The sequence below is a fragment of the Desulfurispora sp. genome (assembly GCF_052744395.1).
On record NZ_JBRAJI010000010.1, the window covers coordinates 1 to 55,074 of the forward strand.

At 56.0% G+C, this 55,074-nt stretch carries 68 protein-coding genes, 6 tRNA genes and 1 other annotated feature (1 of these 75 only partly in view); of the genes, 8 read left to right on the forward strand and 66 right to left on the reverse strand.

Annotated elements, in window-relative coordinates; genetic code table 11:
* Window positions 1-407: 407 nt before the first annotated feature.
* From ACUVTU_RS04030 to ACUVTU_RS04040, 3 genes are all read left to right on the forward strand, one after another.
* A complete protein-coding gene (locus ACUVTU_RS04030; RefSeq protein WP_445888684.1) occupies window positions 408-692 on the forward strand; it encodes a hypothetical protein in 285 nt (94 codons plus the stop codon).
* A 259-nt stretch (window positions 693-951) separates the two neighbouring features.
* Window positions 952-1,605: an HlyD family secretion protein gene (locus tag ACUVTU_RS04035; RefSeq protein WP_445888685.1), complete on the forward strand. Its 654-nt coding sequence runs from the start codon at window positions 952-954 to the stop codon at window positions 1,603-1,605.
* A gap of 12 nt (window positions 1,606-1,617) precedes the next feature.
* Window positions 1,618-3,270 carry a DHA2 family efflux MFS transporter permease subunit gene (locus tag ACUVTU_RS04040; RefSeq protein ID WP_445888686.1) on the forward strand — a complete coding sequence of 551 codons (1,653 nt, stop codon included), beginning with the start codon at window positions 1,618-1,620 and terminating at the stop codon, window positions 3,268-3,270.
* Here the strand turns inward: ACUVTU_RS04040 and ACUVTU_RS04045 are convergent.
* Together ACUVTU_RS04045 and ACUVTU_RS04050 are read right to left on the reverse strand one after the other, a co-directional pair.
* Window positions 3,195-4,205 (reverse strand): selenium metabolism-associated LysR family transcriptional regulator, encoded by a 1,011-nt coding sequence (locus tag ACUVTU_RS04045; RefSeq protein WP_445888687.1) that lies wholly within the window; start codon window positions 4,203-4,205, stop codon window positions 3,195-3,197. The two genes, ACUVTU_RS04040 and ACUVTU_RS04045, sit on opposite strands and share 76 nt — an antisense overlap.
* A gap of 150 nt (window positions 4,206-4,355) precedes the next feature.
* On the reverse strand, window positions 4,356-4,490 hold the full coding sequence (locus ACUVTU_RS04050) for a hypothetical protein (RefSeq protein ID WP_445888688.1): 135 nt from the start codon (window positions 4,488-4,490) through the stop codon (window positions 4,356-4,358).
* 275 nt (window positions 4,491-4,765) lie between these two features.
* Here ACUVTU_RS04050 and ACUVTU_RS04055 point away from each other — a divergent pair, with 275 nt between their 5' ends.
* The gene (locus ACUVTU_RS04055; protein ID WP_445888689.1) at window positions 4,766-5,548 is read left to right on the forward strand and encodes an MBL fold metallo-hydrolase; all 783 of its coding nucleotides are present in this window, start codon (window positions 4,766-4,768) and stop codon (window positions 5,546-5,548) included.
* A 1-nt stretch (window position 5,549) separates the two neighbouring features.
* Here ACUVTU_RS04055 and ACUVTU_RS04060 read toward each other — a convergent pair whose 3' ends face one another.
* On the reverse strand, window positions 5,550-7,310 hold the full coding sequence (locus ACUVTU_RS04060; protein WP_445888690.1) for a HAMP domain-containing methyl-accepting chemotaxis protein: 1,761 nt from the start codon (window positions 7,308-7,310) through the stop codon (window positions 5,550-5,552).
* A gap of 326 nt (window positions 7,311-7,636) precedes the next feature.
* Window positions 7,637-7,725, reverse strand: a tRNA-Leu gene (locus ACUVTU_RS04065).
* A gap of 185 nt (window positions 7,726-7,910) precedes the next feature.
* On the opposite strand from ACUVTU_RS04065, the gene ACUVTU_RS04070 reads away from it, so the two are divergent.
* A complete protein-coding gene (locus ACUVTU_RS04070) occupies window positions 7,911-8,759 on the forward strand; it encodes a zinc metalloprotease HtpX (RefSeq protein WP_445888691.1) in 849 nt (282 codons plus the stop codon).
* Between the two features lie 78 nt (window positions 8,760-8,837).
* Here the strand turns inward: ACUVTU_RS04070 and ACUVTU_RS04075 are convergent, their stop codons facing one another.
* Window positions 8,838-9,434, reverse strand: coding sequence for a hypothetical protein (locus ACUVTU_RS04075; protein WP_445888692.1), 597 nt, complete (start codon window positions 9,432-9,434; stop codon window positions 8,838-8,840).
* Window positions 9,435-9,726: 292 nt separating this feature from the next.
* Between ACUVTU_RS04075 and upp the strand changes: the two genes are divergently transcribed.
* From upp to ACUVTU_RS04090, 3 genes are all read left to right on the forward strand, one after another.
* Entirely contained in the window at window positions 9,727-10,365 is a 639-nt protein-coding gene (gene upp, locus ACUVTU_RS04080) for a uracil phosphoribosyltransferase (protein WP_445888693.1), read from the forward strand.
* Between the two features lie 65 nt (window positions 10,366-10,430).
* The gene (gene uraA, locus ACUVTU_RS04085) at window positions 10,431-11,702 is read left to right on the forward strand and encodes a uracil permease (RefSeq protein WP_445888694.1); all 1,272 of its coding nucleotides are present in this window, start codon (window positions 10,431-10,433) and stop codon (window positions 11,700-11,702) included.
* Between the two features lie 132 nt (window positions 11,703-11,834).
* Entirely contained in the window at window positions 11,835-12,662 is an 828-nt protein-coding gene (locus ACUVTU_RS04090; protein ID WP_445888695.1) for a methyl-accepting chemotaxis protein, read from the forward strand.
* A 97-nt stretch (window positions 12,663-12,759) separates the two neighbouring features.
* Here the strand turns inward: ACUVTU_RS04090 and rpsI are convergent, their stop codons facing one another.
* From rpsI to ACUVTU_RS04395, 61 genes are all read right to left on the reverse strand, one after another.
* Window positions 12,760-13,152: a 30S ribosomal protein S9 gene (gene rpsI / locus ACUVTU_RS04095; protein WP_445888696.1), complete on the reverse strand. Its 393-nt coding sequence runs from the start codon at window positions 13,150-13,152 to the stop codon at window positions 12,760-12,762.
* 27 nt (window positions 13,153-13,179) lie between these two features.
* Window positions 13,180-13,611, reverse strand: a complete 432-nt coding sequence (gene rplM / locus ACUVTU_RS04100) for a 50S ribosomal protein L13 (RefSeq protein ID WP_445888697.1) — start codon at window positions 13,609-13,611, stop codon at window positions 13,180-13,182.
* 125 nt (window positions 13,612-13,736) lie between these two features.
* Window positions 13,737-14,480, reverse strand: a complete 744-nt coding sequence (gene truA / locus ACUVTU_RS04105) for a tRNA pseudouridine(38-40) synthase TruA (protein ID WP_445888698.1) — start codon at window positions 14,478-14,480, stop codon at window positions 13,737-13,739.
* A 15-nt stretch (window positions 14,481-14,495) separates the two neighbouring features.
* Entirely contained in the window at window positions 14,496-15,299 is an 804-nt protein-coding gene (locus ACUVTU_RS04110) for an energy-coupling factor transporter transmembrane component T family protein (protein ID WP_445888699.1), read from the reverse strand.
* Between the two features lie 2 nt (window positions 15,300-15,301).
* On the reverse strand, window positions 15,302-16,156 hold the full coding sequence (locus ACUVTU_RS04115) for an ATP-binding cassette domain-containing protein (RefSeq protein ID WP_445888700.1): 855 nt from the start codon (window positions 16,154-16,156) through the stop codon (window positions 15,302-15,304).
* Entirely contained in the window at window positions 16,138-16,947 is an 810-nt protein-coding gene (locus tag ACUVTU_RS04120) for an ATP-binding cassette domain-containing protein (protein ID WP_445888701.1), read from the reverse strand. Before ACUVTU_RS04120 ends, ACUVTU_RS04115 begins: the two co-directional genes overlap by 19 nt.
* 27 nt (window positions 16,948-16,974) lie before the next feature.
* Complete coding sequence (gene rplQ, locus ACUVTU_RS04125) at window positions 16,975-17,313, reverse strand: 50S ribosomal protein L17 (RefSeq protein WP_445888702.1); 339 nt, start codon at window positions 17,311-17,313, stop codon at window positions 16,975-16,977.
* A gap of 15 nt (window positions 17,314-17,328) precedes the next feature.
* Window positions 17,329-18,276: a DNA-directed RNA polymerase subunit alpha gene (locus tag ACUVTU_RS04130; protein ID WP_445888703.1), complete on the reverse strand. Its 948-nt coding sequence runs from the start codon at window positions 18,274-18,276 to the stop codon at window positions 17,329-17,331.
* A gap of 51 nt (window positions 18,277-18,327) precedes the next feature.
* Window positions 18,328-18,954 (reverse strand): 30S ribosomal protein S4, encoded by a 627-nt coding sequence (gene rpsD / locus ACUVTU_RS04135; protein ID WP_445888704.1) that lies wholly within the window; start codon window positions 18,952-18,954, stop codon window positions 18,328-18,330.
* Window positions 18,955-18,972: 18 nt separating this feature from the next.
* Window positions 18,973-19,362 carry a 30S ribosomal protein S11 gene (gene rpsK, locus ACUVTU_RS04140; protein ID WP_445888705.1) on the reverse strand — a complete coding sequence of 130 codons (390 nt, stop codon included), beginning with the start codon at window positions 19,360-19,362 and terminating at the stop codon, window positions 18,973-18,975.
* Between the two features lie 19 nt (window positions 19,363-19,381).
* Complete coding sequence (rpsM, locus tag ACUVTU_RS04145; protein ID WP_445888706.1) at window positions 19,382-19,753, reverse strand: 30S ribosomal protein S13; 372 nt, start codon at window positions 19,751-19,753, stop codon at window positions 19,382-19,384.
* Window positions 19,754-19,774: 21 nt separating this feature from the next.
* Complete coding sequence (gene rpmJ, locus ACUVTU_RS04150; protein WP_445888707.1) at window positions 19,775-19,888, reverse strand: 50S ribosomal protein L36; 114 nt, start codon at window positions 19,886-19,888, stop codon at window positions 19,775-19,777.
* Between the two features lie 71 nt (window positions 19,889-19,959).
* A complete protein-coding gene (infA, locus tag ACUVTU_RS04155) occupies window positions 19,960-20,178 on the reverse strand; it encodes a translation initiation factor IF-1 (protein WP_018084571.1) in 219 nt (72 codons plus the stop codon).
* Window positions 20,171-20,506, reverse strand: a complete 336-nt coding sequence (locus ACUVTU_RS04160; protein WP_445888708.1) for a KOW domain-containing RNA-binding protein — start codon at window positions 20,504-20,506, stop codon at window positions 20,171-20,173. The genes infA and ACUVTU_RS04160 overlap by 8 nt, the downstream gene beginning before the upstream one ends.
* 29 nt (window positions 20,507-20,535) lie before the next feature.
* Window positions 20,536-21,282 carry a type I methionyl aminopeptidase gene (gene map / locus ACUVTU_RS04165; RefSeq protein ID WP_445888709.1) on the reverse strand — a complete coding sequence of 249 codons (747 nt, stop codon included), beginning with the start codon at window positions 21,280-21,282 and terminating at the stop codon, window positions 20,536-20,538.
* A 14-nt stretch (window positions 21,283-21,296) separates the two neighbouring features.
* Entirely contained in the window at window positions 21,297-22,556 is a 1,260-nt protein-coding gene (gene secY / locus ACUVTU_RS04170) for a preprotein translocase subunit SecY (RefSeq protein ID WP_445888710.1), read from the reverse strand.
* Complete coding sequence (gene rplO, locus ACUVTU_RS04175; RefSeq protein ID WP_445888711.1) at window positions 22,556-23,002, reverse strand: 50S ribosomal protein L15; 447 nt, start codon at window positions 23,000-23,002, stop codon at window positions 22,556-22,558. Before rplO ends, secY begins: the two co-directional genes overlap by 1 nt.
* Before the next feature lie 12 nt (window positions 23,003-23,014).
* Entirely contained in the window at window positions 23,015-23,194 is a 180-nt protein-coding gene (gene rpmD, locus ACUVTU_RS04180; protein ID WP_018084566.1) for a 50S ribosomal protein L30, read from the reverse strand.
* A gap of 11 nt (window positions 23,195-23,205) precedes the next feature.
* Window positions 23,206-23,706 carry a 30S ribosomal protein S5 gene (gene rpsE, locus ACUVTU_RS04185; RefSeq protein ID WP_445888712.1) on the reverse strand — a complete coding sequence of 167 codons (501 nt, stop codon included), beginning with the start codon at window positions 23,704-23,706 and terminating at the stop codon, window positions 23,206-23,208.
* A gap of 26 nt (window positions 23,707-23,732) precedes the next feature.
* Entirely contained in the window at window positions 23,733-24,101 is a 369-nt protein-coding gene (gene rplR / locus ACUVTU_RS04190; RefSeq protein WP_445888713.1) for a 50S ribosomal protein L18, read from the reverse strand.
* A 20-nt stretch (window positions 24,102-24,121) separates the two neighbouring features.
* Window positions 24,122-24,670: a 50S ribosomal protein L6 gene (rplF, locus tag ACUVTU_RS04195; RefSeq protein ID WP_445888714.1), complete on the reverse strand. Its 549-nt coding sequence runs from the start codon at window positions 24,668-24,670 to the stop codon at window positions 24,122-24,124.
* Window positions 24,671-24,695: 25 nt separating this feature from the next.
* On the reverse strand, window positions 24,696-25,094 hold the full coding sequence (rpsH, locus tag ACUVTU_RS04200) for a 30S ribosomal protein S8 (protein ID WP_445888715.1): 399 nt from the start codon (window positions 25,092-25,094) through the stop codon (window positions 24,696-24,698).
* A gap of 22 nt (window positions 25,095-25,116) precedes the next feature.
* Complete coding sequence (locus ACUVTU_RS04205) at window positions 25,117-25,302, reverse strand: type Z 30S ribosomal protein S14 (protein ID WP_018084561.1); 186 nt, start codon at window positions 25,300-25,302, stop codon at window positions 25,117-25,119.
* 42 nt (window positions 25,303-25,344) lie between these two features.
* Window positions 25,345-25,887, reverse strand: a complete 543-nt coding sequence (rplE, locus tag ACUVTU_RS04210) for a 50S ribosomal protein L5 (RefSeq protein WP_445888716.1) — start codon at window positions 25,885-25,887, stop codon at window positions 25,345-25,347.
* A gap of 29 nt (window positions 25,888-25,916) precedes the next feature.
* On the reverse strand, window positions 25,917-26,237 hold the full coding sequence (gene rplX, locus ACUVTU_RS04215) for a 50S ribosomal protein L24 (RefSeq protein ID WP_445888717.1): 321 nt from the start codon (window positions 26,235-26,237) through the stop codon (window positions 25,917-25,919).
* A gap of 19 nt (window positions 26,238-26,256) precedes the next feature.
* Window positions 26,257-26,625: a 50S ribosomal protein L14 gene (rplN, locus tag ACUVTU_RS04220; protein WP_445888718.1), complete on the reverse strand. Its 369-nt coding sequence runs from the start codon at window positions 26,623-26,625 to the stop codon at window positions 26,257-26,259.
* Window positions 26,626-26,664: 39 nt separating this feature from the next.
* Window positions 26,665-26,928 carry a 30S ribosomal protein S17 gene (rpsQ, locus tag ACUVTU_RS04225; protein WP_018084557.1) on the reverse strand — a complete coding sequence of 88 codons (264 nt, stop codon included), beginning with the start codon at window positions 26,926-26,928 and terminating at the stop codon, window positions 26,665-26,667.
* Window positions 26,929-26,954: 26 nt separating this feature from the next.
* Window positions 26,955-27,152 (reverse strand): 50S ribosomal protein L29, encoded by a 198-nt coding sequence (rpmC, locus tag ACUVTU_RS04230; RefSeq protein ID WP_445888759.1) that lies wholly within the window; start codon window positions 27,150-27,152, stop codon window positions 26,955-26,957.
* Window positions 27,153-27,159: 7 nt separating this feature from the next.
* Window positions 27,160-27,591 (reverse strand): 50S ribosomal protein L16, encoded by a 432-nt coding sequence (gene rplP, locus ACUVTU_RS04235; RefSeq protein WP_445888719.1) that lies wholly within the window; start codon window positions 27,589-27,591, stop codon window positions 27,160-27,162.
* A gap of 5 nt (window positions 27,592-27,596) precedes the next feature.
* Entirely contained in the window at window positions 27,597-28,259 is a 663-nt protein-coding gene (gene rpsC / locus ACUVTU_RS04240) for a 30S ribosomal protein S3 (RefSeq protein WP_445888720.1), read from the reverse strand.
* 12 nt (window positions 28,260-28,271) lie between these two features.
* The gene (rplV, locus tag ACUVTU_RS04245; protein ID WP_445888721.1) at window positions 28,272-28,625 is read right to left on the reverse strand and encodes a 50S ribosomal protein L22; all 354 of its coding nucleotides are present in this window, start codon (window positions 28,623-28,625) and stop codon (window positions 28,272-28,274) included.
* Between the two features lie 27 nt (window positions 28,626-28,652).
* A complete protein-coding gene (rpsS, locus tag ACUVTU_RS04250) occupies window positions 28,653-28,937 on the reverse strand; it encodes a 30S ribosomal protein S19 (protein WP_445888722.1) in 285 nt (94 codons plus the stop codon).
* 17 nt (window positions 28,938-28,954) lie between these two features.
* A complete protein-coding gene (rplB, locus tag ACUVTU_RS04255; protein WP_445888723.1) occupies window positions 28,955-29,779 on the reverse strand; it encodes a 50S ribosomal protein L2 in 825 nt (274 codons plus the stop codon).
* Window positions 29,780-29,835: 56 nt separating this feature from the next.
* Window positions 29,836-30,120 (reverse strand): 50S ribosomal protein L23, encoded by a 285-nt coding sequence (gene rplW, locus ACUVTU_RS04260; protein WP_445888724.1) that lies wholly within the window; start codon window positions 30,118-30,120, stop codon window positions 29,836-29,838.
* Window positions 30,117-30,749, reverse strand: a complete 633-nt coding sequence (rplD, locus tag ACUVTU_RS04265; protein WP_445888725.1) for a 50S ribosomal protein L4 — start codon at window positions 30,747-30,749, stop codon at window positions 30,117-30,119. Before rplD ends, rplW begins: the two co-directional genes overlap by 4 nt.
* Window positions 30,750-30,779: 30 nt before the next feature.
* Window positions 30,780-31,412 carry a 50S ribosomal protein L3 gene (gene rplC, locus ACUVTU_RS04270; protein WP_445888726.1) on the reverse strand — a complete coding sequence of 211 codons (633 nt, stop codon included), beginning with the start codon at window positions 31,410-31,412 and terminating at the stop codon, window positions 30,780-30,782.
* 110 nt (window positions 31,413-31,522) lie between these two features.
* Window positions 31,523-31,831, reverse strand: a complete 309-nt coding sequence (gene rpsJ / locus ACUVTU_RS04275) for a 30S ribosomal protein S10 (protein ID WP_445888727.1) — start codon at window positions 31,829-31,831, stop codon at window positions 31,523-31,525.
* Window positions 31,832-31,978: 147 nt separating this feature from the next.
* Window positions 31,979-33,181, reverse strand: coding sequence for an elongation factor Tu (gene tuf, locus ACUVTU_RS04280; RefSeq protein ID WP_445888728.1), 1,203 nt, complete (start codon window positions 33,179-33,181; stop codon window positions 31,979-31,981).
* 23 nt (window positions 33,182-33,204) lie between these two features.
* Window positions 33,205-35,280: an elongation factor G gene (gene fusA, locus ACUVTU_RS04285; RefSeq protein ID WP_445888729.1), complete on the reverse strand. Its 2,076-nt coding sequence runs from the start codon at window positions 35,278-35,280 to the stop codon at window positions 33,205-33,207.
* Between the two features lie 15 nt (window positions 35,281-35,295).
* Window positions 35,296-35,766: a 30S ribosomal protein S7 gene (gene rpsG / locus ACUVTU_RS04290; RefSeq protein ID WP_445888730.1), complete on the reverse strand. Its 471-nt coding sequence runs from the start codon at window positions 35,764-35,766 to the stop codon at window positions 35,296-35,298.
* 69 nt (window positions 35,767-35,835) lie between these two features.
* A complete protein-coding gene (rpsL, locus tag ACUVTU_RS04295; RefSeq protein WP_445888731.1) occupies window positions 35,836-36,210 on the reverse strand; it encodes a 30S ribosomal protein S12 in 375 nt (124 codons plus the stop codon).
* 81 nt (window positions 36,211-36,291) lie between these two features.
* Window positions 36,292-36,537 carry a ribosomal L7Ae/L30e/S12e/Gadd45 family protein gene (locus tag ACUVTU_RS04300; RefSeq protein ID WP_445888732.1) on the reverse strand — a complete coding sequence of 82 codons (246 nt, stop codon included), beginning with the start codon at window positions 36,535-36,537 and terminating at the stop codon, window positions 36,292-36,294.
* Between the two features lie 82 nt (window positions 36,538-36,619).
* Window positions 36,620-40,252, reverse strand: coding sequence for a DNA-directed RNA polymerase subunit beta' (rpoC, locus tag ACUVTU_RS04305; protein ID WP_445888733.1), 3,633 nt, complete (start codon window positions 40,250-40,252; stop codon window positions 36,620-36,622).
* 29 nt (window positions 40,253-40,281) lie between these two features.
* Window positions 40,282-43,731 (reverse strand): DNA-directed RNA polymerase subunit beta, encoded by a 3,450-nt coding sequence (gene rpoB, locus ACUVTU_RS04310; RefSeq protein WP_445888734.1) that lies wholly within the window; start codon window positions 43,729-43,731, stop codon window positions 40,282-40,284.
* Between the two features lie 374 nt (window positions 43,732-44,105).
* The gene (gene rplL, locus ACUVTU_RS04315) at window positions 44,106-44,489 is read right to left on the reverse strand and encodes a 50S ribosomal protein L7/L12 (RefSeq protein WP_445888735.1); all 384 of its coding nucleotides are present in this window, start codon (window positions 44,487-44,489) and stop codon (window positions 44,106-44,108) included.
* A 56-nt stretch (window positions 44,490-44,545) separates the two neighbouring features.
* Entirely contained in the window at window positions 44,546-45,076 is a 531-nt protein-coding gene (rplJ, locus tag ACUVTU_RS04320; RefSeq protein WP_445888736.1) for a 50S ribosomal protein L10, read from the reverse strand.
* A 25-nt stretch (window positions 45,077-45,101) separates the two neighbouring features.
* Window positions 45,102-45,253: a sequence feature (ribosomal protein L10 leader region), on the reverse strand.
* An 18-nt stretch (window positions 45,254-45,271) separates the two neighbouring features.
* Complete coding sequence (rplA, locus tag ACUVTU_RS04325; protein ID WP_445888737.1) at window positions 45,272-45,973, reverse strand: 50S ribosomal protein L1; 702 nt, start codon at window positions 45,971-45,973, stop codon at window positions 45,272-45,274.
* Window positions 45,974-46,029: 56 nt separating this feature from the next.
* Window positions 46,030-46,458 carry a 50S ribosomal protein L11 gene (gene rplK, locus ACUVTU_RS04330; protein ID WP_445888738.1) on the reverse strand — a complete coding sequence of 143 codons (429 nt, stop codon included), beginning with the start codon at window positions 46,456-46,458 and terminating at the stop codon, window positions 46,030-46,032.
* A 65-nt stretch (window positions 46,459-46,523) separates the two neighbouring features.
* Entirely contained in the window at window positions 46,524-47,051 is a 528-nt protein-coding gene (gene nusG / locus ACUVTU_RS04335; RefSeq protein ID WP_445888739.1) for a transcription termination/antitermination protein NusG, read from the reverse strand.
* 24 nt (window positions 47,052-47,075) lie between these two features.
* Entirely contained in the window at window positions 47,076-47,372 is a 297-nt protein-coding gene (gene secE / locus ACUVTU_RS04340; RefSeq protein ID WP_445888740.1) for a preprotein translocase subunit SecE, read from the reverse strand.
* 54 nt (window positions 47,373-47,426) lie between these two features.
* Window positions 47,427-47,576 carry a 50S ribosomal protein L33 gene (gene rpmG / locus ACUVTU_RS04345; protein WP_018087032.1) on the reverse strand — a complete coding sequence of 50 codons (150 nt, stop codon included), beginning with the start codon at window positions 47,574-47,576 and terminating at the stop codon, window positions 47,427-47,429.
* A gap of 153 nt (window positions 47,577-47,729) precedes the next feature.
* Window positions 47,730-48,932, reverse strand: a complete 1,203-nt coding sequence (gene tuf / locus ACUVTU_RS04350) for an elongation factor Tu (protein WP_445888728.1) — start codon at window positions 48,930-48,932, stop codon at window positions 47,730-47,732.
* Window positions 48,933-49,148: 216 nt separating this feature from the next.
* Window positions 49,149-49,225, reverse strand: a tRNA-Met gene (locus ACUVTU_RS04355).
* A gap of 9 nt (window positions 49,226-49,234) precedes the next feature.
* Window positions 49,235-49,310 (reverse strand) — tRNA-Thr (locus ACUVTU_RS04360).
* 2 nt (window positions 49,311-49,312) lie between these two features.
* Window positions 49,313-49,388 (reverse strand) — tRNA-Met (locus ACUVTU_RS04365).
* A gap of 63 nt (window positions 49,389-49,451) precedes the next feature.
* A tRNA-Tyr gene (locus tag ACUVTU_RS04370) sits at window positions 49,452-49,537 on the reverse strand.
* Window positions 49,538-49,554: 17 nt separating this feature from the next.
* Window positions 49,555-49,630 (reverse strand) — tRNA-Thr (locus ACUVTU_RS04375).
* A gap of 54 nt (window positions 49,631-49,684) precedes the next feature.
* A complete protein-coding gene (locus tag ACUVTU_RS04380) occupies window positions 49,685-52,033 on the reverse strand; it encodes a bifunctional diguanylate cyclase/phosphodiesterase (RefSeq protein WP_445888741.1) in 2,349 nt (782 codons plus the stop codon).
* The gene (locus ACUVTU_RS04385) at window positions 52,011-53,708 is read right to left on the reverse strand and encodes a methyl-accepting chemotaxis protein (protein ID WP_445888742.1); all 1,698 of its coding nucleotides are present in this window, start codon (window positions 53,706-53,708) and stop codon (window positions 52,011-52,013) included. The genes ACUVTU_RS04380 and ACUVTU_RS04385 overlap by 23 nt, the downstream gene beginning before the upstream one ends.
* A 343-nt stretch (window positions 53,709-54,051) precedes the next feature.
* Window positions 54,052-54,696, reverse strand: a complete 645-nt coding sequence (sigH, locus tag ACUVTU_RS04390) for an RNA polymerase sporulation sigma factor SigH (RefSeq protein ID WP_018087027.1) — start codon at window positions 54,694-54,696, stop codon at window positions 54,052-54,054.
* A gap of 207 nt (window positions 54,697-54,903) precedes the next feature.
* Window positions 54,904-55,074 carry the end of an NYN domain-containing protein gene (locus ACUVTU_RS04395; protein ID WP_445888743.1) on the reverse strand. 339 nt of this gene lie beyond the right edge of the window, so 171 of the gene's 510 nt are visible here — the last part of the coding sequence; the start codon falls outside the window, past its right edge; the stop codon is at window positions 54,904-54,906.

Sequence of the window (55,074 nt, forward strand, 5' to 3'; positions counted from 1 at the left end):
CTGTGGATCAATTTTATTTGCACATAGTGGGTCAATTCTGTTGACAATCAACACCGGATCCGGACAGCTTGTGAAACGTTCGCCTTGTCCACCGGCACAAAATACGGCGCAGGTGAACATTTCGCCAAGCTCAGCGGCCCCAAACCGCCATGTGAAACACTTGACTTGTCATTATGACAGCCGCATCAGTATTTTTCACCTTTCAAAGGAGAAAGGTTTCCCTTACCCTGTACCGGGATTATGATAATAACAAACACAGGCAATAATATATCCAGCAACATTCTTCATCGCAGTACCGCCCGTAAAACATTACAATATGTTAACCATTGGTCGACAGTGGTTTAACACCCGGGAGGTACAATAATCCCGACAGCAACCTCTTATGGCTCGAGAAAGGAGTGTGGAACATGGCCAAGCCAACCATCAACTGGCCCTGCAGCAGAAGCGAAGTACTGGAAGCCATTCAGGCCCAGGGGCAGGTGCAGGTGAATAAAGATCTCGTGACATTGCAGGATATGCGCCATGCAGCCGGTGATATTCAAGAAGCCCGGCGGCAGGACTATGCCACCTACACCACCTGGGAAGAGAAGCACCCAACCTTAGAGAACAGTAGTTCATTGGTGAAAGTGCTCTGGTCCAATTTCAAAACCTTTATGCACTGGTCCGATGTTAAACAGCACTTCAAGCACTGATTCCCCGCACGTTACCACCTGGCATCCCGGTATCAACAGTGTAAAGCCATTATCACCATAACGGGGAGGAGATATTGGTTGCAGCAAGTCCAGCCCCTGTAAAACCCCCTGCCGGCGCGCAAGCAGGCCTGGCAGGGGGTTGACTTTTTCATAAACTATTTATTGTTGACAGGAATATACTGCCTGCCTATACTTAAGCATATAAACGGTTAATGCTGTTAAATAAATTATCATGTCGCCGGAAAGGAGCAAGCAGAGAATGAAAAACAACAAAATCATGCTGGTGCTGCTGGTCATGATGATCCTGTCCACCCTGTCCATTACCGGATATTACTGGTACAATAATACATTCTACGTCAAAACCGACGACGCCCGGGTGGATGGTACGGTATACAAGGCCACCCCGCGGGTGGGCGGCAAAATCAGGAGCGTAGAATTTGAAGAAGGTGACCGGGTACAGGCCGGCCAGATCCTGGCCCGGCTGGACGAAGCTCAGCTACCACCCGGTACCGACCCCGAACTGGCTGTAGTCAAAGCCCCGGTGGAAGGGATTGTAATCAAAAAGCTGGCCAACCCCAATGAGAACACCGCCGCCGGCGCCACCATCGCACTGCTGGTGGACCCGCGGCAAATGTATATCAGCGCCAATGTGGAGGAAACCGACCTGGGACGGGTAAAACTGGGCCAGGCAGTGGATGTCACCCTGGACTATTTGCCCGGACAGAAATTCACCGGCCGGGTGTACTACATCGGCAAAGCCAGCCTGGCCACTTTTTCTCTCCTGCCCATAACCAATACCAGCGGCAATTTTACCAAAGTGGTTCAGCGTATTCCCATCAAAATAGCTCTGGACAACCCGCCTTCGAATATGATTCATAATGCCAACGCTGAAATCAAAATTCACATCCGTTAAGGAGTGCTGTCAATGGCCCCAAAACCCTCCGCACCGCCGGGAAGCGGACCGGCCGCCCCCTTTCCTACCAGCGACACTCGCCATTTCCCCTGGCTGGGTTTGCTGGTTGTGGTACTCGGCGCTTTCATGGCCATTCTGGACGGCAGCATTGTCAACGTCGCCCTGCCCAAACTGATGGCCATTTTCGGCGTGGATACCGAAGATGCCCAGTGGATTCTCACCGGTTACTTGCTGGCTTCCGGCGTAGTGGTGCCGGTCACTGGCTATCTGGGCGACCGCTATGGATACAAATTTATGTACATTTTTGCCTTAACAGCTTTTACCATTGGATCGGCCCTGTGCGGCATGGCCTGGAGCAACAATTCGCTCATAGCCTTCCGGATAGTGCAGGCCATCGGCGGCGGCATGATCATGCCGGTGAGCATGGCCATTATCTACCGCATCGTCCCCAGACAGAAAATCGGCATGGCCCTGGGCCTGTGGGGTATCGGCGCCATTATGGCTCCGGCCATTGGCCCTACCCTGGGCGGTTACCTGGTGGACAATTTTAGCTGGCATTTAATCTTCACCATCAACATTCCCATCGGCTTTTTCGCCGTTTTGCTCACCCAGATGGTTCTTCAGGAAACTCCCAAACAACAGCACCTGAAATTCGATTATTGGGGAGCCTTTCTCTGCTGCACCGGCTGCTTCGCCCTGCTGCTGGCCCTGAGCAAAGGGCAGGACAAGGGCTGGACATCCCAGTACATCGTCACCCTTTTCGGCCTGGCCTTTTTCAGCCTGCTGTTGTTCTGCATCTGGGAATTGCGCATTGATCATCCCATGCTGGATATCCGCCTGTTCCGCAATCCGGTGTTCAGCGTCAGCATGGCGGTCACCGTACTCACCCAGGTGGGACTGTTTGCCATTATTTTTATTATCCCCCTGTACACCCAGAACATGCTGGGCATGACCCCCATGCAGACCGGTATTTTCATGATGCCCATGGCCCTGGCCACCGGGTTGATGATGCCCATCAGCGGCCGGCTGTTTGACAAAGTTGGTGCCATGCCCCTGGGCGTGGTAGGGCTGACCATTGCGGCCGTAATCAGCTATATGCTCCACGAACTGAACTTAAGCTACAGCTTGCCCCACCTGCGCCTATTGCTGGTGCTGCGCGCGCTGGGGCTGGGTCTGGCCATGATGCCCCTTTCTTCCGTGGGCACCAACACTGTGCCACCTTTTCTGGTGGGCCGGGCCACGGCCATCAACAACCTGTTCCGGCAGATTGCCTCCTCCCTGGGCATTGCCTACCTGACCTACATCATGGTCAGCCGTCAGGCCTATCATGCCGCTGTACTGTCAGCCGGAATTAGTGTGGACACACCTTTGGCCGGCCAGTATCTGAATTATGCCACAGCAACCCTGGGAGATAAAAGCACCGCCCTGGCCGCGGTCAGCGGTCTGGTGCAGCGGGAGGCGCTCATGCGCGGCATGAGCGATGCCCTGCTGGTGGGCGCCATTTTTGTCTTCCTGGGCCTACCCTTCGCCTTTTATCTAACCAAAGAACGGGCTGAAAAACAGCGCCAGATTATGGCCAGACAATTTGCTCATCTGGCCCCGCCGCCGGGGGTGTCCGGGCCGGCTGCCCCTCCCCCCGGCCAGACCAAACCGGCCGGACCATAATCAGGCGTGAAAACATTCTGTCTCCCGGCCGGCAGAATCTCTGCCGGCCTCTCTTTTTGCAAATATTCCCAAAATACCCGGGCCGCATAGTTTCCCGAATCATGGTTGCTCTTCAGCAAGTACAGGTAGCGGGACAGATCCATTTCCTCCACCAACACATGTTTCACCAGGCGCAAGGCCAAACATTCGGCCGCCGCCCAGCAGGAAACCACACCAATACCCAGACCAGCCTGCACGGCGCTGATCACCGCCCGGGTGCTGCCCATCTCCATGGCCACGAACAGGTCCGCCGCGCTCAAACCTGCCGCCGTCAGCCGCTCCTCCCACACCTGCCGCGTGCCCGACCCGGGTTCGCGCAGGATGAAGGGCTGCCCCAGCAGGTCTTTGACCTGCACCCGCTGGCCGTCTGACCAGGCGTGTCCGGGCGGCACCAGCAGCACCAGAGTGTCGGCCAGCCACGGCTCGGACACAATATCGGCCCGGGTGGCCGGCCGGCCGGCAATGCCAATATCAATCAGCCGCTCTTTCAGCCAGTCCAGCACGTCCCCGCTGCCCGATACGCGCAGTGTCACCTTTACCCCGGGATAACACCGGCGAAAAGACCCAATATACCAGGGAAGAATATACTCTCCGGGGATGGTACTGGCCCCCAGCTCCAGCAGACCGGTTTTCAGCCCCTTCAACTCTTCCAGCACACCGTGCATCCGCCGGTACTGCTTTAAAAGCTGCCGGGCCTCGGGCAACAGCAACCGTCCCGCAGCACTGAGCTCCACCCGCCGTTCCTGGCGGCTGAAAAGCTCCACTTCCAGCTCCTCTTCCAGGGATTTTATCAAAAAACTCACCGCAGGCTGGCTCAAAAAGAGCTTCCTGGCCGCTCTGGTGAAACTGCCCATCTCGGCCACCAGTAAAAAAGCTTCCAGCTGTTTAATGTTCACTCCCACTCTCACCTTCCGGTATAATCCTATTAGTAGATTTTAGCACAAAAACCGGACACTCAAAACAAACGCGGCTGCTTCCCCTTTTCACTCAGGAAGGCAGCCGCGTAACCCATCCGGCAAACTATTTGCTTTTTCCACTGTAACCTCCTACTCTGAGTAATTCATAAAAATCATCTGGCCATAGTAATCTGCGAACACATTCCCTTTTTCCCCACCCACACCGTCCGCTTTTTCCCGCCGGCTGCGGTCCGCCTTTACCAGCCGAATTTTTTTCTTTTTCATGCGAAAGGTCACCGGTAATCACCTCGCTCTGCATTTTCTAGATCTATCATAGCGCTGCTCCTTTTTGATGTCTATATTTCCCAAGATAGTAACACTAGCAAAATAATACAGAGATGCCCTAATGGTGCAAACAAAAACAATTATTCAATAAACCATAAATACAAAAATGACTAAATATTCATTCATTTAGCAGGAAAGTCCCGCTGTCCAGAGAACCACTTAAATAGCTTGTACAGGTGATGAAAAGACCAAATTAGGAAAAGTGGTGAACCATGATGAGCGATGTCAAAGTGTTCCACGGCCGGCTGGGATTTTTGGGCACTCGCCTGCATGTATTTCTCTATCTGGTGGACGGCCTGCTGGTAGACAGCGGCCCTTCCCGCCTGCAAAGAGATATTGCCGGGTTTTGCCGGCAACACCAACCCGAACTGATCGTGCACACCCATTTCCATGAGGATCACACCGGAAATACCGCTTTCTTATGCCGGCAGCACGGCATCCCGGCTTACATTCATCCGGACGCTCTGGAACTATGCCGGAAGAAGGCCCGCCTGCCCCTGTACCGCCGGCTATTCTGGGGCGGCCGGCCGGCTTTTCAGCCCCTGCCCCTGGCTGAAACCATCGCCAGCCGGACACTGGAATGGGAGGTTATTCATGCCCCCGGCCATTCCCCTGATCACGTGGTCCTGCTGGACAAAAAAAACGGCCGCCTGTTCAGCGGCGACCTTTATCTACATCATCAAACACGGGTGGTGATGCGGCCGGAAAACATGCCCCGGCTCATGCAATCTCTGCGGGAGCTGCTGACCAGAGAATTTGACACGGTGTACTGCGCCCACGCCGGAGTGGTGAAAGACGCACACCGGCTGATGCAGCAAAAGCTGGCCCAGCTGGAAGAACTTCAAGAACAGGTGCGGCAACTGCACACCCAGGGCCTGAGCATTGATCAAATCAACCGGCGTTTGTTTCCCCGCACGCCCACCATCACCTATGTGAGCAGCGGTGAATGGTCTTCCCGGCACATTGTCCGCTCGCTGCTGGAGGACCGGGCCGAATGAATCAAGCCAGCTTGAACCGGGCCGCCACCTGCTGTAGTGTGGCGGCCATGGCACTAAGTTCCTGGGCCGTGGAACTGACCTCCTCCACCGCCGCCGTCTGTTCCTCCGAGCTGCCTGCTACACTCTGCACGGCCACACTGATCTGCTGGGCCGCCCCGGCCACCTGTTCAATCTGTTGGCCCAGTTGGGCTATATTTTGCAAAATACCGTTCAGGGAATGGCCCACATTTTGCACCAGTTGCACACCTTCTTGCACATTGCGGCCTCCGCTGTGCATGATCTGCACCGACTGCATCACCTGCTCCTGGATCCCGGCCAGAATTTGCCGGATGTCCTTGGCCGCGCTGGCTGACTGCTCGGCCAGCTGGCGCACTTCCTCGGCCACCACAGCGAAGCCGCGCCCGGCATCGCCGGCCCGGGCCGCCTCAATGGCCGCGTTCAGCGCCAGCAGGTTGGTCTGTTCAGCAATGCTGGTAATCAGGTCGATAATCTGGCTGATGTTTTCGGTCTGGTGGCTGAGCTGTCCCACAGCGGCAGCCGCCTGCCCGGCCGAAGCAGTGATCACCTGCATCTGTTCATCCACCTGCTGGATGCCGCTCTGCCCCTGGCTGGCCTGCTGGCCGAGCCGGCTGGCCAGATCGGCCACTTGCCGGACATTTTGCGCCACCTGCTGCACCGTACCGGCCACTTCTTCCACAGTGGAAGTGTTCTCATTGGCGGCACTGGCCGTCTGCTGGGCACTGGCGCTCAAGGTTTCGGCAGCCTGAGTGAGCGATCTGGTCTGTTCATTGATGGCGGCAGCCATTTCCCGCATCCCCACCACCAGCTGGTTGAAAGCGTGCATGAGGTGACCGCATTCATCACTGCGCCGTACCTCCAGCAGCGGCACCATCAGGTCGCCTTCCGCCACCCGGATGCTGACCTCCTTGAGCTGGGCCAGCGGCACTGTGATCATGCGTGCCAGCAGATAGGCGATCAGCAGCGCCAGCAGCAAAGCGGCCGCGGACACTCCGATCAAGAAATTGATGGTGCCCTGCACCGCCCGTTCATTTTGCTGGAGACCCTCCTCCAGCAACTTCTGATCATAGTCAATCAGTTCCTGTACAGCACCGCGCAGGTTGCTGAACACTCCCTTGTTGGCCGCCACATAGGCGACCAGCTCCTGCTCCCGGCCGGTCTGTTTCAGCTGCAGGGCGTTTTCCAGATAACCATGCAGGGCCTGGTAGTTCTTCTCAATTTGCGCCAGCTTGGCCAGCCCCTCGGGCGTGCTAACATGTTCCCGCACCTGCTGCAGGGTTTCCTGCACCAGTTGACCGTCCTGCCGGTATTTGTTCATATAGTCCTGGTTGCCGTACAGCAGATAGCCCCGCACATCCAGCGTTTCCTGCTGGGCAGCAATGAGCAGGCTTTTTACCTCACTGACCACCACCGCTTTGTGCGTTAACAGGTCGATAGACTTACTATGTACTGTGCGCAGCTGGTACCAGGCCAGGCCGGCCACCAGCGCCAGCAGGAGCAATATGGCGGTAAACCCCAGCACAAGGCGCCCCCTGATACCACCCAGTTTGTTTTTTTCCAAAAGCAGTTTGTAGTGTCGGCACTCCCGGCAGGCAGCCATCTTCTCGGCCATACTGCCCTGCACTTCGCCCCGGCACAGTGTACCTGTTACCCGCCAGCAGTACAGACCCTGGCGTTCGGTAAAGGCCGGGCAGTTCTCCTGGCGTTCCGGTGGGCAGCACAGATTGTCCCAACAATATGCCACAGAGATCCCCCTCTCACTAAACCAATAACACAACCAGGCTCTGATCTGGAACGACATCAACCCTGCTACTTAAACAAAAACCAAAGGCCGTATGGTAATATTTCCCCCCCCCCCCCCCCCCCATTACCATTATTATACATTAATACCATATCTTCCTGGGGGTGTATAAACAGACATTATTTTACATTATACGCCGCAACAAAGGTTTTTTCCAGTAAAAATTTTACATGACCGGGGTTTATGGCAGCATGCTGTCCGCTAACATAAAAAAATGACAAAAAACTCCCGGGGCAATAATGCCCCGGGAGTGCATGGTTTTACAATGTTGGTGCCGGAGACCGGACTTGAACCGGTACGGGGATATCTCCCCGAGGGATTTTAAGTCCCTTGCGTCTGCCTGTTCCGCCACTCCGGCTGATTGGTTACAAATCTGCAAAGGATATTTTACTGCAAGCCGCCCTGGTTGTCAAATACTCTTTTTGGGTTAAAAATTTTTAACCGCAGCGGCGCTATCGCCAACTTGTAAAAGCTACCGCCCACCCAATATAATTGAGTTGAATGCTCCATATTGAACAAGCTATAGCCAAGGAGGTATCCGACATGACCAAACTGCGCGCCTGGCTGCTGATGGGTGTGCTGACCATGCTGCTGGTGTTCATCGGGCAACTGGTGGGCGGCCGGAGCGGGGCCATGTTATTTTTCATCATTGCCCTGGGCATGAACTTTGTTAGCTACTTCTTCAGCGACAAAATTGCCCTGGCCATGACCGGGGCTCAGGAACTGCATGAACACGAATCGCCCGAGCTGTTCGCCATGGTGCGGCGTTTATCCCAGCGGGCCGGCATCCCCATGCCCCGCGTCTACCGCATACCGTCCCCCCAGCCCAACGCTTTTGCCACCGGCCGCAATCCCGCCCACTCGGCGGTGGCTGTTACCGACGGCCTGATGCACATTTTAAACCGCAGTGAAGTGGAAGGTGTGCTGGCCCACGAAATCGCCCACATTAAAAACCGCGATGTATTGGTAGGCACTATTGCCGCTAGCCTGGCCGGGGCCATTACCATGATTGCCAATGCCCTGCAGTGGGGCCTGATTTTCGGAGGCAGCGACGATGAAGAAGGCGGTGGTGGCATTCTGGGTCTTGTGGGGACACTGCTCATGATCATCCTGGCGCCCATTGCGGCCATGCTCATCCAGCTGGCCATCTCCCGGGCCCGGGAATACGGCGCCGATGAAACCGGTGCCCGGCTGGCCGGCACGCCCGAGGGACTGGCCAATGCCCTGCTCAAGCTGGAACAGGCCGCCCATCAGGTACCTATGCCGGTTAACCCGGCTACCTCACACCTGTTTATAGTCAATCCGCTTTCCGGCCAGAGCCTGGCCGCCCTTTTCTCTACCCACCCGCCCATCCAGGAGCGGGTGGCCCGCCTTAAGGCCATGCGCTATTAAATATCAGCGCCTTGCTGTACAAAAGCCTCCCGTCGGCTGACGGGAGGCTTTTGATTTGGCCTCATGCGCAAATAGGCTTCAGGATACAACCTGCAGGCGCTTAATTTTTTCTTTCAATTCCGCCAGAGCGCCGCCAAAACGGCTGTTCAAATCACCCAGCACCCGGCTCCATTCTTCATAATAGCCGGGGGTCTGCTCCAGCTGGCTTTCTAACCCGCCGGTCTGTCGGCCGGGCATGGTACGGCGCACCTGGCGGCTGCGGGCGGCGAACTCCCTCTCAAAGCCAGCCCTGGTCTGCTGCAGAGCCTGCTGGTAATAGTTGAACAGGTATTCCAGTTCATTGAGCAAGGTGACCATTTCCGGACTGCCCTGTTTTAAAATCAACAGCCCTTCCATGGCCCGCCGGTTGGTCTCCATCTGCTCTTCTCGCTCGGGCAGAACCAGTTGCAAAAGAAGGGCTTCCTGTACGCCCTCCAGCACATAGGGTTTTTGGGCATCTGGCACCTCGGCCAGGGTCTTTTTGAGGTTAAGCTGTTTTTCCTGCATGAATCTGGCTCCCAGGCGGTGCCCCTGCGGCATATACTCCAGTCTGGCCAGCTCACCGGGTGCCACCGGCGGCATCTGCTGCATCCTCTCCAGCGCCTTTTCCCAGGCAGTTTTTATTTTATCACTCACTGCTGCTCCCTCCGTGCTCTGTGGATAGAATTTGGCCGTATCTGTTTTTATTATACTATATCACAGCAGCCCCCAACAGGAAAATGCTGCCGTGTCCCGGAGTGGATACGGTAAAGGTGGCTCATCTGGTATGTATCGCCGGTCGCCCGGTTTGAAAAGCTATGTTCAGCCGGATGTTCTGAAAGGTGGACAAGATTTTTTTCCTAAAAGAGGATTTGCGATAATATTGTCGAATGATCTATGGGTTTGTGTGTTAAGATGTTGATAATCGTAAGAACAGGGAGGCGATTTTTTGCAGACGGTAACTGTGTTGAGACATCCCGTGGTAGCCGACAAGCTCCGGACCCTGCGCGATCGCAATACCGGTATTCAGGATTTTCGAGCGGCGCTCAAGGGCCTGGGGTTTTTTTTGGCTATGGAAGCAACCCGCAACCTGCCCACAACCGCTGCCCCGGTTTATACTCCGCTGGGAGTGGAAGCACCGGCCGCCCAAATCAACTCGGAACGGGTGCTGCTGGTACCCATTCTGCGGGCTGGCCTGGGCCTGGTAGAAAGCTTCCTGGAGTTTTTACCGGCAGCCCGGGTGGCCCACATCGGCATTTCCCGCGATCACGAAACCTTGCAGGCACGGGCTTACCTGTGTTCTTTGCCAGAAAATCCGGCCGCTTTCGACTGGGTGTTTGTGCTGGATCCCATGCTGGCCACGGGCAACAGCAGTGTCAAAACGCTGGATTTGATCGTGGAAGCGGGCTACAGCCCGGAAAAGATCACCCTGGTCTGCGCCTTTGCTGTAGAACAGGGTATCAATCAGATCACCGGCAAATACCCCCGCCTGAATATCGTCGCCGCCACCATCGATCCCCGGCTGAATGAAAAGGGGTATATTGTACCCGGCCTGGGCGATGCGGGAGACCGGCTGTTTTTAATCTAATTTTTTTCCGCACAATTGGCTTTATATTTTTATTTTTGCATTATTGGCGAGGAGGCCTGGTTTAATTGCGCCGCAGAGAAATTCAAGTAGAGGAAAGGCTGCCCTTCTGGCAAACACTGCCGCTCAGCCTGCAGCACCTGTTCGCCATGTTTGGCGCCACCGTCCTGGTTCCGATCATTTTTCAGGTCAACCCGGCCACAGTACTGCTGTTCAACGGCATCGGCACCCTGCTCTACATCCTGATCTGCCGGGGACAGATTCCCGCTTATCTGGGTTCCAGCTTTGCCTTCATCTCTCCCGTGCTGGTAGTGCTGGGCCAATACAGCTACAGTGAGGCGCTGGGCGGCTTCATCGCCGTGGGGATCACCTTCGTGCTGGTAGCCCTGCTGGTAAAGGTGGCCGGTACGGGCTGGATTGACGTGGTCTTCCCGGCTGCCGCCATGGGAGCCATTGTCGCGGTCATCGGCCTGGAGCTGGCACCGGTGGCCGCTCAAATGGCCGGTCTGATTGGCGAAGCCGGCAAACCCTTTACTCCCGATCCCAGAGCCATTGCTGTTTCCCTCACCACTTTAGGGCTGACTATTCTCTTTTCGGTCGTGCTGCGTGGCTTTCTGGCCATCATCCCCATCCTGCTGGGTATCACCGCCGGCTATGCGCTTTCCTTCTTTCTGGGCCTGGTTGATGTGCAGCCCATTATCAAAGCACACTGGCTGGCCCTGCCTGATTTTTACGCCCCTTCTTTCAACCCCTCCGCCATTATGATCATTCTGCCGGCCGCTCTGGTGGTCATAGCTGAACACATCGGCCACCTTTTTGTCACCAGCGGCATTGTGGGCCGCGACCTGGCCCGCCGGCCCGGACTGCACCTCTCCCTGCTGGGCAACGGCCTTTCCACCATGCTTTCCGGCTTTTTTGGCTCCACCCCCAACACCACCTATGGTGAAAACATTGGCGTCATGGCCATCACCCGGGTATACAGCGTCTGGGTGATTGGCGGAGCGGCCGTCATGGCCATTCTGCTCTCCTTTGTGGGCAAGCTGGCGGCCGCCATCCAGAGCATTCCCACGCCGGTGATGGGCGGCGTCTCCCTGCTGCTGTTCGGCGTGATTGCCGCTTCGGGTATTCGCATGCTGGTAGAGGCCCGGGTGGACTATAGCAAACCGCGTAATTTGATCCTGACCTCGGTGGTGCTGATTGTTGCCCTCAGCGGCACCCAGTTGCAGCTGGGCACGGTTAGCCTGAAAGGTATGGGCCTGGCCACGGTCATGTCCATTGCTTTAAGTCTGATATTTAAGTTGCTGGACCTCACCGGACTGGCTGCCGACAGGGATAATTAACTGTCGGCTTTTTCTTTTTTCTTCTTTTTTTCTTGCTTTGGCAGGTTTTCCGACGCAAATAACTAATAATTATTGTTCAAAGGGGATGGAGTAACCGGAGAAATTTGCCAAGCTATTTGGGGAGGGGTATTTATGAGCAGTGACATCCTGCAAGCAGTGGTAAACGCCGCCCACTTTTACGGGGAGATGCTGGGCGACGACGTGGTGCTGGCCGTCTGCGACCGGGAAAAATTTGTTTTCTACAAAGAGGGGCAGCGCATCAAACTGGGCATCAAGGTGGGGGATCCGGTGCCCCCCCAGAGCGGTGCCGGCACCGCCCTGCGCGAAGGCCGGCGGGTCACCAAAGAGGTGGGCCCCGAGGTTTATGGTGTGGGTTATTTTGCCTCCAGTGTGCCCGTCCGCGATGCCTCCGGCCAGGTGGTGGGGGCCATCTCCATGTGCAATCCCAGTACCAGCGCCGCCAAGAAAAATCTGATCAAGACGTCCACCGAGCTGAATATGGCTTTTGAATCCATCACCCAGAACGTCTCCGGCATGGCCGCTCAGGCCCAGGATCTGGCGCAGAACGCCCAGAAACTGGACAGCTTCACCCAGGAGATGCGGGACAAAGTACAGGGCATGGATGAAGTGCTGGGGCTGATTCGGGAAGTAGCCGGCCAGACCCACCTGCTGGGGCTCAACGCGGCCATCGAAGCAGCCCGGGCCGGGGAAATGGGGCGCGGCTTTTCCGTGGTGGCCGAGGAAATTCGCAAGCTGGCCAGCCGCACCAACAATTCGGTCAAGGAGATTGCCGACACCCTGCAAAGTATCAAAGGAGCGATCATAGATATAGCCGGCTATGTAACCACGGTAGCGGCAACCTCCCAGGAACAGGCCGCCGCCACCGAGGAGATCATGGCTGCCGTACAGCAGATCAATTCGGTCACCGAACAGATGAAGAGCTGGGCCGACGAGCTGTAAATATCAACACCGCCGCGGAGGAGAAAGGCTCCCCAAGCAAAAAAAGAAGGGTTCCAACACCCTTCTTTTTGCATATAAGCAGGTAATAGGCAGATTGTTAGCGTTTGGAGAATTGCGGTGCCCGGCGAGCCTTTTTCAGACCGTACTTTCTTCTTTCCTTCATGCGCGGATCACGGGTCAAGAATCCGGCCTTCTTCAATACGGGGCGCAGGTTGGGATCGGCCTGCACCAGGGCGCGGGCAATCCCCATACGCACCGCACCGGCCTGACCGCTGATGCCGCCACCCCGAGCCCGTACTTTAACATCAAACCGACCGGCAGTACCGGTGATCTCCAGCGGCTGCCTGACCAGGGTTTCCAGAACCCGCCGTCCGAAATAACTGAGCAGGTCCCTGTTGTTTACCGTAATATTGCCTTCACCGGGATAAATATAGACGCGGGCCACGGCATTTTTCCGCCGCCCGGTGCCGTAAAACTGAACCTGGGCCATTGCTTCTCCTCCTTATGAATCACTCACTTAAAGTGTCCAGGCCTGGGGTTTTTGTGCCTGGTGCGGGTGCTCCGGCCCACTGTATACCTTGAGCTTTTTGGCCATGGCCGCACCCAGCCGGTTGTGGGGTAGCATGCCCTCGATAGCTTTGCGCACAATCAGCTCGGGCCGGGTTTTGATCAGCGTGGCATAGCTGGTCGCCTTCAGGCCGCCCGGATGGCCGGTGTGCCGGATATAATGCTTTTGCTGCAGCTTCTTGCCGGTCAGTTTAATCTTGTCGGCATTAATAATAATTACATGGTCACCCGCATCCACATGGGGGGTAAAGGTAGGACGATGTTTGCCGCGCAAAATGGCTGCGGCCTGGGCCGCCAGGCGGCCCAGGACCTGGCCTTCAGCGTCGATGACATACCATTGGCGTTCTATTTCACCTGGCTTGGCCATATAAGTAGTTCTCATAATTTTTCCCTCCTACATGCACTGCACCTGACAGATCGCACCGTCCATCCGGTTCCGGGGCTCGGGGAACCGGTTGACCGGCACACATATAGTAATTTTAATGCTCCGGGCCAGTATTTGTCAAGCTAGTAATCCACCTGCACCAGGAACAGGCCCTGAGGTGGCAGGGTTGGCCCGGCCAGCGACCGTTGCCTGCTGGCCAGAATGCCGGCCAGAGTTTGCGGCGGATATTTGCCCAGCCCCACCTGCAACAGGGTACCGGCAATAATGCGCACCATGTTGTACAAAAAGCCGTCGCCTTTTACGGTAATGCGGATCAAACTTGCCGAGCGCTCCACAGTTAGCTGGTGTATGGTGCGCACTGTGGATTTCACCGGCGTACCCTGCGCCCGAAAGGCGGCAAAATCGTGCTGGCCGAGCAAATACCCGGCCGCCTCCTGCATGGCCGGCAGCAAAAGCTCTCGTGGTTCAAAGTAACTATAACGGGCATAAAATGGATCGGGAACGCGCCGGTTGTAAATCTGATAGCAGTATGTCTTGCTGACGGCCGAAAAGCGGGCGTGAAATCCTTCCGGCACATCGGCGGCTTCTCGGACCACTATGTCATCCGGCAGCGCCCCGTTCAGGGCCAGAGGGATGCGGGCTGTAGGTATGGGCCAGCCGGCAGCATCGAAGTTCACCACCTGACCTAGGGCGTGCACTCCGGCGTCGGTGCGCCCGGCTCCGTATATGACCACCCGCCGGCCGGTAAATTTCTGCAATATCTTTTCCAGCACTTCCTGGATGGTCGGCAGGCCGCTGCCCCGCTGCTCCTGAAAGCCGTGATAGTTGGTTCCGTCGTAAGCCAGAGTTAATTTAATATTTCGCATTTCTCTTTCCGCCCTTTAAATCCACCTGCCGGCCACTGCCGCCCCCAGCACTGCGCCGGATACCAGCAACAGCAGCATATCAGACATCCGCCATTTCAGGGCGTAGAAGTGGGTCCGGCGGCTGCCCGGCACAAAGCAGCGGGTTTCCATGGCTAATGCCAGCTCTTCCGCCCGCCGCAGCACCCCGATCAGCACGGGAACCAGCAGGGCCAGAGCGCTTTTAAAGCGGTCGGCGGGCCGGCGCATCGCCATCCCGCCACCCCGCGCCTGCTGGGCCAGCATAATCTGCCAGGTTTCTTCCAGCAGCAGGGGAACAAAACGCATGGCTATAGTCATCATCAGGGCAATATCGGCTACCGGCAGGCCCAGACGGGATAGGGGACCGAGCAGACTCTCCAACCCGGCCGTCAGGCGGGAGGGAGAGGTGGTAAAAGTAAGCAGAACTCCACACAAAACCAGCAGTACTACCCGTCCCAGCATGAGTACACCCAGGGTTACCCCCTGGCGGCTGATCTGCAGGGGACCCAGAGCATAGATTACATCACCCTCGGTAAAGAAAAACTGGAGCAGCATGGTCAGCAGCAAAAATATCCAGAACAACTGCATACTCCGCCAAAGCTGTCCGGCGGACAACCGGGCCAGCAGGGCGGCTACCAGCAAGGCCATAGCCGGAAACAGCAAAAAAACACCTGGAGCCGCCAGTACGGCCACCATGCACAGGACACAGGCCAGAATCTTGCTACGGGGATCCATTTGATGCAGCACGGTATTCCCGGGAAAATACTGTCCAGGCAATAATCTGTCAAAAGCCGTGGACAAGGTCATCGCCTCCCCCACATCTGGAGCAGGCCGTCGGCCAGTTCATCACAGCCGAGTACCGGAGCAAAAGCCAGCTCCACCCCCACCATGCCCAGACGGCGCTGTATTTCCACAGCCAGCGGCGGCTCCAGTCCGGCCCTGTCCCAGAGCTGACGGTCGAAAAACAGTTCCGGCGCTTTGCCGGCAGCCAGCAAACGGCCCGCCGATAAAACTGCCAGCTGATCGGCAACTGCTGCGGCCAGTTCCATCTGGTGTGTAACCAGAATAACGGTGCGGCCGCTCTGTTTCAGGTCCCGCAGTAACTGCAGCACCAGCTGCCGCCCCGCCGGATCCAGTCCGGCAGTCGGCTCATCCAGCACCAGCACCGGCGGCTGGATGACCAGCGTGGCCGCAATGGCCACCCGGCGTTTTTCTCCACCGCTCAGGCGAAAAGGGGAAAGACCGGCGTATCTGCGGTCATCCAGTCCCACAGCCTGCAAAGCCAGGCGAGCCCGCCGCTCGGCCTCCCTCCGGTCCAGTCCTAGATTTAGCGCTCCGTAAGCTACTTCCGCCAGTACGGACTCCTCAAAAAATTGCCTTTCCGGGTATTGAAAAACCAGCCCCACCCGGCGCCAAAGTTCCCGGCGCACCTTTTTGTCGGCGGTATCGCCACCGTAGACCAGCACCCGGCCGTGGTCCGGCAGCAGAAAACCGGCCACATGCTGCACCAGGGTGCTTTTGCCCGAGCCTGCAGTGCCTACCACCGCCCAGCATTCCCCTTCGGCAATGCTCAGGTTAACATCCCTCAGGGCCGGACGGGCCAGGGGGGTTCCCGGCCAGTAAGTATGGCTGACATTGATTAGCTCAATAACCGGCATAGGGCATTCACCAGCGGTTCAATTTGCTCGATACCACCGGGCAGGGGCATACCGCCCCGCCTGAGCCGGTGCACCAGCTCCAGGAGAGGGGGCAGGGACAAACCGGCCTCCCGCACCAAATCCCGGTACTGCGTGTACAGCACTGGGGGGGGCTGATCGGCTACCAGTCTTCCTTGCTGCAAAAGCCAGACCCGGTCGGCCACCATAGTCTCTTCCAGGTGGTGAGTGATATAAATAATGGTTGCCGGCATCCGGGAGCGCAAGTCGGTCAGCCACTGCAGCAGTTCCCGGCGTCCGACCGGATCCAGCAGGGCGGTCGGCTCATCCAGCACAATCAATTCCGGCTGCATGGCCAGAATACCGGCCAGAGCCAAACGCTGCTTCTGTCCACCCGAGAGGCGGTGGGGCGGGCTGAGGCGCAGTTCCTGCATACCGGTGATCGACAGTGCTTCCTCCACCCGGCGCCGCATCTCTTCCCGCGGCAGCCCCAGGTTTTCCAAACCAAAAGCCACATCTTCCTCCACCGTGGCCGCCACAATCTGGTTATCCGGGTTTTGCAGAACCAATCCTATTTTGCTGCGCAGCTTCAGGTCCTTACGCACGCTCCAGGTCGGCACACCGGATACCAGCACCGTACCGGTCACCGGCAACAGCAGGCAGGATGCCAGCCCGGCCAGGGTGGATTTGCCACTGCCATTGGCTCCCACCACCGCCACATATTCTCCGGGGGCGACAGTAGCACTAAAATCGATCAGGGCAGGCGCAGCCTGACCCTGATAACAGTAACTCACATTTTGAAAACTCAGCACCGCTCCCGATTAAACCAGTTCCAGCACAACCATGGGCGCAGCATCGCCCCGCCGAAAGCCGGTGCGAATAATGCGGGTATAGCCACCGTTCCTATCGGCATAGCGCGGCCCCACAGTGTCAAACAGTTTTCTGACTACATCTTCGTCGTAAATATAGGCCAGGGCCTGGCGCCGGGCGTGCAGGTCACCCCGCTTGGCCAGCGTGACCATTTTGTCAGCCAGCCGTTTTACTTCCTTGGCCCGGGATTCAGTGGTCTGAATGCGCTCTTCCTTGATCAGGGAAGATACCAGGTTGCGCAGCATAGCTTTGCGGTGCCCGGTGTTCACTCCCAGTTTCCGGTAGCCCACTTCTTTTCCCTCCCGTCAATCTTCGTCCTTGCGCAGCGAAAGCCCCAGCTCGGCAAGCTTGTTGATCACTTCTTCCAGCGATTTCTTGCCCAGATTGCGGACTTTCATCATATCTTCCTCGTTGCGTTGAATCAGTTCTTCCACCGTGTTGATGCCCGCCCGCTTCAGGCAGTTGTAGGAGCGGACCGAAAGATCCAGTTCCTCAATGGTCATCTCCAGGATCTTGTCCTTTTGCTCCTCCTCTTTTTCCACCATGATCTCCACATTGTCCACGCTATCGGTCAAGCCGATAAACAGTTTTAGGTGATCGCTTAAGATCCTGGCGGACAGGCTAACCGCCTCATCGGGTTTGATCGAGCCATCGGTCCAAACTTCCAGAGTCAGCTTGTCATAGTCTGTGCGCTGGCCGACACGTGTGTTCTCCACATTGTAGTTAACTTTGCGCACCGGGCTGAAAACCGAATCCACCGGTATAACGCCGATCACGTGGTCGCCCTTTTTGTTGCGCTCCGCCGGTGCATAGCCACGGCCCTTCGCCACAGTCATTTCCATGAACAGCCTGCCGTTTTCGGCCAAAGTCGCTATATGGTGTTCCGGGTTGAGGATTTCCACATCGGGATCACAGATAATGTCCGCCGCCGTCACCACTTTTTCACCACGGGCCTCAATGCGCACGGTTTTTTCTTCATCGCCGTGCATCTTCAGACAGAGGCCCTTCAGGTTCAGAATAATATCGGTAACATCTTCCACCACGCCGGGAATCGTGGAGAATTCATGCAGCACCCCGTCAATCTTTACCGAGGTCACCGCCGCTCCTGGCATGGAGGACAGCAGCATCCGGCGCAGCGAATTGCCCAGCGTAATCCCGTAACCCCGCTCCAGCGGCTCCACCACAAACCTGCCATAGGTATTGTCAGCGCTCTTTTCCACACATTCGATCCTGGGTTTTTCTATTTCAAACATGATCTGGAAACCTCCCTCTGGCCAAACCGACCGGCGTCCATGTCAGCAAGCCTATCTGGAGTACAGCTCAACAATCATCTGCTCCTTAACCGGTATATCAATCTGGTCGCGGGTGGGGAACGCCACAACCCGCCCTCTGGCCTGATTGGCATCGTACTCCAGCCAGGCCGGCGGCGTGCGATCGGCAGCCCGCTCCATCAGCTCTTTAATGCGGGAGGATTCCCGGCTTTTCTCGCGCACTTCGATTTCATCGCCCACCCGCACCAGCAGGGAAGGAATGTTCACCTTGCGACCGTTCAAGCGGAAATGGCCGTGCAGCACCAGCTGGCGGGCCTCCTGGCGCGATGTAGCCAGACCCAGGCGGTACACCACGTTGTCCAGACGGCGCTCTAAAAGGCGCAGCAAATTCTCACCGGTCACACCGGGTTGGCGCTCAGCCCGTTCAAAATAAGTGCGGAACTGGCGCTCCAGCACACCGTAAATGCGGCGGGCCTTCTGTTTCTCCCGCAATTGCAGTCCGTATTCACTCAATTTCTTCCGCCGCTGGCCGTGCATGCCCGGAGCATAGCTCCGGCGATCAATGGCACATTTGCTGGAATAGCAGCGATCACCTTTCAGGTACAGCTTGATGCCTTCCCGGCGGCAAAGGCGGCAAAGGGGTCCTGTATATCTGGCCATGAAGCCTAAAAACACCTCCTATACTCTCCGGCGCTTGGGAGGCCGGCAGCCGTTGTGGGGAATAGGTGTAACATCTTTGATCAGGCTTACTTCCAAACCGGCAGCCTGCAGCGAACGGATGGCAGCCTCCCGGCCGGCCCCGGGGCCTTTCACCATCACTTCAACTTCTTTCATACCGTGTTCGATAGCTTCCCGGGCCGCATGTTCTGCAGCCATCTGAGCGGCAAAGGGCGTGCTCTTACGCGATCCCTTGAAGCCAACCTGACCGGCACTGCACCAGGAAATGGCATTGCCCTGTGTATCGGTAATGGTTACGATAGTGTTGTTAAAAGTGGACTTGATGTGAGCCACACCCCGGTCCACATTTTTTCTTTCCCGCCTCTTGGTTCGGGTGGCGCGGCGAGCCATTCTCTAACCCCCTCTTTACTTACTTCTTGCGTCTTACACCGACAGTTCTTCTGGGACCTTTGCGCGTCCGGGCGTTGGTCTTGGTGCGCTGTCCCCGCACTGGCAGTCCCTTGCGATGCCGCAGACCGCGATAACAGCCGATTTCAATCAGCCGCTTGATGTTCAGCGCCACTTCCCGGCGCAAATCGCCTTCCACTTTGTAGTTCTTTTCAATCACATCGCGCAGCCGGTTGATCTCTTCCTCGGTCAGATTGCGCACCCGGGTGTCCGGGTTGACGCCGGTCTGCGCCAGAATTTTGCGCGATGTGGAACGGCCAATGCCGTAGATATAGGTAAGGGCAACTTCCACCCGTTTGTCCCGCGGCAAGTCCGCCCCCGCAATACGTGCCATAAAATGCCACACCTCCCGTTTTTAGCCCTGCCGTTGCTTGTGCTTGGGATTCTCGCAGATGATCATCACTTTGCCATGGCGGCGAATCACTTTGCACTTTTCACAAATTGGTTTTACCGATGGGCGTACTTTCATTTTTTATACCTCCTGCCGCCCGTTCCTGCAGTTTTCTCTGCAGAGCCCCGGGTTAAAAATGCCAACCAAGATTATTTGTAACGGTACACAATTCTTCCTCTGGTCAGATCATAAGGAGAAAGTTCTACCATCACCCTGTCCCCGGCCAGGATGCGGATAAAATTCATCCGGATCTTTCCGGAAACATGAGCCAGCACCTTGTGCCCGTTCTGCAATTGAACGCGAAACATGGCGTTGGGCAGCGGCTCAATCACGGTACCTTCAACTTCTATGACATCCTGCTTAGCCATCCGAATCGCTTAACGCCTCCTTTACACTTGCTGCTGAGGCAACGGTGGTGAGAGTAGCCTCCAGCACCTGCCGTATTTCCTGATCGGTTACTTTCCTGCCGGTAGCAATCTTTTGCGCAATCTCCGGCACCACTTTGCCAGTATCCTCCAGGTGGCGAACATTTTTTCTTTTGGGTCGGTCCATTTTGCGTATCTGTCCGTCCACAACATAAACCATCTTCCGGTCATTTTCGCCGCCGGCCGGTCCGGTTACTATATACAGCCTGCCGGCATCCCGGCCGGCCCGGGATATGACCAGCTGACCGGGAATAAATTTATTCTCGCTCAAAGTTAACCGGCCACCTCCACCCGGACCGCCTAAAGCCTGGTTAGAATTTCCGGCTCACTTTCTGTAATGGCAATGGTGTGCTCGAAATGGGCTGAGTATTGCAGGTCATCGGTCACTACCGTCCAATTATCCGGCAAAGTGCGCACTTTGTACGTACCCATATTCACCATCGGTTCGATAGCCAGTGTCATCCCGGCCTTTAATCTGGGACCGCGCCCCGGCCGGCCGAAATTGGGTACCTGTGGTTCTTCGTGCATGCTGCTACCAATACCATGTCCTACATAATCCCTGACTACGGAAAAGCCGTGTGCCTCCACATATTTCTGGATGGCATGGGAAATATCGGTCAACCGGTTCCCTTCCACAGCCCTGGCAATGCCCTGATACAGGGACTGCTCGGTGACTTCCAGCAACCTGGAAACCTGCGGACTGACTTCACCCACCGGCAGAGTTACGGCACTATCACCAAAAAAACCATTTATTTCCGCGCCGATGTCAATACTTATAATATCACCATTCTGCAGTACCCTTAAACCAGGAATGCCATGTACTACCTGTTCATTGACCGAAGCGCAGATGGTGGCGGGATAACCGTACAATCCTTTAAACGCCGGCCGGCCGCCTTTACGCGTAATATACTCCTCGGCAATGCGGTCCAGTTCGGCGGTAGTCACACCCGGCCGCACCGCCTGCGCTATCTCAGCATGGGCCCCGGCGACAATCCGTCCGGCATCGCGCATGTAAGCCAGCTCTTTTTCAGTTTTTAATATGATCATGGTCAATCACCGGCTTACTTGATGAACCCCTGGTAGCTGCGCATCAACAGGTGAGATTCAATTTGCTTCATGGTATCCAGGGCCACCCCGACTACAATCAGCAGCGCTGTACCACCAAAATAGATGTTGGGTATCCGGGTGGCCAGCAGTACAAAGTTGGGCAGAATGGCAATCAGCGCCAGGAACAGCGCACCGGCCAGCGTCACCCGACTCATTACCCGGCTGATATACTCCGCCGTCGGACGTCCGGGACGAATACCGGGGATGAAGCCCCCGTATTTTTTGATGTTGTCGGCTATGTCCACCGGATTCATAATCACCGCGGTGTAAAAATAGGTAAAGCCGATAATCAGCAGGGCATAGATCAGCGTGTGCAGAAACGTACCCCAGCCAAAAGCCGCCAGGTACCAGTTGGCTATCTTGGAGCCGGGGAAGAACCGGGCAATCTGCTCGGGAAAAAGCAAAATAGACGAAGCAAAGATTACCGGAATCACGCCGGCCTGGTTCACTTTCAAGGGTATGTGGGTGCTCTGCCCCCCGTATACCCGCCGGCCCACCACGCGCTTGGCATACTGTACCGGGATGCGGCGCTGACCTTCCTGCACCGCCACTATACCGGCTATCACTACAGCAGCGATGATCACCAGCAGGAGCACGCTCAGAATGTTTACCGTACCAGCTCGCAAATATTCTACCAGCTGGTACAGAGCCGCCGGCACCCGGGAAACAATCCCGGCAAAGATCAGCAGTGAGATACCGTTACCAATTCCTTTTTCGGTAATTTGCTCGCCCAGCCACATCAGAAAGGCGGTACCAGCGGTGAGGGTGAGGGCTACCAGCAGGTAATGCCACACTGTAGGCTGAACCAGCGCCTGACGCAGGGCCACGCTGGTGCCAATGGCCTGGATAAAAGCCAGAACCACGGTCAGGTAGCGGGTATACTGGGTGATTTTCTTGCGCCCCTCCTCACCCTCCTTGGCCAGCCTTTCCAGGGAAGGCAGCACCACGGTGAGCAGCTGCATGATAATTGAGGCGTTGATATATGGGGTAATGCTCATGGCAAAAACCGAAAAGTTTTTGAACGAGCCGCCCGAAATGACATCGAAAAAGCCAAACAGCGTGTTGCTGGCTACCAGGTCAGCAAACACCTGCGTGTTGACACCCGGCACGGGAATGTGCGCCCCCAGGCGGAAGATAAAGAGCATACCCAGCGTGAAAAGCAACTTGCGCCGCAGTTCGTCTACTTTCCAGGCGCTCTGCAGTGTGGAAAGCATTAAATCACCTCGGCTCGGCCGCCGGCAGCCGCAATCTTTTCCGCAGCCGCCTTGCTGAAAGCATGGGCCTTGACAGTCAGAGCCACTTCAATATTACCGTCGCCCAGTATTTTTACACCGTCACCGATTTTTTTAATCACTCCGGCCTGTTTTAAAAGCTCGGGGGTTACTTCGGTACCCGCCGGAAACTTATTCAGTTTCTCCAAATTAACCGCCACAATCTCCTTTTTGAAACGGGCGTTGGTAAAACCCCGCTTGGGCATGCGGCGGTGCAGCGGCATTTGACCGCCTTCAAAGCCGGGGCGCACTCCGCCGCCGGAGCGGGCATTCTGGCCTTTCTGTCCCCGTCCGGCAGTTTTGCCCAGCCCCGAACCAATGCCCTGGCCCTTGCGGGTGGGTTTGTGGCGGGAACCCGGTGCCGGTTTTAGCTCATGCAACTTGACCATGTTAAAGCCTCCTTAGACTTGCTCAACCTTCAGCAGATGAGACACCTTGTTGACCATGCCCATGATGGTGGGAGTGTCCTCTTTGATCACAAAGCTGTTGGTCTTTCTCAGCCCCAGGGACCGCACCACCCGGCGCTGGGCCTCGGGTCGGCCGATCAGGCTGCGCACCAGGGTAATCTTGATCTTGGCCACTTTGTTCACCCCTAACCCAGGATTTCTTCCACTGTCTTGCCCCGCAGGCGGGCCACCTCTTGCGGTGTCTTCAGGCTCTTTAAGGCCACCATGGTGGCGTGAACCATGTTATTGGCATTGTTGGAACCCAGGGACTTGGTCAGGATATCGCGCACCCCGGCCAACTCCAGTATGGCCCGCACGGGACCACCGGCAATCACACCGGTACCGGGTGCGGCCGGCTTCATGAGCACCCTGCCGGCACCGAACTCGCCAATCACCTCATGGGGAATTGTTGTTCCCATCAGAGGTACAGTGATCATATTTTTCTTGGCGTCTTCCACGCCCTTGCGGATGGCCTCGGGCACCTCGCCGGCTTTACCCAATCCGGCTCCCACGTGTCCGTTGCCGTCACCCACTACGACCAGGGCGGAAAAGCTGAAGCGGCGCCCACCTTTGACCACTTTGGCCACCCGGTTAATATAGACAACCTTTTCGGTCAATTCCAGCTTACCAGTATCAATCCTGGACACTAATTTCCCTCCTTAACCAGCCGCTCTTAAAACTCCAGGCCGCCTTCCCTGGCCCCATCGGCCAGTGCCTTGACCCGGCCGTGATACAGGTATCCGGCCCGGTCGAACACTACCCTGGTAATACCTTTGGCTTTAGCCTTCTCGGCAATCAGCAGGCCTACCTGCCGGGCTGCAGCCACATTGCCGGTCTGCTCCAGTTTGCCTTTCAGTTCAGGCGAAAGGGTGGAGGCAGCAACCAGAGTGTGGCCCTGTTCATCATCGATGACCTGCGCATAGATATGGTTTAAGCTGCGAAATACGTTCAGGCGCGGGCGCTGGGCCGTACCAAAAACCTTTTTGCGCACCCGCAGCTGCCTTTTGGCCCGCTCTTTCCTGCGATCGGTTTTGCTAATCACCGCTTTTCAACTCCTTCGCCCTACTTCTTACCCTTGCCACCGGTCTTACCGGCCTTGCGGCGAATCTTCTCGCCCTCGTACTTAATGCCCTTGCCCTTGTAAGGTTCAGGCTCCCGGATGGACCTGATGTTGGCCGCTATAGCTCCCACCTGCTCCTTGTCCATGCCTTTGACTATGATTTTGGTCGGAGCGGGAACATCCAGCTCTATACCGGCCGGGGGTTCAACTTCCACCGGATGGGAGTAACCGATGCTGATGACCACCTTGCTGCCCTGCTTCTGGGCCCGGTAGCCCACACCGACCAGTTCCAGACCCTTTTCATAGCCTTTGGTCACACCCACCACCATGTTGTTGATCAGGGTCCTGGTCAGACCGTGCAGCGATTTATGCAGATTGGAATCCGAAGGACGCTTGACCAGCAGCCTTCCTTCTTCCTGTTCTATGATCATGTCGGGATGAACTTGCCGTTCCAGCTGTCCCTTGGGACCTTTGACTTTGACCAGATTGCCTTCCACAGTCACAGTCACGCCGGTAGGCAAGGCAATGGGCTGCTTACCAATTCTGGACATGCCTACACCTCCAATTGGCGCATTTTCACCATACGTAACAGATAACCTCGCCGCCCAGCCCTTGCTTGCGGGCCTGTTTGTCGGTCATGATACCGCGCGATGTGGACAGGATGGCTATTCCCAGACCGCCCAGCACCCGGGGTATATTATCCTTGCGGGCGTACACCCGGAGGCCCGGTTTGCTGATTCTTTTCACGCCGGTAATCACCCGCTCCTTGTTTGGACCATACTTCAGGTACACGCGGATAATTCCCTGCTTGCCATCGGCCACATATTCATATTCCTTGATCAAGCCCTCTTCCTTCAAAATGCCGGCTATGGCCATTTTCATTTTGGAGGCCGGTGCTTCAAACTTTTCATGGTAAACCATATTGGCATTTCTCATGCGGGTTAAAAAATCGGCAATGGGATCAGTCATGACCATGCCATAGCTACCCCCTTTCACTTTACCAGCTAGCCTTCTTAATACCGGGAATTTCTCCTTTATATGCCAGCATGCGGAAGCAAATCCGGCAGATACCAAATTTACGCATATAGGCATGCGGGCGTCCGCACAGCTTGCAGCGGTTGTGATAACGCACCTGGAATTTGGGCGGCCGCAGGTGCTTGTTAATCATGGATTTCTTGGCCACTTGTCTCCCCCCTTTGCGGCAGGCTGATTGGGAGCCATAAGCTTAGGCAGCTCTAAAGGGCATACCCAGGAGCCGCAGCAGTTCGCGGGCCTCCTCATCGGTTTTGGCCGTGGTCACAAAGATCACTTCCAGACCGCGCACCCGGTCAATTTTATCATAGTCGATTTCGGGGAAAATCAGCTGTTCTTTGATCCCCAGGGTGTAGTTGCCGCGTCCGTCAAACGATTTGGGCGATACACCCCGAAAGTCGCGCACGCGGGGCAGGGCGATGCTGACCAGCTTATCTACGAATTCGTACATGCGCTCACCACGCAGGGTTACCTTGCAGCCAATTTTCATGCCCTGACGCAGTTTGAAGGCGGCGATGGATTTTTTGGCCTTGGTCACTACCGGCTTTTGCCCGGCGATCAGGCTCAGGTCGTTCACAGCCGCATCCAGCGCCTTGCTGTTCTGGATGGCCTCACCCAGGCCGATGTTCAGCACTACCTTCTCCAGTTTGGGCACCTGCATGATGTTCTTGTAGTTGAACTTCTGCATCAGGGCAGGTACAATCTCGTTCACATACTTATCTTTTAACCTGGACATTCATTTACCTCCTCGCCTGAAAGCGCGGGTTAACTTAAAACTTCGCCACATTTCTTGCAAACGCGCACCTTTTTGCCGTCTTCCAGAAATTTTTTGGCAATGCGGGTGGGTTTGTCGCACTTGGAGCACACCAGCATGACATTGGAGCTGTGAATGGGAGCTTCCCTTTCCAGAATCCCCCCCTGCATCAGCTTCTGGTTGGGTCTGGTATGCCGCTTGATGATGTTCACGCCTTCTACTACCACCCGGCTCTTGTCCGGTTGTACTTCCAGCACTTTACCCTTCTTGCCGGCATACTTGCCGGTGATCACCAGCACTGTATCTCCCTTGCGCACGTGGACCTTGGGCACCAGTAGCACCTCCCTGTACTCAGATAACTTCGGGAGCCAGCGATACAATCTTCATAAAATCGCGTTCGCGCAGTTCCCGGGCTACCGGCCCGAAGATGCGCGTGCCGCGCGGGCTCTTGTCATCCTTGATGATAACGGCAGCATTTTCATCAAACTTGATGTAGGAACCGTCCGGACGGCGCACTTCCTTGGCCGTACGCACGATCACGCACTTCACCACATCGCCCTTCTTAACAACGCCGCCGGGTGTCGCTTCTTTCACTGAACAGATAATAATATCGCCCAGGCTGGCATAACGGCGCAGAGAGCCGCCCAGCACCTTGATGCACATCAGGCGTTTGGCGCCGGTGTTGTCAGCCGAATTGAGCATGGTCTGCACCTGAATCATGGGTTTTTCTTCCTCCTTGGCCGGCAGTTTGAAAGGCTACTACAACTGTTCGGCACGCTCCAAAATTTCCACTACCCGCCAGCGCTTATCCTTGGAAAGCGGCCTGGTTTCCATGATTTTCACCTTGTCACCAATGCGGCAGCTGTTTTGCTCGTCATGAGCCTTGAACTTCTTGGTGCGGCGCATGGTACGCTTATAAAGCGGGTGGCTGACCAGGGTTTCCACGGCCACAACCACAGTCTTATCCATTTTATCGCTGACCACACGTCCTACGCGGGTTTTGCGCAAATTACGGCCTTCCACAAATGGACCCCCTTTATTGGCAATTACTAGGCTCGATTAATCCCCAGCTCGCGCTCCCGCTGTACGGTCTTCAGCCGGGCAATGGAACGGCGAACTTCACGGATGCGCATGGGGTTTTCCAGCTGACCGGTCACCATCTGGAAGCGCAACTTGAAAAGTTCGTCCTTGGACTCATCCAGTTTCTTGGCCAGTTCGGCATCGGTCATTTGTCTGAGCTCCTTCAATAATTCTCTAGACTTCACTTGCCTCACCTACTTCCCCGCGCTTCACAAACTTGGTCTTGATTGGCAACTTGTGAGACGCCAGGCGCATGGCTTCCTTGGCCACTTCTTCCGAAACACCGGCCAGTTCGAACATCACCCGGCCCGGCTTAACTGCCGCCACCCAGTATTCCGGCGCCCCTTTACCGCTGCCCATACGGGTTTCAGCGGGCTTTTGCGTAATCGGTCGATCCGGGAAAATGCGAATCCACACTTTGCCGCCCCGTTTGATGTAACGGGTCATAGCAATACGGGCTGCTTCAATCTGCCTGCTGGTAATCCAGGCGGGCTCAAGAGCCACCAGGCCATAGTCGCCAAAATGCACTTCCTTGCCACCCTTGGCCTTTCCGGCGAGGCCGGGGCGGTGCTGCTTGCGGTATTTAACCCTTTTTGGTATGAGCATTGAGCCTATTCGCCTCCTTGACCGGCAGCGGACTTGGCTTCCGGCAGTACTTCTCCTTTGTAAATCCATACTTTGATGCCAATCTTGCCGTATGTGGTATCGGCTTCGGCAAAACCGTAATCAATATCGGCCCGCAGAGTATGCAGGGGCACTTTGCCCTCACTGTACCATTCGGTACGGGCGATTTCCGCGCCGGCCAGACGTCCGCTCACCGATATCTTGATGCCTTTGCCGCCCATCTTCAGGCAACGCTGTACCACCTGCTTCATGGCCCGGCGAAAAGCCACCCGCTTCTCAATCTGAGCGGCCACGTTTTCCGCCACCAGTTGAGCATCCACCTCGGGCACTTTCACTTCAGCAATATTGATGTGCACCTGCTTGCCGGTCAGCTTTTCCAGCTCTTTGCGCAGCGCTTCCACTTCGGCCCCGCCGCGTCCGATCACAATACCCGGACGGGCCGTGTGAATGGTTACCTTCACCCGGTTGGCCGCCCGTTCAATTACCACGCGGGAAATACCGGCTGCGTAGAGCTTCTTTTTGATGTACTTGCGGATTTTATTGTCTTCCACCAGCAGGTTGGAAAAATCCTTCTTGCCGGCAAACCATTTGGCATCCCAATCCTTGATAATACCGATACGCAGTCCTTTCGGACTTACCTTCTGACCCACGCTAGCCCTCCTTTATTTCTCGGGTTTTTCCCTGACCACCACGGTGATATGGCTGGTCCTCTTGCGCAGGATATCAGCCCTGCCCATAGCTCTGGCCTGGTAGCGTTTGATGGTCGGGCCTTCGTCCACATAACAGGCAGCGATATACAGATTATCCTTGTTCATTTCATGATTGTTTTCGGCATTGGCCGCCGCCGATTTCACCACTTTGGTAATCATGGCGGAAGCCTTTTTGGGCGTATAGCGCAGTATGGCCAGCGCTTCCCGCACGCTTTTCCCCCGGATCAGGTCGATAACCTGCCGCGCCTTGCGCGGGGAAATGCGTAAATACCGGGCAATAGCTCTGGCTTCGGTTGCTTGTGCCATTGTAACGTTTACCCCCTTACCCGGTGGTTATTTCAGAGCCGTAGATCTCTCGGTGTGCGCCCCGTGACCGCGGAACATCCTGGTGGGAGCAAACTCACCCAGTTTGTGCCCCACCATGTCCTCGGTGATATACACGGGCACATGTTTACGTCCGTCGTGCACGGCAATGGTGTGTCCGATCATGTCGGGGAATATGGTGGACCGGCGCGACCAGGTTTTAATCACTTTTTTCTCGCCGGACTGATTCATGGCTCTGATCTTCTTGAGCAGTTTTTCTTCACAGTACGGCCCTTTCTTTAAAGAACGGCCCATATGCTAGCCTCCCTTCCCTACTGGTACCGCCGCTTGACTATCAGGCGATCGCTGGGTTTCTTCTTGCGTGTGCGTGCTCCCAGGGCCGGCTTGCCCCACGGTGTAACCGGGTTGCGACCGATGGGTGAACGGCCTTCCCCGCCGCCGTGCGGGTGATCCACCGGGTTCATGACCACGCCGCGCACAGTAGGTCTGCGGCCCAGCCAGCGGTTACGTCCGGCCTTGCCAATGGTAATGTTTTCATGGTCAATGTTACCCACCTGACCAATGGTAGCCCGGCATTCCTGCAGTACCAACCTCATTTCTCCAGAGGGCATGCGAATGTGGGCGTATTTGCCTTCCTTGGCCATGAGCTGGGCTGCGGCACCGGCCGAGCGGACCAGCTTGCCGCCACCTCTGGGGTACAATTCAATATTGTGGATCATGGTACCCAGAGGGATGTTGCGCAGCGGCAGGCAGTTGCCCACCTTGATATCAGCATCGGGACCGGAAACCACGGTCATACCCACCTGCAGGCCGTGCGGGGCAATAATGTAACGTTTTTCGCCATCCGCGTAGTGCAGCAGAGCAATGCGGGCCGAGCGGTTGGGATCGTATTCTATGGTAGCGACTTTGGCCGGAATGCCGTCCTTGTCGCGCTTGAAATCAATCAAGCGGTACATGCGTTTGGCTCCGCCACCCCGGTGGCGCACCGTAATGCGGCCCTGATTGTTGCGACCGCCGGTTTTCTTCAGGGGCCGCAGCAAGGACTTTTCCGGTTTGTCGGTGGTGATCTCCTCAAAGGTGGAAACCGTGACAAAGCGGCGGCCCGGAGATGTCGGTTTGTATGATTTAACAGGCACCTTAACTTCCCTCCTCATGCAACCCGCCGAAAAGCGGGCTTGGCAGGCGCTATCCGCTAAACGCCCTCAAACAGGTTGATTTTGCCTTCTTTCAGCTTGACAATGGCCTTCTTATAGTCCGAGGTCCGGCCGACTATGTTGCGCACCCTTTTCAGGCGGCCTTTGTAGCGCATGGTGTAAACCTTATCCACCTTGACCTTGAACAGATCTTCCACGGCTCTTTTTATCTCGGTCTTGTTGGCGTTGAGGTCAACAATAAAAGTATACTTGTTCTCCTCCAGCAACTTCATGCTTTTTTCCGTAACCACCGGACGCTTCAAAATATCGCGCGGGTCTTTCACTGCGCCAGCACCTCCTCCACCCTGGACACAGCATCCCTGGTCATCACCAGTGTACCGTGCTTGAGAATGTCATACACATTGATATTGTTGGTGGGAACCGGTTTGACACCTGGAATGTTGCGGGCGGATTTAAAAACATTCTCGTCCGGACCGGCAGTGACCACCAGGGCCTTTTGCGCCACATCCACCTGCAGATTGTTCAGCACTTTAACCATATCCTTGGTTTTGGGCTGCGCAAAACTCAGCTGGTCCAGAACTATAATCCTCCCGCTGGCGGCTTTATCGGACAGAGCGCAGCGTATAGCCAGCCGCCGCTCCTTCTTGTTGATCTTAACCCGGTAGCTGCGGGGATGCGGACCGAAAACCGTACCACCACCGCGCCAAATGGGCGAGCGAATGCTGCCGTGCCGGGCCCGGCCAGTACCTTTCTGCCGCCAGGGCTTGCGGCCACCGCCCCGCACTTCACCGCGCGTCTTGGTATCATGCGTACCCTGACGCTGAGCGGCCAGATAGGCGATCACAGCCTGGTGCACAACATGCTCATTCATGGGAACACCGAATACCCGATCGCTAAGTTCTATCTCTCCTACCTGTTGGCCGCTCATATTGTACACTGCAACTTTCGGCATAAAGACTTCCTCCTTTAACCACCGCCACAATTACTGCCTGGCTTTGACGCTGTCTTTGATTATGAGCAGACCACCGCGCACACCCGGCACGCTGCCCTTGATGGCCAGCAAATTGCGCTCCGGATCCACCTTGACCACTTCCAGGTTCTGCACAGTTACTCTCTCCACGCCGTAATGACCCGGCAGCCGGCGGCCTTTGAAAACACGGGCCGGACCTTTGGCGCCCAGGGAACCGGGACGCCGGTGATATTTGGAGCCGTGGGCCATGGGTCCCCGGTGAAAGCCGTGACGTTTAATCCCGCCGGCAAACCCGCGGCCTCTGCTGATACCCACCACATCCACTTTATCGCCGGGAGCGAATATATCCACCTTGATTTGCTGTCCTACTTCATAACCCGATACGTCGTCCAGGCGCAGTTCCCGCAAGTAACGCACAGGTTTGATATTGGCCCTGTTGAAATGGCCTTTCAGCGGTTTGTTCACCAGGCGCTCCTTCTTTTCACCAAAACCAACCTGAACGGCACTGTAGCCGTCGGTTTCCGGCAGCTTCTTCTGCACTACCACGCAGGGGCCGGCCTGAATAACCGTTACCGGTACAGCCGTACCGTCTTCCTTGAAAATCTGCGTCATGCCTGCTTTAATACCCAGTATACCTTTTTTCATCGTCTTAGCTCGCACCTCCATTGCCGGACCAACCAGCAGCGGTTTGCCCCCTGCGGACAAACGTGCTCTCCAGCTTTCAGCTAACGATTAACAATTCTTTGCGGATATAGTTACAGTTTTATTTCAATATCCACGCCTGCCGGCAAATCCAGGCGCATCAGGGCATCCACTGTCTTGGGCGTGGGCTCCAGAATATCAATCAAGCGCTTGTGCGTGCGCATTTCAAACTGTTCCCGCGAATCCTTGTTCACGTGGGGGGAACGCAGGATGGTGTAAATATTTTTCTCTGTGGGGAGCGGTATGGGACCGGCCACATGGGCACCTGTCCGCTTGGCAGTTTCCACAATTTTCTGCGCCGATTGATCCAGCACTTTATGATCATAGGCTTTCAGCCGGATCCGTATCTTTTGTTTCTTCACAGACTGACCTCCTTTCAGTCGGCATCAGCCCGGATGGTCATGTTTGCGGGCTTTTGCATCTTTAAGCCGAGTAAAACCATCCGGGACGGCCGCAGCGCGCCCGCCCGGACAGTCCCTCTCTGGCCCCGGCCAGGCAATTAGGCTGCTTTATTCAATAACCGAGGTGACCACGCCGGCGCCTACAGTGCGGCCGCCTTCCCGAATGGCAAAGCGCAGCCCTTCTTCAATGGCAATGGGGGTGATCAGCTTGATCTCCAGGTTGACGTTGTCACCGGGCATGACCATTTCCACGCCTTCCGGCAGTTGAATGGTGCCGGTCACGTCGGTGGTGCGGAAGTAGAACTGCGGACGGTATCCGTTGAAGAACGGGGTGTGCCGGCCGCCCTCTTCCTTGGTCAGGACGTATACTTCAGCCATAAAGTGGGTGTGCGGCTTGATGCTGCCCGGCTTGGCCAGCACCTGGCCCCGCTCCACTTCTTTCTTGTCGATACCCCGCAGCAGGCAGCCCACGTTGTCGCCGGCCTGCCCCTGATCCAGAATCTTGCGGAACATTTCTACTCCGGTGACCACGGTCTTGCGCGGTTTGTCGGCCAGACCCACTATCTCCACTTCTTCGCCCACTTTGATGGCGCCCCGCTCAATCCGCCCGGTGACCACCGTGCCCCGGCCGGTAATGGAGAATACGTCTTCAATGGGCATCAGGAAGGGTTTGTCTACGTCCCGCTGCGGTGTGGGCACATAGCTGTCCACGGCGTCCATCAGTTCCCAGATGGTCTTGCACCATTCGCATTCCCGCTTGCCGCAGCCGCATTCCAGGGCCTTTAAGGCCGAACCAGTGATGATGGGAATTTCATCACCCGGAAATTCGTAGGCCGACAGCAGTTCCCGCACTTCCATGTCCACCAGTTCCAACAGTTCGGGGTCATCCACCATGTCGGCTTTGTTCAGGTATACCACAATGTAGGGCACGCCCACCTGACGGGCCAGCAGAATGTGCTCCCGGGTCTGCGGCATGGGACCGTCGGCGGCCGATACTACTAAAATGGCGCCGTCCATCTGGGCTGCACCGGTAATCATGTTCTTGACGTAGTCGGCGTGACCCGGGCAGTCCACGTGGGCGTAGTGCCGGGTTTCGGTTTCGTATTCCACGTGGGCGGTGTTGATGGTGATGCCCCGCTCCCGCTCTTCCGGAGCGTTGTCGATTTCGTCGTAACGCTTGACCTGGGCTTTGCCCACGGTGGCCAGCACGGTGGTGATGGCTGCCGTCAGGGTGGTCTTGCCGTGGTCGACGTGTCCAATGGTTCCAATGTTGACGTGCGGTTTGGTCCGCTCAAATTTCGCTTTGGCCATTTGTTTCTCCTCCTTGAAGATAATTAACCGTTGCGACGGGCGATGATGTTTTCCGCAATGCTAGCCGGCACTTCGGCATAATGGCTGAACTGCATGGTGTATGTGCCCCGCCCCTGGGTGCGCGAACGCAACTCGGTGGCATACCCGAACATCTCGGCCAGCGGCACTTTGGCGTGGATAACCTGGGCATTGCCCCGCGGTTCCATTTCTTCGATGTGGCCGCGGCGGGAGTTAAGATCACCAATCACATCGCCCATATATTCGTCCTGCACCACTACCTCCACGTTCATGATGGGTTCCAGCAGTACAGGTTTGGCTTTAACAGCGGCATTTTTAAATCCTATGGAACCGGCAATCTTGAAGGCCATTTCCGAGGAGTCCACCTCGTGGTAGGAACCGTCCACCAGCGCCACCCGCACATCAATCAGCGGGTAACCGGCCAGCACACCGTTCTCCATGGCTTCGCGCACACCGGCCTCAACAGCCGGTATATATTCTTTGGGCACGACGCCCCCCACAATCTTATTTACAAACTCCAGGCCCGTACCCGGTTCGGCCGGCTCCACTTCCAGCAGCACATGCCCGTACTGGCCGCGGCCGCCCGTCTGGCGAACGAACTTGCCCTCGGCCCGCACTTTCTGGCGGATAGTCTCCCGGTAGGCCACCTGCGGACGACCCACATGGGCCTGCACCTTAAACTCCCGCAGCAGGCGATCGACAATAATCTCCAGGTGCAATTCGCCCATGCCGGAAATAATGGTCTGGCCGGTCTCCGGATCCGTGTGCATACGGAAAGTGGGATCTTCCTCGGCCAGCTTGGCCAGAGCGACCCCCATTTTATCCTGGTCAGCCTTGGTCTGGGGCTCGATGGCCACGTCAATCACCGGCTCGGGAAAATCCATGGCCTCCAGAACTATGGGCGTTCTGTCATCACACAGCGTGTCGCCTGTGGTGGTATCTTTCAGCCCCACAGCCGCCACGATATCTCCGGCAAATATTTCACCAATTTCCTCGCGGTGGTTGGCATGCATCAGCAAAAGGCGTCCTATGCGCTCCCGCTTGTTCTTGGTGGAGTTGTAAATATAGGAGCCCGATTTGAGCATGCCCGAGTATACCCGGAAGAAGGTCAGTTTGCCCACATAGGGGTCGGTCATTATCTTGAAAGCCAGTGCCGCAAAGGGCTGATCATCGGCCGCCAACCGCGTATCTTCGGCGCCGTTTTCCGGATTCACGCCCTGTACGGGAGGGATATCCACCGGCGACGGCAGATAATCTACAATGGCATCCAGTAGCGGTTGCACACCCTTATTCTTAAAGGAAGAACCGCAGAGCACCGGAATTATCCGGACCTGGATGGTTCCCAGTCGGATGGCCCGCTTGATTTCCTCCTCGGTGAGCACTTCCCCTTCCAGGTATTTCTCCATTAAGACTTCGTCCAGTTCGGCCACACTCTCCAGCAGCTTCTCCCGGTATTCGGCCACCAGGTCCTGCATCCCGGCAGGGATTTCGGTTTCCTGGCTCTGGGTGCCCAGGTCGTCAACATAGATAATAGCTTTGTTTCTGACCAGATCCACTACGCCGCGAAAGCCATCCTCGGCCCCGATGGGCAGTTGCACGGCCACCGGGTTGGCTCCCAGGCGCTCGCGGATCATTTTCAGGCCCCGGAAGAAATCCGCCCCAATGCGGTCCATTTTGTTGATGTAAGCTATCCGGGGAACGCCGTACTTGTCCGCCTGCCGCCACACTGTCTCGGACTGCGGTTCCACCCCACCCACAGAACAAAACACAGCTACTGCGCCATCCAGCACGCGCAGCGAGCGTTCCACTTCCACCGTAAAGTCCACATGGCCTGGTGTGTCAATAATATTGATGCGGTGGTCACGCCAAAAACAGGTGGTGGCAGCGGAGGTAATCGTAATCCCCCGCTCCTGCTCCTGCACCATCCAGTCCATGGTGGCGGCGCCATCATGGACCTCCCCCATTCTATGCACTCTACCAGTATAGAAGAGAATTCGCTCGGTGGTGGTAGTCTTGCCGGCATCTATGTGAGCCATGATCCCAATATTGCGCGTCTTTTCCAGCGGATATTGCCGTGCCACTCAAGACTACCTCCTTTACCATCTGTAGTGCGCAAACGCCTTGTTAGCCTCCGCCATTTTATGAGTATCTTCCTTTTTCTTCACTGAAGCACCGGTATTGTTGGCCGCATCCATAATTTCGGCGGCCAGTTTTTCCTGCATGCTCTTGCCGGCTCTGGCCCGGGCATAGTTGGTAATCCAGCGGATTCCCAGTGTTTGCCGGCGCTCGGCCCGCACCTCCACCGGCACCTGATAGTTGGCGCCACCCACCCGGCGGGCCTTCACTTCCAGTACCGGCATGACATTTTTCATGGCCTGCTCAAAGACTTCCAGCGGATCCTTGCCGGTTTTCTCCCGGATAATATCGAAAGCGCCGTAACAAATGCGCTCAGCCACGCTCTTTTTGCCCTGCAGCATCACCTGGTTGATCAGCTTGGTGACCACTTTGTTATGATAAACCGGATCCGGCGGAACATCGCGTTTGACCGTATTGCCTCTTCTCGGCATACCTTAACTGTCCCCCCTTTGCCTTAAGGATATGCTTTTATATAAAACGAAAAACCCACTAACCCAAGCCTACTTCTTGGGACGCTTGGTACCATACTTGGAACGACCCCGGTTGCGGTTCTGTACCCCGGCGGCATCCAGAGCTCCCCGCACAATGTGATATCTCACACCGGGCAGGTCCTTGACCCGGCCACCGCGCACTAAAACCACCGAGTGCTCTTGCAGGTTGTGGCCGATACCCGGAATGTAAGCAGTTACTTCCACACCATTGGTCAGGCGCACCCTGGCCACCTTGCGCAGGGCGGAATTGGGTTTTTTCGGCGTGGTGGTATAAACCCTGGTGCAGACACCGCGCTTTTGCGGGCACTCTTTCAAGGCAGGAGAGGAGGACTTATCCGGTAATACCTCTCTACCCTTGCGGATCAGCTGGCTGATTGTCGGCATGCACATACACCTCCTTCCCGAAAGCACCTTGAAAAATCATACAGAGCCCCGCAGGCCAGTAAAAAGCCTGCGGGGTAAAAGCTATTCCTGCAAAACAGCTGCGGCGGCACAATTTACCTCAATGCCACATGTCTTGCCCAGCTCGCTCATTTGCTCCACCCAGACAACCTCCACCCGGTTACTCCGGCAGAGCTCGGCAATGGGCCCGGTAACATGCTTTTCCGCATCCCGTGCCAAATATACCACTTTGACCTGACCTTTTTGCAGGGCCCTGGTGGTTTGTCTGGCCCCTACCGCTCTGCGCCGGGCCTGCAACAGCCGCTCCATGGGCAACTGTCCTCACCCCCACTTGACCAGACACTTCTATATATTAACACCGAAAGTGCCTCCCTGTCAACAAATTGCTGGCTCAGTTAACCGCCGTATCTTCATCCAGTTCCAGCACTTCCACATTGCGATAGCGGCTCATTCCGGTGCCGGCCGGCACCAGTTTGCCGATAATCACGTTTTCCTTCAGTCCCAGCAGCGGATCCAGCTTGCCCTTGATGGCCGCCTCGGTGAGCACCCGGGTGGTTTCCTGGAAGGAAGCAGCCGACAGGAAAGAGTCGGTGGCCAGCGAAGCCTTGGTGATGCCCAGCAGCACCGGGGTGGCTCTGGCCGGCTCGCCGCCTTCCGCCACCACCCGGGCGTTTTCCTCTTCGAATTCAAACTGATCCACCAGACCGCCCGGCAAGAGATCGGTATCCCCGGCATCATCCACTTTCACTTTGCGCAGCATCTGCCGGATCATCACTTCAATATGCTTGTCGTTGATCTCCACACCCTGCAGGCGGTATACCCGCTGCACCTCCTGAAGCAGGTAAACCTGGACCGCGGTCGGTCCTTTGATCTTGAGCAGGTCGTGGGGGTTGACCGAGCCCTCGGTCAGTTCGTCGCCCGGCTGCACATAGGCGCCGTCGCTCACTTTGATGCGCGCGCCGTAAGGCACATTGTAAATGCGCTTGTCACCATCATCGGCCGAAATTTCAATTTCCCGCTTGCCTTTCACTTCCCGGATCTCCACCCGGCCGCCGATTTCGGTCACCAGGGCCTGCCCCTTGGGACGGCGGGCCTCAAACAGTTCCTCCACCCGCGGCAGGCCCTGGGTGATGTCGTCACCGGCCACGCCGCCGGTATGGAAGGTGCGCATGGTCAGCTGGGTTCCCGGCTCGCCAATACTCTGGGCGGCAATAATGCCCACCGCCTCACCGATGTCCACCATACCCCCGGTAGCCAGGTTACGGCCGTAACACTTGCGACAGACCCCGAAGCGAGAACGGCAGGTAAGCACGGAACGGATTTTCACCTTTTTGACGCCCGCCGCAATAATTTGTTCGGCCTGCTCCTGATCGATCATTTGATCGCGCCGCACTACAATCTCGCCGGTTTCCGGCAGTACCACATCCTCGGCCGCCACCCGACCAGCGATGCGATCCTGGAGCTTTTCAATCACCTCATTGCCGTCCTTGACTTCTTCCACGTAGATACCGGTCTGATACACCACGGTTATCTTATCCAGACCGGCTCCCTGCAGGCGCCGCACCAGCTCCCAGGTCACCGTCTCGCCAGCTTGAGCCGCAACCTCACCACTGCCCGGCAAAGTCACATCGCCGGCCAGCACCATTTCCGGCCAGGGCTCTACAACCGCCAGCTCGGCCAGCACCACTTCTTCGGGTTTCTGACAGTCTTCCTCGCGGACAATCACATCCTGCGCCACGTCCACCAGGCGGCGGGTCAGATAACCCGAGTCAGCCGTGCGCAAAGCGGTGTCAGCCAGACCTTTGCGCGCACCGTGGGTGGAGATAAAGTACTCCAATACAGTCAAACCTTCCCGGAAACTGGCCCGGATGGGCAGGTCGATGATCCGGCCGGAAGGGTCGGCCATCAGGCCGCGCATGCCGGCCAGCTGGCGGATCTGCTGGATGTTACCCCGCGCCCCGGAGGTGGCCATCATGTACACCGGGTTGAAGCGATCCAGCGTATTCATCAGCGCCCTGGTCACCCGGTCGGTGGCTTTGTTCCAAAGCTCGATTACCTTGCGATAACGCTCGTCATTGGTAATCAAACCGCGCCGGTACTGTTTTTCCACCTTCTCCACTTCCTGGTCGGTTTCGGCCAGGATATGCTTTTTCTCTTCCGGGATGGTGATATCGGAAACCGCTATGGTCACACCGGCCCGGGTAGCATATTTAAAGCCTATTTTCTTCAATCCGTCGAGCAGTTCGCCGGTAGCGGCAAAACCCAGCTTGCGGTAGCATTCGTCCACAATGCGGCTGAGTTCTTTTTTGTCGGCTACCCGGTTATAATAGCGCAGCTCAACGGGCAGCACCTCGTTAAACATCAAGCGTCCCACAGTGGTTTCCAGTCGCTGTCCTTCGTAACGCACACTGATGCGGGCGTGCAGGCTGATCACGCCTTCTTCATAGGCCATTACTGCTTCGTTGGCATCTACAAAGACCTTGCCCTCGCCCTTATCCCCCGGGCGTTCCATGGTCAGGTAGTAGCAGCCCAGCACCATATCCTGGGTAGGAATGGCCACCGGGCGTCCGTCTTTGGGGTTGAGAATATTGTGCGCCGAAAGCATTAAAAGGCGTGCCTCGGCCTGCGCTTCCGCCGAAAGCGGGACGTGAACGGCCATCTGGTCACCGTCGAAGTCGGCGTTGTAGGCCGTGCAAACCATGGGGTGAATCTGGATGGCCCGTCCCTCCACCAGCACGGGCTCAAAAGCCTGAATGCCCAGGCGGTGCAGGGTGGGAGCACGGTTTAAAAGGACCGGATGTTCCCGGATCACTTCTTCCAGCACATCCCAAACCTCGGGCTTGACCCGCTCCACCATGCGCTTGGCGCTCTTAATGTTATGGGCCAGGCCATCGTTGACCAGTTTTTTCATCACAAAGGGCTTGAAAAGCTCCAGCGCCATTTCCTTGGGCAGGCCGCACTGGTGCAGCTGCAGGGTGGGGCCCACCACAATCACCGAACGGCCCGAATAATCCACCCGCTTGCCCAGCAGGTTCTGCCGAAAACGCCCCTGCTTGCCCTTGAGCATATCGGACAGGCTTTTCAGCGGCCGGTTGCCGGGACCGGTGACCGGCCGGCCTCGCCGCCCGTTGTCAATCAGAGCGTCCACAGCCTCCTGCAGCATGCGTTTTTCATTGCGCACAATAATGTCGGGAGCACCCAGATCCAGCAGGCGCTTTAAGCGATTGTTCCGGTTAATCACCCGCCGGTAGAGGTCGTTCAAGTCCGAGGTGGCAAAGCGGCCACCATCCAGCTGCACCATGGGACGCAGTTCCGGGGGAATGACCGGAATGACATCCATGATCATCCACTCCGGCCGGTTACCCGACTTGCGGAAGGCCTCCACTACCTCCAGGCGGCGAATGGCCCGGATGCGCCGCTGTCCGCTGGCCTCCCGGAGCTCGGCACGCAGCTCCTTGCTCAGCTGGTCCAAATCGATTTCCTGCAACAGCTCTTTTATGGCTTCCGCGCCCATGCCCGCTTTGAAAGCACCCGGTCCGTACTTCTCGCGGTAATCCCGGTATTCGGTCTCGGTGAGCAGCTGTTTTTTCAGCAGTCCGGTTTCGCCGCCATCAATCACTATATAAGAAACAAAATACAGCACCTTTTCCAGGGCCCGGGGCGACATATCCAGCAACAGCCCCATCCGGCTGGGAATACCTTTAAAATACCAGATGTGCGACACCGGAGCGGCCAGTTCGATATGACCCAACCTCTCCCGGCGCACTTTGGAACGGGTGACTTCCACGCCGCAGCGGTCGCAGACCACACCTTTATAGCGCACCCGCTTATACTTGCCACAGTGGCATTCCCAGTCCCGGGTCGGACCAAAAATCCGTTCACAGAACAATCCATCCCGCTCTGGTTTCAGCGTCCGGTAATTGATGGTTTCTGGTTTTTTCACCTCGCCGCTCGACCAGGCGCGAATCTGATCGGGCGAAGCCAGCCCAATCCGGATGCGGTCAAAATTGTTCAGGTCCAGCAAATAGCTCGCCCCCTTCGTGGCTTAACGGCTTACAGCAGATCGCCGTCCAGTTTGTCCAGATCCAGGTCGTCCAGAATTTCTTCCGGCAGCTCATCCGGCAATTCCAGTTCGTCCAGCTCGTCCCGCTCTTCCCCCAGTTCGGGCTCGTAGTCCTCGTCCCGCCGGCCGGGCAGGCGGTCATCATGCAGATCTATGGGCAGGTCCTTGATTTCACCGATGTCATCATCTATTTCCTTAATCTCAATCTCCTGGTCATCCTCGGACAGCACCTTCACGTCCAGCCCCAGGCTCTGCAGTTCCTTGATCAGAACCTTGAAGGATTCGGGTACGCCGGGCTCGGGTACATTCTCCCCTTTGACAATAGCCTCGTAGGTTTTCACCCGACCCACCACATCGTCCGATTTGACCGTGAGAATCTCCTGCAGAGTGTAGGCAGCCCCGTAGGCTTCCAGAGCCCATACCTCCATTTCCCCAAACCGCTGTCCACCAAACTGGGCCTTGCCGCCCAGCGGCTGCTGGGTCACCAGCGAGTAGGGACCGGTGGAACGGGCGTGAATCTTGTCGTCCACCAGGTGGGCCAGCTTGAGCATATACACGTAACCCACGGTAATGGGGTTGTCAAAAGGTTGCCCGGTCCGGCCGTCGTACAGGGTAATCTTGCCGTTTTCCGGCAGTCCGGCCTGGCGCAGGGCGCCAACTATGTCTTCCTCACTGGCCCCGTTAAAGACCGGGGTAGCCACATGCATGCCCAGGGCTTTCACCGCCCAGCCCAGGTGCGTCTCCAGCACCTGCCCGATGTTCATCCGGGACGGCACCCCCAGAGGGTTCAAAACAATCTCTATGGGCGTACCGTCGGGCAGGAAGGGCATATCTTCTTCGGGCAGAATCCGGGCCACTACGCCCTTGTTGCCGTGCCGCCCGGCCATTTTGTCCCCTTCGGAGATTTTGCGCTTCTGGGCAATGTAACAGCGCACCAGCTGGTTCACCCCGGGCGGCAGCTCGTCGCCGTTCTCCCGGGAAAACACCTTGACGTCCACTACCTTGCCCGATTCGCCGTGCGGTACGCGCAGCGAGGTATCGCGCACCTCACGGGCCTTTTCGCCAAAAATGGCCCGCAAAAGCCTCTCCTCGGCCGTCAGTTCAGTCTCGCCCTTGGGCGTCACCTTGCCCACCAGAATATCGCCCGGCCGCACCTCGGCCCCAATGCGAATAATCCCGCGATCATCCAGGTCTTTTAAGATGTCTTCGCCCACATTGGGGATGTCCCGGGTGATTTCTTCCGGTCCCAGCTTGGTATCCCGGGCGTCACATTCATATTCCTCAATGTGGATGGAGGTGTAATAATCCTCCTTGACCAGCTTTTCGCTGATCAAGATAGCGTCCTCATAGTTGTAGCCCTCCCAGGGCATAAAGGCCACCAGCACATTGCGGCCCAGCGCCAGCTCGCCGTGGTCGGTAGCCGGCCCGTCGGCAATTACCTGACCGGCTTCCACCCGCTCTCCCTGGCGAATAATGGGCTTTTGATTTATGCAGGTGCCCTGGTTGGAGCGCTTGAATTTGAGCAGTTTGTACGTGTCCAGCTTGCCATCGTCCGTGCGAATGACTATCTCATTGGCCGTTACCTTTTCCACCACACCGGCCTGGCGAGCCAGCACTACCACACCAGAATCGCGCGCGGCCTTGTATTCAATGCCGGTACCCACCAGCGGCGCATCGGTGCGCAACAGCGGCACGGCCTGGCGCTGCATGTTAGCACCCATCAGTGCCCGGTTGGCGTCGTCGTGCTCCAGAAAGGGAATTAAGGCCGTAGCAATACTGAACACCTGCCGGGGGGAAACGTCCATATAATCCACCCGGTCGGGCGGCACCACCACGATTTCCGGTTGCCGGGCGTTGACCTTATCGCCCAGAAAATAGCCGTTCTCATCCAGCGGCGCGTTAGCCTGGGCAATTACCTTGCCCTCCTCTTCGTCAGCCGTCAGATAAACGATTTCATCGGTTACCCGTTTGTTTTCCTTGTCTACCTTGCGATAGGGGGTCTCTATAAAACCGAACTGGTTGATGCGAGCATAGGTACTCAGCGAGCCGATCAGACCGATGTTGGGACCTTCCGGCGTCTCAATGGGACACATCCGGCCATAGTGGGAGTGGTGCACGTCACGCACCTCAAAGCCGGCCCTTTCCCTGGACAGGCCGCCCGGTCCCAGCGCCGACAGGCGGCGCTTGTGTGTCAGTTCCGCCAGCGGGTTGGTTTGGTCCATGAACTGAGAGAGCTGGCTGGAACCAAAGAACTCCTTGATCGCCGCCACCACCGGGCGGATATTGATCAGCACCTGGGGCGTGGTGGCCTCCACGTCCTGAATGGTCATGCGTTCGCGCACCACCCGCTCCATGCGAGCCAGGCCGATCCGGAACTGGTTCTGCAGCAGTTCACCTACAGAACGCAACCGGCGGTTGCCCAGGTGATCGATGTCGTCCACCTGGCCCTGGCCTTCCATCAAACCCAGCAGGTAGCGTATAGTGGCGAAAATATCCTCCCGGGTGAGCTCGCGAATGAATTCCCTTCTTACCGGCACATATTCTTTCAAGTAAGGGTCATATTCCTTTTCCCCGTCCATCCCTTCAGGGTAACGGTAAAGAACACCATGTTTTAGCTTTTTCCAGATTTTATATCTACCGACATGCGCCAGATCATAGCGGCGGGGATCGAAAAACAGCCCTTCCAGCAGCAGGCGGGCGCTTTCCACCGTGGGTGGTTCGCCTGGGCGCAGCCTCTTGTAAATTTCCACCAGTGCTTCTTCTTCCGAGTCGGTGTTGTCCCGGGTGAGTGTCTCCTGAATGTGTTTGTTTTCGCCGAACAGTTCGGCAATCATGGCATTATTGGGGTAACCCAGGGCACGGATCAGCACCGTAACGGGTATTTTACGGGTACGGTCAATGCGAACAAAAACGTGGTCGTTAACATCGGTCTCAAATTCCAGCCAGGCCCCCCGGTTGGGTATCACCGTGGCTGTATAAAGCTTTTTGCCGCTGGTGTCCACATTCTCCCCGAAATATACCCCGGGGGAGCGCACCAGCTGGCTGACAATCACCCGCTCGGCACCATTGATGATAAAGGTGCCTTTGTCGGTCATCAGCGGGAAATCGCCCATAAAGACGTCCTGCTCTTTAATTTCACCTGTCTCGGTGTTGATCAACCGCACCTTGACCTTGAGCGGTGCGGCGTAGGTAACATCACGCTCCTTGGCATCCTCCACCGTATACTTGGGCTCGCCCAGGTGGTAATCCAGAAACTCCAGCACCAGGTTGCCGGTGAAGTCCTGAATGGGAGAAATATCGCGAAAGACTTCCCGCAGGCCTTCGCGCAGAAACCACTCATAAGAGTTTTTCTGAATTTCAATCAGGTTGGGTAAATCCAGAACCTCCCGCAGCTTGCCAAAACTGTAGCGAGTTCTGGTACCTACCTTTTCGGCGTGCATTGCTCGCACCACACCCCCCAATAATATTGGAAACAACGAAAAGCAAGGCACCTTGCCCGGGTAAAACCAGGGTGGCCTCGCTCTGCTGCCATTTTGATGCATCCGGAATATTATTTCCCAAAAACAATCACCACAAACATAAATTCAGCAATTATCTATGGCCGGTGCCTGATAGGTAAACACCTTTATCTGGTAAAGACCTTAAATGACATTTTAAAATGATAGCATATTCTGATGGGTTTGTCAATGTTCGCTCCAATCCCGGTCCAGCCACCGGCCGCGCCAGCAGAGCCGGTGTAAAAACACGAGGAAGGCGTCGTCCCGGCGACACCTTCCCCCGTCTTTGGACCGAAATATGATTGCCCCGCAGGCGGTTACTTGATTTCCACTGTAGCGCCCTGCTCTTCCAGTTTGGCCTTGATGGCCTGGGCTTCTTCCTTGCTGACCTTTTCCTTGACCGGCTTGGGAGCGCCGTCCACCAGATCCTTGGCTTCCTTCAGGCCCAATCCGGTAAGCTCGCGCACCACCTTGATCACGTTGATCTTCTTGTCGCCGGCAGCAGCCAGAATGACATCAAACTCGGTCTGTTCCTCTTCTTCCTGAACCGGAGCGGCAGCAGCGGCGGCAGGCATGGCGGCAACCGCTACAGGAGCGGCGGCGCTTACGCCAAATTCCTCTTCAAATTTTTTCACCAGTTCGGCCAATTCCAGTACAGTCAGGCCCTTAACCAGTTCCAGAATCTCATTAACTTTGGACATGATATTTTCAAACCTCCTGATATGTTGTTTTAATCCAGTATGAGCATCCGGTCGCTTTAAGCGGTTTCACCGGCCTGCCTTTTGCGGATAGCTTCCAGAACATAGACCAGGTTACGCAGCAGGCCCTGCAGGGCGCCAGCAAAACCGTACATGGGAGCCTGCATACCTCCCAGCACCTGGGCCAGCAGAACCTCGCGCGGCGGTAGATCGGCCAGGCTTTTCACTCCCTGGGCATCGATCACCTTACCTTCCAAAAGACCGCCCTTGACTTCCATGATCTTGGACTCGCGGGCGAACTCCAGCATAACCTTGGCCGGAGCCACCAGGTCCTCGCCACTGAAGGCAATGGCGGTAGGACCGGTGAGCAGTTCCTCCAGCCCCTCAATACCGTGTTCCCGCGCCGCTTTCAGGGCCAGGGTGTTTTTGACAACCTTCAGTTCAGCGCCGCGTTCTCTGAGCCGCACGCGCAGCCTGGTCATGGCAGCCACGTTCAGTCCCCGGTAATTGGCCATCACGGCCACCTGGGAGGTGCCGAATTTTTCTTTTAACTCTTGCAGGGAAACCTGTTTTTGCTCTCTGGTGGGCAAACCAAACACCTCCTTTCCAGGTTTTCAAGGCACAAAAAAAGCAGGCCCTGTAGACAGCACGACACAAGGGCCCGCCGCTCCTTACGCTACGGCAGGTGAAAATGCTCGCCTCGGTTGGCTGTTTGGCACAATTAAGCCCTGGGCACCAACTGTCTACAGCTGAAATTTCCTATACAACTGTAAAATAAACACCGTTTATGGCTGGGTGACCTTCAAAGCGTTGACCTTGATCCCCGGCCCCATGGTGGAACACACGCTGATACCTTTGATGTACTGCCCCTTGGCCGCAGCCGGGCGAACGCGAATCAACTGTTCCACCAGCGCCCGCAGGTTTTCGGTCAGCTTTTGCACATCAAAGGAAACCTTGCCAATGGGGGCGTGAATAATCCCAGCTTTGTCCACCCGGTATTCAATCTTGCCGGCCTTGACCTCCTGGATGGCCCTGGCTACGTCAAATGTTACCGTACCCGTCTTGGGGTTGGGCATCAGGCCCCGCGGACCCAGAATCCGACCCAGCCGGCCCACCAGACCCATCATGTCCGGAGTGGCGATAGCCACGTCAAAACCCAGCCAGCCTTCCTTCTGGATCTTTTCCACCATATCCTCGGCCCCGACAAAATCGGCTCCGGCCTCCTCGGCTTCCTTGGCCTTGTCACCCTTGGCAAACACCAGCACGGTACGGGTTTTGCCGGTACCATGGGGCAGAACCACGGCACCGCGCACTTGCTGGTCGGCGTGACGCGGGTCCACACCCAGTTTGATGGCCGCTTCCACAGTCTCGTCAAATTTGGCCGGCGCGAGCTTTTTCACCAGTTCCAGCGCCGCGACAGGCTCGTAAAGTACGGTCTTATCGTACTGCTTCCTGGCTTCAACCAGTTTTTTGCCTTCTTTCGGCATGTTACATTCCTCCTTGTGGTAATAGCGGAATAAATCCTCCCACTGCCCGGCATTATTTAACCCTCAACAACCTCGAGACCCATGCTGCGGGCGGTTCCCTCAATCATGCGCATGGCCGCTTCCACCGAGGCGGCGTTGAGATCCTTCATTTTGAATTCGGCAATCTCGCGCACTTTGGAGCGGGGTACTTTGCCCACCTTTTTCTTGTTGGGCTCACCCGACCCGGACTCGATATTGGCCGCTTTCTTCAGCAGCACGGAAGCCGGCGGAGTTTTGGTCACAAAGGTGAAAGACCGGTCTTCATAAATGGTTATTTCCACCGGGATAATCATGCCCACATGCTTGGCTGTTACCTCATTGTACTGCTTGACAAAGGCCATAATATTGACGCCATGCTGGCCCAGCGCCGGACCAACCGGAGGAGCGGGTGTAGCCTTGCCGGCCGGGCACTGCAGCTTCACCACAGCCATAACCCTTTTAGCCATCTTATCTGTTCCACCTCCTTGCCGTGTCAGAGTGAAAAATTATATAAAAGATACCAAAGCAATATTTAATCCAGCTTGGCTACCTGGGTGAAGTCCAGCTCTACCGGAGTGTCCCGGCCAAAGATGGAAATCATCACCCGCACCTTGCCTTTATCAGGAAAGACTTCCTCGACAACACCCTCATAACCCTCAAAAGGTCCGGACGCCACCCGCACTCTTTCCCCGGCTGCCAGATCCAGGTGCAGGCGGGCCTCATCCAGCCCCATCTTGCGCACAATAGCGTTAACCTCACCATCGGTGAGGGGGATGGGCTTGTTGCCACTGCCCACAAAGCCGGTCACACCGGGAGTATTGCGCACCACATACCAGGAATCGTCGGTCAGAATCATTTCCACCAGCACATAGCCAGGAAATATCTTGCGCTTGCTGATTTTGCGCTTGCCGTCCTTGATCTCCTCATCATCTTCCATGGGTACAAGGATACGGAAGATCTTTTCCTCCATATTCATGGTCGCAATGCGCTTTTCCAGGTTGGCTTTGACCTTGTTTTCATATCCGGAATAAGTATGGATGACATACCAGTGCTTGTTCAAGCCGCCGCCTCCACCTCCCGGACATCAGGTAATGATCAGCTGGAGTAGCCGGCTTAAAAGCGAATCAAAGATCCAGATCAGCGCCCCGACAATGATCACCGCCACCAACACGACCGAGGTATAAGTGATGGTTTCCCGCCGGGTAGGCCAGTGCACTTTCTTCATTTCATTAATCACACTGCGGATGTACTTGCGCGCATCCTCCAGCCTACCGGCACCCTCTTTTCTGACCGGTACCTTTGCTGCAGCCCGTTCCCGCAGCGACTTGACCGTTGCACCGCCTTCGCCGGCTCTTTTATCACCTTTTTTTAACAGAGCCATTTATCAGCCACATCCCTTACGCAAAGCCTTTAGCCTGCGGCTTTACCATAATTTCTACCGGGTTTCCTTGTGCAGCGTATGTGTCTGACAGAACCGGCAGTATTTTTTTAATTCAATCCTGCCCGGGTCGTTCTTCTTGTTCTTGGTGGTTGTATAGTTCCGGCGCTTGCACTCCGTGCAGGCCAGCGTAACCCCTACCCGCACCGTTACCACCTCCTGCCTGGAGAAACTTGAGAGCCTTTTTGCAGATAACCTTAAATAAATTATCACAATTAGGTTTTCCTGTCAATAGAAGCGCCCCTGCGGAAAGATCACAGGAGCCGCACGCACGGCTCCTGCAAAACAAAGCACCCGGATTTATTCAATAACCGAAGTGACCACACCGGCGCCTACAGTGCGGCCGCCTTCCCGAATGGCAAAGCGCAGCCCTTCTTCAATGGCAATGGGGGTGATCAGCTTGATCTCCAGGTTGACGTTGTCACCGGGCATGACCATTTCCACGCCTTCCGGCAGTTGAATGGTGCCGGTCACGTCGGTGGTGCGGAAGTAGAACTGCGGACGGTATCCGTTGAAGAACGGGGTGTGCCGGCCGCCCTCTTCCTTGGTCAGGACGTATACTTCAGCCATAAAGTGGGTGTGCGGCTTGATGCTGCCCGGCTTGGCCAGCACCTGGCCCCGCTCCACTTCTTTCTTGTCGATACCCCGCAGCAGGCAGCCCACGTTGTCGCCGGCCTGCCCCTGATCCAGAATCTTGCGGAACATTTCTACTCCGGTGACCACGGTCTTGCGCGGTTTGTCGGCCAGACCCACTATCTCCACTTCTTCGCCCACTTTGATGGCGCCCCGCTCAATCCGCCCGGTGACCACCGTGCCCCGGCCGGTAATGGAGAATACGTCTTCAATGGGCATCAGGAAGGGTTTGTCTACGTCCCGCTGCGGTGTGGGCACATAGCTGTCCACGGCGTCCATCAGTTCCCAGATGGTCTTGCACCATTCGCATTCCCGCTTGCCGCAGCCGCATTCCAGGGCCTTTAAGGCCGAACCAGTGATGATGGGAATTTCATCACCCGGAAATTCGTAGGCCGACAGCAGTTCCCGCACTTCCATGTCCACCAGTTCCAACAGTTCGGGGTCATCCACCATGTCGGCTTTGTTCAGGTATACCACAATGTAGGGCACGCCCACCTGACGGGCCAGCAGAATGTGCTCCCGGGTCTGCGGCATGGGACCGTCGGCGGCCGATACTACTAAAATGGCGCCGTCCATCTGGGCTGCACCGGTAATCATGTTCTTGACGTAGTCGGCGTGACCCGGGCAGTCCACGTGGGCGTAGTGCCGGGTTTCGGTTTCGTATTCCACGTGGGCGGTGTTGATGGTGATGCCCCGCTCCCGCTCTTCCGGAGCGTTGTCGATTTCGTCGTAACGCTTGACCTGGGCTTTGCCCACGGTGGCCAGCACGGTGGTGATGGCTGCCGTCAGGGTGGTCTTGCCGTGGTCGACGTGTCCAATGGTTCCAATGTTGACGTGCGGTTTGGTCCGCTCAAATTTCGCTTTGGCCATTTGTTTCTCCTCCTTGAATAAAATACAAGCCTGGGCGGCCGTTATACCAGTACACAGCTAGCTAGTTTTAAGTTATTTCCATAATGTTGCAATTTATACAGCAGAAACTAAAAACCAATGGCATTTATTCGCTATAAAAGCAGAAAATCCTTCTACCCAGATCGGGACATGCGAAAAAAGGCGGTAGCCCTGTAAGTACAGGCTACCGCCTTTTCCTGGTAGCGGCGCAGGGATTCGAACCCCGGACACCACGGGTATGAACCGTGTGCTCTGACCAGCTGAGCTACGCCGCCCAAAAAAACTGGAGCCACTAACCGGGATTGAACCGGTGACCTCATCCTTACCAAGGATGCGCTCTACCTACTGAGCTATAGTGGCACTGGTTGCGGGGGTAGGATTTGAACCTACGACCTTCGGGTTATGAGCCCGACGAGCTGCCAGCTGCTCCACCCCGCGGCGCATTTTTTATTTTATCACATCATGCCACCGCCTGTCAACAGGCAACCGCATGGCACTTTCTGGTGGAGGGGGCAGGATTCGAACCTGCGAAGGCATCCGCCGGCAGATTTACAGTCTGCTCCCTTTGGCCACTCGGGAACCCCTCCAGAATAAACTGGCTTGCTGGAGCCGGCGGTGGGACTCGAACCCGCAACCTGCTGATTACAAGTCAGCTGCTCTGCCAGTTGAGCTACGCCGGCATCACCTTGAGCGCAACATTTATGTTAACAGAAAGCCTGCTGGCTGTCAATAGTCTACCCGGAACATTTTTCAGCGCTCACGGCACAACTGCGCCGGTTGCGCACATAAACACTGCCGGGCAAAGACTTGGCATATTTTTTCAGCTCCACAGCCAGCCGGGGGAGGTTCTCATAGCAGCTGCCATCCTGGCAATCGGCCATAGCCAGGGACAGGCTGACCAGAGGACAAAAAGATACTTGCTGCCTGCGATCCCGGACAACATAACCGCCTCTGAACCAGTCCTCCTGGTGGAACAAACGCTTCTTTAAACGCTCAAACAGAGCAATGGCCCTCTGAGCTATCAGCTCCGCCCGCTCGGGACTCACTACCATGATAAAATCATCACCACCAATGTGACCAACAAATCCTTCACGCCCTCTATGCTTTCGTGTAACATGGCGCAAAATTTTACTTAACAACACAATCATCCGATCACCAGCAGCAAAACCGTAGTTATCATTGTAGGCTTTAAAGTTGTCCAGATCGGCCCAAATCACGGTACAACTTCTGTTCTCCCGGGCACATAGCTGTAAATAATTTTCAATAACCAGATTGCCCGGCAGCCCGGTAAGGGGATTGGCATTTTTGAAAAAATCCAGCTGGCTTTTATTCAAATGCTCCAGCAAGCGCTGCACAGTAACCACTCCCAACAGCGCTCCCCCGCTTAGCACGATCACATCATCGTACAAACTGGCTGCGTGACGCATTGTAGCCTGTTGTACCACCTGTTCCAGGGGGGTATCCTTTTCCACCTTAAGGGGTGCGCTATCCATAATGTTGCGAATGGGACGCTTGCTGTAAAGAGGCGCACCGTACTGCGAACCCAGGATCTGATAGAGCTTTTGTTTCATAATCAGACCCACCGGCACACTATCCCGCACCACCACCGCACTTTGGACATGATGACCCATCTTCTCCAATAAGGCTTTTACCCTTTCCACCCTTTCGTCGTCTTTTACCACCAGCGCCTCCTGGACAATTTCCCCCACCGGACTGTCGGCAATGCTTTGCTCCCGGGATAAACCGCCATATTTTTGAATAACGTTACGTACAGCGGGCACAGACGCAGGCGATGGAAAATCAGGGCGAGCCAGAAAGTAGCCCTGACCGTAATGCACTCCCATGGCCATCAGCGTGGCCAGTTCGGACTCGGTTTCAATGCCTTCGGCCACCACCCGGCAGTTGATTTTGTCCGCCAGAAGCACCAGCACTTCCACAATGGCTCTTTTCACCCCATCCTGGTCAATATTCCGAATCAGGCTCATGTCAACTTTCAAATAATCTGGACGCAAGAGGGCAATGGACGACAGCCCCGAATAACCGGCCCCCACATCATCAATGGCTACCTGATAGCCCTGCTGGCGGTAATGCTCAACGGCCCGGGCCAGTTCCCCATCACCCTGCACACTGTGTTTCTCGGTAACCTCAATCACTACATTTTCCGGTTTCAGGTTCCGCTCCTGCAGCAGGCGAAAGGTTTCCCCCCGCACAAAAAGGGGATCGGCCAGCGTGCGGGGATGGACATTTAAAAAAATTCTCTGCCCCGCCTCCAGAGAACCAATGCGGGAAATGGCCAGATTGCGGCAAACTTTTTCTGCCTGAAAAAGCATACCCATTTCCTCGGCCAGCTGAAAAAACAGATCCGGCCGGCTAAGCTCACTCTGCACATCGCCCCTGCTCAGTGCTTCCCAACCAATTACCGCTCCATCCTGCAAAGATACAATGGGTTGATAGAGTGTTCTTATTTTTTCTCCGGCCAGCATTTCCTTAAATTGTTCCCCCAGCTTAACCATGTGCCACTGGCGGGCCCCTTTAGCCATGAGCCGGGCCTGTCGCAGAGCGTTGTAATAAAGCATTTCCACCGGCAAAGGATCCTCCCTGTCAATAATACTGAAACCCAGGTGCAGCTCCAGTTCCCCACCTGGCTGACGGCCCCAGGTCCGGCTCACGGCATCTTTCAGCCGCAAGCGCAAAATATAACACATATTCCAGTAGTAATCCAGATCCGGTTTTTCCCTATCCGCTAGCAAAATCACAAAATCATCTGCCCACAAATGCTGGGCGGCAATCAATTTTTGCTGGGCAAAAAGCTGGCTTACCTCCACCGGAATATTTTTCTTAATAAAGGTGATCAAGCGGACTGCCCATTCCAGCCCCCGCATCTGGGCTACCTGGTGAAACTGGACCAGGTCAATATAAATGAGCACTGCTTTTCCCTCCTGGCGCAATGCCCAGGTTAATTCTGCCAGCAAATGCTGCCGCTCCTGAATACCCCCCGAGCGCACCGCCCGTCTCAATGTCAGGCGGGCTTTTAAATTCGCCAGCTCCCGCCCGAGCTGCTTAAGCCACCTTCCCTGACTCATAGCTCTGGTTCACCTCTTGCTCCGCCCTTTCCAAGTCCAGGCCATCTTGCTCTGCAACCTGTAGCTGCACCGCCTCGGCTTGCCCCACTGTTGCTCCAGCCATTATGCCATCATTCAACCGAAAACTGCTGATCATTTCTTTCAGACTACCCGCCAGCTCAAAAAGCTCTCCGGCCAGACTGGCAGTGCGAACAGCCAGTTCCGCCTGCTGACGAGCATCTTGATGCATCTGCCCTACTTCCGGCATAACCTGTTGCAAATCACGCGCTATCTGCCCAAACCGGCTGGCCAGTTCTTCCACATTGCTGATGACCAGACCCAGGTTTTGCAGGGTCTGTCCCAACACAGCGCTGCCCTGTTCCACCCGCCGGTTACCCTGAACCACCGCCTGACCGGTAACGGCAATACTACCGCTTACCTGCCCCAAACTGTGCTCTATCTGCCGGGCGAACTGCATGGTTTGCCCGGCCAGTTCTTTTACTTCACCGGCCACCACAGCAAAACCCCGCCCGGCTTCCCCGGCCCGGGCCGCTTCTATGGCTGCATTCAGGGCTAAAATGTCGGTCTGGCTGGCTATCTGCTTGATTCCCCCCAACAGTTCACCAATCTGTTGGGACGCAACCCTAAGCTGACTCAAACTTAAATTTATTTCCTGCATGGCCCGGCTGATTAAATGAACCTGCTCTTCCATCTCAGTTAGGCTGCTGCGCCCCCGGGCTACCTGCTGAAGCGTTTCCTGCATGCGGTCAGCCAGTTTTATTACCTGGGTATCTATTTCTGCCAAACCAATTTGTACCTGCCCGGCGGAATCACAGCTCCGCCGGCCGCCTTCTGCCGCCCGACCGGCGATCTGATGGAGCAACCGGGAAGCCTGGTTGAGCGTACCAGCCTGCTGGCTCATACCGCCCACCAGGTAACGCAGCTTATCTTGCATAGCATTGAAGGAAAGGGCCAGGCGGCCGATTTCATCCCGGCTTTTTACTTCTATGTCGGTAGAGGTTAAGTCACCCGCCGCCAGCAAAGTGGTTTTGGCTTCTATTTCTCCCAATGGAAGCAAAATAAACCGCGCTACATAAAGCATCAGTACCAGACCACTGCCCAGCACCACCACCACCAGGAGGCTCAGCAACACCCAGGCCAGTAGCACCAAGCGCTGGTTTTTGTTGTGGCTCGCCTGCAGCTCTACCATTTTGGACGCCATCAGTTGCCGGGTGGGCTCCATGACCCGGTCAATCATGGCTTTGTTTTCCTGCATCTGCTGGAACAACCTGGCCTGAAAGTCCACACCCTTTTGCCATTCCGGGTCTTTTTGCTGGCGCAGCACATTCTCTTTTTGAGCTCGCAACTGCTTGGCATATTCCATATACTGGTTGTAACCCAGTCTCAGCTGGGCCAGAGCCTGCCGCTCCCCGGCGGTGGTCAACATTTTTTCTACCTGCAGCAGCTTTTTGCCAAAGGCGGACTGCAGTTCGTAGAATTGATCGAAATAGGCCATTTCCGAGGTCAGCAAAAAGGTCTGATAGATGATACACTGCTCCTCAAAGGTCAGCAGGGTTTCTTGCAATGAATGGACCAGGGCGGTGTCGTGGCTGATGATGCGATCATAGGAGGCAATCACCCGCCATATCTGCCAGCCAACCAGCAGGCTGCAGCCACCTATTAATGTCAGGACCAATAGCAGCGCCAGAGAAAGTTTTTGCTTCAGCCCCTGGGCTTTACCCGACCCGGGTACTTCACATTCTCGGTGCCGCTCCTCTTTCCGGCACCATTTTAACCAACTGACGTTCTTCTCTGATTGTTTTATCTTGCTCCACCGTTTTATACCAGCCCACCAACTGGTGACCCCCGTCCTGCCCAACCTTTTGCCCTCCCCTATAACAAAATTTACCACACAAGCTATGGTAAAAATTATAGGGGAGTATTTTTACCGGCATGTAAACCCCGGTTAATCGCAGGTTAAAATAAAGAAAAAAATAACTGCCTGTCAGATCCTTACTAACAGACAGCTATAAAAACAGCTAAGCTTCTCTTTTTTCCAGGTAACGCTCCAGTTTGCGCTTCACTCTTTGCAGGGCGTTGTCGATGGACTTGACATGCCTTTTGAGATCCTCGGCAATTTCCTGATAGGACTTGCCTTCCAGATAGGACATGAGCACCTGCCACTCCAGTGAACTCAAGATTTCACCCATTTTTTCTTCGATATCGTAAAACTCTTCCCGGCTGATGATCAGTTCTTCCGGATCGGTGATTTTGGTACCGGAGATGACGTCCAGAAGGGTGCGGTCGGAATCTTCATCATATATGGGTTTGTTGAGGGAAACATAGGAATTTAACGGGATGTGCTTTTGCCGCGTGGCCGTCTTGATGGCTGTGATGATCTGTCTGGTGATGCAGAGTTCGGCAAAAGCGCGGAAGGAAGACAGCTTGTCCGTTCTAAAATCGCGAATGGCCTTGTAAAGGCCAATCATGCCTTCCTGAATGATATCCTCCCGATCGGCACCGATTAAGAAATAGGAGCGGGCTTTGGCACGGACAAAGTTCTTATACTTGTTGATCAAGTATTCCAGGGCCTCAATATCGCCTTCCCGGGCAAATTCCACAACATCTTCATCCACCATCAGATGAAATTCCCCGGCAACCTCCTTCTGGGCTTGCAGGCTCACAGTATCCCCCCCGCTTTTCTCATTAATCAATCGAATATACAGTATATTAAGAATAAAATACGGAAAAAACAAAAAGCCTTTTGCCGTTATTTCTCTCTATGGTCAACAACGGGACAAAAGGCCGCTTCACCCCTTCAATTTAGTGCCTTGGACAAGGATATTATAGCCTATCTTTTTGAGGGCAGTCAAGGAAAAATGCGCTTTACGTTACTTACCCCGCCGCATCCACTCCAGGCGCTGGCGAATATTGTCCACCAGGCGATTTTCCAGATACCTTTCCGCCGGTAAATCGGTCTGGTAAAAACGCCGGGCGTCCTGTTCTACCGACTGCAGACGGCTTTTTAACTCACCCGGCGTCATGCGGTACGCTCCCCGCCC

Bases quoted from the DNA above. Each gene is read 5' to 3' on its own strand.
- rplO (WP_445888711.1), bottom strand. From the start codon at position 23,002: ATGGTCAAGTTGCATGAGCTAAAACCGGCACCGGGTTCCCGCCACAAA.
- rplV (WP_445888721.1), bottom strand. From the start codon at position 28,625: ATGGCACAAGCAACCGAAGCCAGAGCTATTGCCCGGTATTTACGCATT.
- rpsK (WP_445888705.1), bottom strand. From the start codon at position 19,362: ATGGCTCGCCGCGCCACCCGAACCAAGAGGCGGGAAAGAAAAAATGTG.
- ACUVTU_RS04040 (WP_445888686.1), top strand. From the start codon at position 1,618: ATGGCCCCAAAACCCTCCGCACCGCCGGGAAGCGGACCGGCCGCCCCC.
- ACUVTU_RS04030 (WP_445888684.1), top strand. From the start codon at position 408: ATGGCCAAGCCAACCATCAACTGGCCCTGCAGCAGAAGCGAAGTACTG.
- ACUVTU_RS04130 (WP_445888703.1), bottom strand. From the start codon at position 18,276: ATGTTTGAAATAGAAAAACCCAGGATCGAATGTGTGGAAAAGAGCGCT.
- rplC (WP_445888726.1), bottom strand. From the start codon at position 31,412: ATGAAAAAAGGTATACTGGGTATTAAAGCAGGCATGACGCAGATTTTC.
- rpmJ (WP_445888707.1), bottom strand. From the start codon at position 19,888: ATGAAAGTACGCCCATCGGTAAAACCAATTTGTGAAAAGTGCAAAGTG.
- infA (WP_018084571.1), bottom strand. From the start codon at position 20,178: ATGGCTAAGCAGGATGTCATAGAAGTTGAAGGTACCGTGATTGAGCCG.
- ACUVTU_RS04090 (WP_445888695.1), top strand. From the start codon at position 11,835: ATGAGCAGTGACATCCTGCAAGCAGTGGTAAACGCCGCCCACTTTTAC.
- rplD (WP_445888725.1), bottom strand. From the start codon at position 30,749: ATGCCGAAAGTTGCAGTGTACAATATGAGCGGCCAACAGGTAGGAGAG.
- rpsL (WP_445888731.1), bottom strand. From the start codon at position 36,210: ATGCCGACAATCAGCCAGCTGATCCGCAAGGGTAGAGAGGTATTACCG.
- rpsD (WP_445888704.1), bottom strand. From the start codon at position 18,954: ATGGCCAGATATACAGGACCCCTTTGCCGCCTTTGCCGCCGGGAAGGC.
- rpsG (WP_445888730.1), bottom strand. From the start codon at position 35,766: ATGCCGAGAAGAGGCAATACGGTCAAACGCGATGTTCCGCCGGATCCG.
- ACUVTU_RS04055 (WP_445888689.1), top strand. From the start codon at position 4,766: ATGAGCGATGTCAAAGTGTTCCACGGCCGGCTGGGATTTTTGGGCACT.
- ACUVTU_RS04070 (WP_445888691.1), top strand. From the start codon at position 7,911: ATGACCAAACTGCGCGCCTGGCTGCTGATGGGTGTGCTGACCATGCTG.
- rplF (WP_445888714.1), bottom strand. From the start codon at position 24,670: ATGTCCAGAATTGGTAAGCAGCCCATTGCCTTGCCTACCGGCGTGACT.
- ACUVTU_RS04380 (WP_445888741.1), bottom strand. From the start codon at position 52,033: ATGAGTCAGGGAAGGTGGCTTAAGCAGCTCGGGCGGGAGCTGGCGAAT.
- rpsI (WP_445888696.1), bottom strand. From the start codon at position 13,152: ATGGCCCAGGTTCAGTTTTACGGCACCGGGCGGCGGAAAAATGCCGTG.
- rplK (WP_445888738.1), bottom strand. From the start codon at position 46,458: ATGGCTAAAAGGGTTATGGCTGTGGTGAAGCTGCAGTGCCCGGCCGGC.
- ACUVTU_RS04035 (WP_445888685.1), top strand. From the start codon at position 952: ATGAAAAACAACAAAATCATGCTGGTGCTGCTGGTCATGATGATCCTG.
- tuf (WP_445888728.1), bottom strand. From the start codon at position 33,181: ATGGCCAAAGCGAAATTTGAGCGGACCAAACCGCACGTCAACATTGGA.
- ACUVTU_RS04300 (WP_445888732.1), bottom strand. From the start codon at position 36,537: ATGGAGCGGCTGTTGCAGGCCCGGCGCAGAGCGGTAGGGGCCAGACAA.
- rplL (WP_445888735.1), bottom strand. From the start codon at position 44,489: ATGTCCAAAGTTAATGAGATTCTGGAACTGGTTAAGGGCCTGACTGTA.
- secE (WP_445888740.1), bottom strand. From the start codon at position 47,372: ATGGCTCTGTTAAAAAAAGGTGATAAAAGAGCCGGCGAAGGCGGTGCA.
- ACUVTU_RS04050 (WP_445888688.1), bottom strand. From the start codon at position 4,490: ATGAAAAAGAAAAAAATTCGGCTGGTAAAGGCGGACCGCAGCCGGCGG.
- rplA (WP_445888737.1), bottom strand. From the start codon at position 45,973: ATGCCGAAAGAAGGCAAAAAACTGGTTGAAGCCAGGAAGCAGTACGAT.
- rpsH (WP_445888715.1), bottom strand. From the start codon at position 25,094: ATGGTCATGACTGATCCCATTGCCGATTTTTTAACCCGCATGAGAAAT.
- secY (WP_445888710.1), bottom strand. From the start codon at position 22,556: ATGCTTTCCACACTGCAGAGCGCCTGGAAAGTAGACGAACTGCGGCGC.
- rpsM (WP_445888706.1), bottom strand. From the start codon at position 19,753: ATGGCACGTATTGCGGGGGCGGACTTGCCGCGGGACAAACGGGTGGAA.
- truA (WP_445888698.1), bottom strand. From the start codon at position 14,480: ATGCGAAATATTAAATTAACTCTGGCTTACGACGGAACCAACTATCAC.
- ACUVTU_RS04115 (WP_445888700.1), bottom strand. From the start codon at position 16,156: ATGCCGGTTATTGAGCTAATCAATGTCAGCCATACTTACTGGCCGGGA.
- rplP (WP_445888719.1), bottom strand. From the start codon at position 27,591: ATGCTCATACCAAAAAGGGTTAAATACCGCAAGCAGCACCGCCCCGGC.
- rpoB (WP_445888734.1), bottom strand. From the start codon at position 43,731: ATGCACGCCGAAAAGGTAGGTACCAGAACTCGCTACAGTTTTGGCAAG.
- rplM (WP_445888697.1), bottom strand. From the start codon at position 13,611: ATGAGAACTACTTATATGGCCAAGCCAGGTGAAATAGAACGCCAATGG.
- tuf (WP_445888728.1), bottom strand. From the start codon at position 48,932: ATGGCCAAAGCGAAATTTGAGCGGACCAAACCGCACGTCAACATTGGA.
- map (WP_445888709.1), bottom strand. From the start codon at position 21,282: ATGATCATATTAAAAACTGAAAAAGAGCTGGCTTACATGCGCGATGCC.
- rplN (WP_445888718.1), bottom strand. From the start codon at position 26,625: ATGATTCAGGTGCAGACCATGCTCAATTCGGCTGACAACACCGGCGCC.
- rpsS (WP_445888722.1), bottom strand. From the start codon at position 28,937: ATGGGCCGTTCTTTAAAGAAAGGGCCGTACTGTGAAGAAAAACTGCTC.
- rplE (WP_445888716.1), bottom strand. From the start codon at position 25,887: ATGTCCAGGTTAAAAGATAAGTATGTGAACGAGATTGTACCTGCCCTG.